This is a genomic window from Pandoraea sp. PE-S2R-1 (genome assembly GCF_002179865.1).
Taxonomy (GTDB): Bacteria; Pseudomonadota; Gammaproteobacteria; order Burkholderiales; family Burkholderiaceae; genus Pandoraea.
Genome location: NZ_NGUR01000008.1, coordinates 1 through 57,671, shown reverse-complemented (window position 1 = coordinate 57,671; position 57,671 = coordinate 1). Strand labels below are relative to the sequence as shown.

The 57,671-nt window shown below is 63.9% G+C and carries 50 protein-coding genes and 1 pseudogene (1 of these 51 running past the window's edge); 17 read left to right on the top strand and 34 right to left on the bottom strand.

The features are described from left to right. A protein-coding gene (locus CDV44_RS06870) for a porin (protein WP_087687343.1) crosses the window boundary here: on the top strand, positions 1 to 509 show its 3' portion. 715 nt of this gene lie to the left of the window's left edge; only the last 509 of its 1,224 coding nucleotides appear in the window; its start codon lies off the left edge, out of view; the stop codon is at positions 507 to 509. Between the two features lie 130 nt (positions 510 to 639). On the opposite strand, the gene CDV44_RS06865 is transcribed toward CDV44_RS06870, so the two are convergent. Beyond that, the gene (locus CDV44_RS06865) at positions 640 to 882 is read right to left on the bottom strand and encodes a hypothetical protein (protein WP_058375606.1); all 243 of its coding nucleotides are present in this window, start codon (positions 880 to 882) and stop codon (positions 640 to 642) included. Positions 883 to 1,123: 241 nt separating this feature from the next. Here CDV44_RS06865 and CDV44_RS06860 point away from each other — a divergent pair, with 241 nt between their 5' ends. Both CDV44_RS06860 and CDV44_RS06855 read left to right on the top strand, forming a co-directional pair. Continuing rightward, positions 1,124 to 1,576 carry a MarR family winged helix-turn-helix transcriptional regulator gene (locus CDV44_RS06860; RefSeq protein WP_058375607.1) on the top strand — a complete coding sequence of 151 codons (453 nt, stop codon included), beginning with the start codon at positions 1,124 to 1,126 and terminating at the stop codon, positions 1,574 to 1,576. A 44-nt stretch (positions 1,577 to 1,620) separates the two neighbouring features. Next, a complete protein-coding gene (locus CDV44_RS06855) occupies positions 1,621 to 3,375 on the top strand; it encodes a chloride channel protein (protein ID WP_087687342.1) in 1,755 nt (584 codons plus the stop codon). Between the two features lie 79 nt (positions 3,376 to 3,454). Here CDV44_RS06855 and CDV44_RS06850 read toward each other — a convergent pair whose 3' ends face one another. Further along, positions 3,455 to 4,837: an MFS transporter gene (locus tag CDV44_RS06850; RefSeq protein ID WP_087687341.1), complete on the bottom strand. Its 1,383-nt coding sequence runs from the start codon at positions 4,835 to 4,837 to the stop codon at positions 3,455 to 3,457. A 236-nt stretch (positions 4,838 to 5,073) separates the two neighbouring features. Further along, complete coding sequence (locus CDV44_RS06845; RefSeq protein WP_087687340.1) at positions 5,074 to 6,252, bottom strand: 4-hydroxybenzoate 3-monooxygenase; 1,179 nt, start codon at positions 6,250 to 6,252, stop codon at positions 5,074 to 5,076. 253 nt (positions 6,253 to 6,505) lie between these two features. Here CDV44_RS06845 and CDV44_RS06840 point away from each other — a divergent pair, with 253 nt between their 5' ends. Continuing rightward, positions 6,506 to 7,465, top strand: coding sequence for a helix-turn-helix domain-containing protein (locus tag CDV44_RS06840; protein WP_170935879.1), 960 nt, complete (start codon positions 6,506 to 6,508; stop codon positions 7,463 to 7,465). A 14-nt stretch (positions 7,466 to 7,479) separates the two neighbouring features. Here the strand turns inward: CDV44_RS06840 and pcaD are convergent, their stop codons facing one another. The 5 genes from pcaD to pcaH all read right to left on the bottom strand — a co-directional run bounded on the left by pcaD (position 7,480) and on the right by pcaH (position 11,515). Continuing rightward, positions 7,480 to 8,274 carry a 3-oxoadipate enol-lactonase gene (gene pcaD, locus CDV44_RS06835; protein WP_087687338.1) on the bottom strand — a complete coding sequence of 265 codons (795 nt, stop codon included), beginning with the start codon at positions 8,272 to 8,274 and terminating at the stop codon, positions 7,480 to 7,482. A gap of 13 nt (positions 8,275 to 8,287) precedes the next feature. Further along, positions 8,288 to 8,713, bottom strand: a complete 426-nt coding sequence (gene pcaC / locus CDV44_RS06830; protein WP_087687337.1) for a 4-carboxymuconolactone decarboxylase — start codon at positions 8,711 to 8,713, stop codon at positions 8,288 to 8,290. Next, the gene (locus CDV44_RS06825; protein ID WP_087687336.1) at positions 8,710 to 10,086 is read right to left on the bottom strand and encodes a 3-carboxy-cis,cis-muconate cycloisomerase; all 1,377 of its coding nucleotides are present in this window, start codon (positions 10,084 to 10,086) and stop codon (positions 8,710 to 8,712) included. The genes pcaC and CDV44_RS06825 overlap by 4 nt, the downstream gene beginning before the upstream one ends. Positions 10,087 to 10,201: 115 nt before the next feature. Further along, entirely contained in the window at positions 10,202 to 10,801 is a 600-nt protein-coding gene (gene pcaG, locus CDV44_RS06820) for a protocatechuate 3,4-dioxygenase subunit alpha (protein WP_087687335.1), read from the bottom strand. A 3-nt stretch (positions 10,802 to 10,804) separates the two neighbouring features. Further along, positions 10,805 to 11,515 carry a protocatechuate 3,4-dioxygenase subunit beta gene (gene pcaH / locus CDV44_RS06815; RefSeq protein ID WP_058375615.1) on the bottom strand — a complete coding sequence of 237 codons (711 nt, stop codon included), beginning with the start codon at positions 11,513 to 11,515 and terminating at the stop codon, positions 10,805 to 10,807. Positions 11,516 to 11,655: 140 nt separating this feature from the next. On the opposite strand from pcaH, the gene pcaQ reads away from it, so the two are divergent. Further along, the gene (gene pcaQ / locus CDV44_RS06810) at positions 11,656 to 12,603 is read left to right on the top strand and encodes a pca operon transcription factor PcaQ (protein ID WP_087687334.1); all 948 of its coding nucleotides are present in this window, start codon (positions 11,656 to 11,658) and stop codon (positions 12,601 to 12,603) included. 10 nt (positions 12,604 to 12,613) lie between these two features. On the opposite strand, the gene CDV44_RS06805 is transcribed toward pcaQ, so the two are convergent. The 14 genes from CDV44_RS06805 to CDV44_RS06740 all read right to left on the bottom strand — a co-directional run bounded on the left by CDV44_RS06805 (position 12,614) and on the right by CDV44_RS06740 (position 29,415). Beyond that, positions 12,614 to 13,522 carry an amidohydrolase family protein gene (locus CDV44_RS06805; protein WP_087687332.1) on the bottom strand — a complete coding sequence of 303 codons (909 nt, stop codon included), beginning with the start codon at positions 13,520 to 13,522 and terminating at the stop codon, positions 12,614 to 12,616. Beyond that, entirely contained in the window at positions 13,519 to 15,240 is a 1,722-nt protein-coding gene (locus tag CDV44_RS06800) for an acyl-CoA dehydrogenase family protein (RefSeq protein ID WP_087687330.1), read from the bottom strand. Before CDV44_RS06800 ends, CDV44_RS06805 begins: the two co-directional genes overlap by 4 nt. 1 nt (position 15,241) lies before the next feature. Then, positions 15,242 to 17,161: a feruloyl-CoA synthase gene (locus CDV44_RS06795; RefSeq protein WP_087687328.1), complete on the bottom strand. Its 1,920-nt coding sequence runs from the start codon at positions 17,159 to 17,161 to the stop codon at positions 15,242 to 15,244. An 86-nt stretch (positions 17,162 to 17,247) separates the two neighbouring features. After that, complete coding sequence (locus tag CDV44_RS06790; protein ID WP_087687326.1) at positions 17,248 to 18,699, bottom strand: aldehyde dehydrogenase; 1,452 nt, start codon at positions 18,697 to 18,699, stop codon at positions 17,248 to 17,250. A 68-nt stretch (positions 18,700 to 18,767) separates the two neighbouring features. Further along, positions 18,768 to 19,598, bottom strand: a complete 831-nt coding sequence (locus tag CDV44_RS06785) for a p-hydroxycinnamoyl CoA hydratase/lyase (RefSeq protein ID WP_058375621.1) — start codon at positions 19,596 to 19,598, stop codon at positions 18,768 to 18,770. A gap of 162 nt (positions 19,599 to 19,760) precedes the next feature. Then, the gene (locus CDV44_RS06780) at positions 19,761 to 20,897 is read right to left on the bottom strand and encodes a porin (protein ID WP_087687325.1); all 1,137 of its coding nucleotides are present in this window, start codon (positions 20,895 to 20,897) and stop codon (positions 19,761 to 19,763) included. 35 nt (positions 20,898 to 20,932) lie between these two features. Beyond that, the gene (gene mhpT, locus CDV44_RS06775) at positions 20,933 to 22,189 is read right to left on the bottom strand and encodes a 3-(3-hydroxy-phenyl)propionate transporter MhpT (protein WP_087687323.1); all 1,257 of its coding nucleotides are present in this window, start codon (positions 22,187 to 22,189) and stop codon (positions 20,933 to 20,935) included. A 332-nt stretch (positions 22,190 to 22,521) separates the two neighbouring features. Beyond that, complete coding sequence (locus CDV44_RS06770) at positions 22,522 to 23,100, bottom strand: MarR family winged helix-turn-helix transcriptional regulator (protein ID WP_249277431.1); 579 nt, start codon at positions 23,098 to 23,100, stop codon at positions 22,522 to 22,524. Between the two features lie 163 nt (positions 23,101 to 23,263). Next, positions 23,264 to 23,629, bottom strand: a complete 366-nt coding sequence (locus CDV44_RS06765; protein ID WP_058375623.1) for a response regulator — start codon at positions 23,627 to 23,629, stop codon at positions 23,264 to 23,266. Between the two features lie 57 nt (positions 23,630 to 23,686). Next, a complete protein-coding gene (locus tag CDV44_RS06760; RefSeq protein WP_087687321.1) occupies positions 23,687 to 24,328 on the bottom strand; it encodes a chemotaxis protein CheX in 642 nt (213 codons plus the stop codon). A 34-nt stretch (positions 24,329 to 24,362) separates the two neighbouring features. Next, positions 24,363 to 24,929, bottom strand: coding sequence for a hypothetical protein (locus tag CDV44_RS06755; protein ID WP_087687319.1), 567 nt, complete (start codon positions 24,927 to 24,929; stop codon positions 24,363 to 24,365). Between the two features lie 12 nt (positions 24,930 to 24,941). Then, a complete protein-coding gene (locus CDV44_RS06750) occupies positions 24,942 to 25,670 on the bottom strand; it encodes a methyl-accepting chemotaxis protein (RefSeq protein WP_170935878.1) in 729 nt (242 codons plus the stop codon). Positions 25,671 to 25,745: 75 nt separating this feature from the next. Further along, positions 25,746 to 28,202, bottom strand: a complete 2,457-nt coding sequence (locus tag CDV44_RS06745; RefSeq protein WP_249277430.1) for an MCP four helix bundle domain-containing protein — start codon at positions 28,200 to 28,202, stop codon at positions 25,746 to 25,748. A 283-nt stretch (positions 28,203 to 28,485) separates the two neighbouring features. Next, the gene (locus CDV44_RS06740) at positions 28,486 to 29,415 is read right to left on the bottom strand and encodes a LysR family transcriptional regulator (protein ID WP_087687317.1); all 930 of its coding nucleotides are present in this window, start codon (positions 29,413 to 29,415) and stop codon (positions 28,486 to 28,488) included. 122 nt (positions 29,416 to 29,537) lie between these two features. Here CDV44_RS06740 and CDV44_RS06735 point away from each other — a divergent pair, with 122 nt between their 5' ends. Further along, on the top strand, positions 29,538 to 30,800 hold the full coding sequence (locus CDV44_RS06735; RefSeq protein ID WP_087687315.1) for a flavin-dependent oxidoreductase: 1,263 nt from the start codon (positions 29,538 to 29,540) through the stop codon (positions 30,798 to 30,800). Between the two features lie 128 nt (positions 30,801 to 30,928). Then, positions 30,929 to 32,296, top strand: a complete 1,368-nt coding sequence (locus CDV44_RS06730) for an MFS transporter (RefSeq protein WP_087687313.1) — start codon at positions 30,929 to 30,931, stop codon at positions 32,294 to 32,296. Here the strand turns inward: CDV44_RS06730 and CDV44_RS06725 are convergent, their stop codons facing one another. From CDV44_RS06725 to CDV44_RS06700, 6 genes are all read right to left on the bottom strand, one after another. After that, positions 32,297 to 33,934 (bottom strand): gamma-glutamyltransferase family protein, encoded by a 1,638-nt coding sequence (locus tag CDV44_RS06725; RefSeq protein ID WP_087687312.1) that lies wholly within the window; start codon positions 33,932 to 33,934, stop codon positions 32,297 to 32,299. 102 nt (positions 33,935 to 34,036) lie between these two features. After that, positions 34,037 to 34,975, bottom strand: a complete 939-nt coding sequence (locus CDV44_RS06720) for an ABC transporter permease (protein ID WP_087687310.1) — start codon at positions 34,973 to 34,975, stop codon at positions 34,037 to 34,039. Between the two features lie 22 nt (positions 34,976 to 34,997). Next, positions 34,998 to 35,942 (bottom strand): ABC transporter permease, encoded by a 945-nt coding sequence (locus tag CDV44_RS06715; RefSeq protein WP_058375632.1) that lies wholly within the window; start codon positions 35,940 to 35,942, stop codon positions 34,998 to 35,000. Positions 35,943 to 35,958: 16 nt separating this feature from the next. Beyond that, the gene (locus tag CDV44_RS06710; protein WP_087687307.1) at positions 35,959 to 37,461 is read right to left on the bottom strand and encodes an ABC transporter substrate-binding protein; all 1,503 of its coding nucleotides are present in this window, start codon (positions 37,459 to 37,461) and stop codon (positions 35,959 to 35,961) included. 42 nt (positions 37,462 to 37,503) lie between these two features. Continuing rightward, positions 37,504 to 38,583: an ABC transporter ATP-binding protein gene (locus tag CDV44_RS06705; RefSeq protein ID WP_087687306.1), complete on the bottom strand. Its 1,080-nt coding sequence runs from the start codon at positions 38,581 to 38,583 to the stop codon at positions 37,504 to 37,506. Further along, positions 38,580 to 39,641: an ABC transporter ATP-binding protein gene (locus CDV44_RS06700; RefSeq protein ID WP_371328736.1), complete on the bottom strand. Its 1,062-nt coding sequence runs from the start codon at positions 39,639 to 39,641 to the stop codon at positions 38,580 to 38,582. Before CDV44_RS06700 ends, CDV44_RS06705 begins: the two co-directional genes overlap by 4 nt. Positions 39,642 to 39,732: 91 nt before the next feature. Between CDV44_RS06700 and CDV44_RS06695 the strand changes: the two genes are divergently transcribed. Then, complete coding sequence (locus CDV44_RS06695; protein WP_087687304.1) at positions 39,733 to 40,614, top strand: LysR substrate-binding domain-containing protein; 882 nt, start codon at positions 39,733 to 39,735, stop codon at positions 40,612 to 40,614. A 72-nt stretch (positions 40,615 to 40,686) separates the two neighbouring features. On the opposite strand, the gene CDV44_RS06690 is transcribed toward CDV44_RS06695, so the two are convergent. Then, positions 40,687 to 42,021 (bottom strand): MFS transporter, encoded by a 1,335-nt coding sequence (locus CDV44_RS06690; protein WP_087687303.1) that lies wholly within the window; start codon positions 42,019 to 42,021, stop codon positions 40,687 to 40,689. A gap of 159 nt (positions 42,022 to 42,180) precedes the next feature. Here CDV44_RS06690 and cyoA point away from each other — a divergent pair, with 159 nt between their 5' ends. From cyoA to CDV44_RS06665, 5 genes are read left to right on the top strand one after another with little or no spacing between them, the layout of a single operon-like run. Continuing rightward, a complete protein-coding gene (cyoA, locus tag CDV44_RS06685) occupies positions 42,181 to 43,293 on the top strand; it encodes a ubiquinol oxidase subunit II (protein ID WP_087687301.1) in 1,113 nt (370 codons plus the stop codon). Between the two features lie 53 nt (positions 43,294 to 43,346). Beyond that, on the top strand, positions 43,347 to 45,350 hold the full coding sequence (gene cyoB / locus CDV44_RS06680; RefSeq protein WP_058375638.1) for a cytochrome o ubiquinol oxidase subunit I: 2,004 nt from the start codon (positions 43,347 to 43,349) through the stop codon (positions 45,348 to 45,350). After that, positions 45,343 to 46,011 (top strand): cytochrome o ubiquinol oxidase subunit III, encoded by a 669-nt coding sequence (gene cyoC, locus CDV44_RS06675; RefSeq protein WP_058375639.1) that lies wholly within the window; start codon positions 45,343 to 45,345, stop codon positions 46,009 to 46,011. Before cyoB ends, cyoC begins: the two co-directional genes overlap by 8 nt. After that, on the top strand, positions 46,008 to 46,415 hold the full coding sequence (gene cyoD / locus CDV44_RS06670; protein WP_058375640.1) for a cytochrome o ubiquinol oxidase subunit IV: 408 nt from the start codon (positions 46,008 to 46,010) through the stop codon (positions 46,413 to 46,415). Before cyoC ends, cyoD begins: the two co-directional genes overlap by 4 nt. 12 nt (positions 46,416 to 46,427) lie before the next feature. Then, positions 46,428 to 47,243, top strand: coding sequence for an SURF1 family protein (locus tag CDV44_RS06665; protein WP_305790814.1), 816 nt, complete (start codon positions 46,428 to 46,430; stop codon positions 47,241 to 47,243). Here the strand turns inward: CDV44_RS06665 and CDV44_RS06660 are convergent. Further along, the gene (locus tag CDV44_RS06660; protein ID WP_087687299.1) at positions 47,212 to 48,672 is read right to left on the bottom strand and encodes a PLP-dependent aminotransferase family protein; all 1,461 of its coding nucleotides are present in this window, start codon (positions 48,670 to 48,672) and stop codon (positions 47,212 to 47,214) included. The two genes, CDV44_RS06665 and CDV44_RS06660, sit on opposite strands and share 32 nt — an antisense overlap. A 169-nt stretch (positions 48,673 to 48,841) precedes the next feature. On the opposite strand from CDV44_RS06660, the gene CDV44_RS06655 reads away from it, so the two are divergent. Both CDV44_RS06655 and ggt read left to right on the top strand, forming a co-directional pair. Next, positions 48,842 to 49,501 carry a M24 family metallopeptidase gene (locus tag CDV44_RS06655; RefSeq protein WP_087687297.1) on the top strand — a complete coding sequence of 220 codons (660 nt, stop codon included), beginning with the start codon at positions 48,842 to 48,844 and terminating at the stop codon, positions 49,499 to 49,501. Between the two features lie 571 nt (positions 49,502 to 50,072). Then, positions 50,073 to 51,695, top strand: a complete 1,623-nt coding sequence (ggt, locus tag CDV44_RS06650) for a gamma-glutamyltransferase (RefSeq protein WP_371328738.1) — start codon at positions 50,073 to 50,075, stop codon at positions 51,693 to 51,695. A 111-nt stretch (positions 51,696 to 51,806) separates the two neighbouring features. On the opposite strand, the gene CDV44_RS06645 is transcribed toward ggt, so the two are convergent. The 3 genes and pseudogenes from CDV44_RS06645 to CDV44_RS06635 all read right to left on the bottom strand — a co-directional run bounded on the left by CDV44_RS06645 (position 51,807) and on the right by CDV44_RS06635 (position 54,174). Continuing rightward, entirely contained in the window at positions 51,807 to 52,451 is a 645-nt protein-coding gene (locus tag CDV44_RS06645; protein WP_058379821.1) for a methionine ABC transporter permease, read from the bottom strand. A gap of 73 nt (positions 52,452 to 52,524) precedes the next feature. Further along, positions 52,525 to 53,325 (bottom strand): annotated as a pseudogene (locus CDV44_RS06640) (methionine ABC transporter ATP-binding protein); the annotation flags it as partial. An 18-nt stretch (positions 53,326 to 53,343) separates the two neighbouring features. Beyond that, positions 53,344 to 54,174, bottom strand: a complete 831-nt coding sequence (locus CDV44_RS06635) for a MetQ/NlpA family ABC transporter substrate-binding protein (protein ID WP_087687294.1) — start codon at positions 54,172 to 54,174, stop codon at positions 53,344 to 53,346. A 365-nt stretch (positions 54,175 to 54,539) separates the two neighbouring features. On the opposite strand from CDV44_RS06635, the gene CDV44_RS06630 reads away from it, so the two are divergent. Beyond that, a complete protein-coding gene (locus tag CDV44_RS06630; protein ID WP_249277429.1) occupies positions 54,540 to 55,760 on the top strand; it encodes a serine hydrolase in 1,221 nt (406 codons plus the stop codon). A 57-nt stretch (positions 55,761 to 55,817) separates the two neighbouring features. On the opposite strand, the gene CDV44_RS06625 is transcribed toward CDV44_RS06630, so the two are convergent. After that, positions 55,818 to 56,600, bottom strand: a complete 783-nt coding sequence (locus CDV44_RS06625) for an IclR family transcriptional regulator (protein ID WP_087687292.1) — start codon at positions 56,598 to 56,600, stop codon at positions 55,818 to 55,820. Between the two features lie 225 nt (positions 56,601 to 56,825). Here CDV44_RS06625 and CDV44_RS06620 point away from each other — a divergent pair. Then, a partial coding sequence (locus tag CDV44_RS06620; protein WP_141118686.1) for an MFS transporter occupies positions 56,826 to 57,671 on the top strand: 846 nt, incomplete at its 3' end.

Here is a 57,671-nt window from a genome sequence, read left to right as displayed (position 1 = left end):
GCGCCGGCTGCGATCCGGCTTACGGCAATTCGGGGGATGTGTGCATCCGCACGTGGATGGTGGGCACGAGCTACAAGTGGGACAAGGCGCGCGTCTACGCCTCGTGGTCACGCACGCTGCAACCGCTCGCGCGCTTTGGCGGCACGTCGGCACCGTTCGCCACCACGTTCACCAGTGCAGCGAGCACCGGCGCATTTGCCGCCGCAGGCTCGAACAACAGCGCGACCAATGTGTTCGACGTGGGCGTGAACTACTGGGTGCTGCCGAACCTCGAGTTGGTCGGCGCGGTGCTGCATTCGCGTTATTCGTTCGTTGGCGCGCCGGATACGGGCCGCCTGCTCCAGTTCAACGTCGGGGTGGACTACTTCCTGTCCAAGCGCACGGACATCTACTCGTACTTCGCCAACCTGCGTGCGTGGAACATGTACAACCCGGGCATCACCGGCGGCGCACCGGGACGCGACGCCACGCAAAGCGCCATGACCATCGGCGTGCGTCACACGTTCTGATCGCAGCAACGCAATCAACGAAAAAAGCCGCGCCCTGCAACGGGGTGCGGCCCGGATGCCTGCACGAGCGCGAGCTTGCGCGGGCATCGCTCATTGTCTGCCGTAGTTCGTTCGCCGCAATGCTGAAGACTCAGTGCGACGTCGTCTTCACACCGGGGCGGCAACCGCTGCCTTCGCAGGCAGCCGGCGGCGCGCGTGTCTGTGCGACTGGCGCAGGTGCCGCGTCAGCGCGTCCGAAGCCGATCTGCTGGAAAACACCGCCACCCAGCTCGAAGCCTGTGGCGTAGTGATAAGCGGCGATCGTCGAGCCCAACGCCACCGAAAGCAACAGCAACGTACCCGTACGCCAATGGCGTCGGACCGTGGAAGCCATGTCTCCTCCCTGTCAGAGGTCGGCCCGCTCGGACGACGCTCGTCACCAGCGCATGGCGACGTCTCGGCGGGGATCGAGTTCCAGTCACTACTGAGTCTCGTTTTTTCGCGATTCTGCACGCGCCGCCCCCCTTTTGTCATCCCCGGCTATCCCTAAGTCCTGAATTTATATCGTGATGTGATATATTTTTTGGCTTTCGGGCCTACGCCTGATAACGCATTCCTTTGGACCTTTCCGGAACATGTCCCGCGACACTTCTCCCGATGCGACCGACCCTGCCGCGCCGATCACGGCCGATGCCCTGAACAAGAGCGACTTCGAAGCCCTCTCCGAATTTCGCTATCGCCTGCGCCGGTTCCTGAACTTCAGCGAGACCGCGGCGCGCGAGGGTGGCATCACGCCGCAGCAGTATCTGTTGCTGCTGCACGTGAAAGGTATACCGGGACGTGAGTGGGCGTCGATTAGTGAATTAGCGGAGCGACTGCAAGCCGTCCATCACAGCGTGGTTGCGCTGGTGGCGCGCTGCGAAAAGGCCGGGCTCGTTACACGCCGGCAAAACGAGAGCGACCGGCGCGTGGTGGAAGTTCATCTCTCGCCCGCCGGTGACGCGTGTCTCGCCAAGCTCGCCGCCCAGCATCGCAACGAGCTGACCACCTTCGCCGACATCTTCCACATTCGTGGCGTTCACCTGTAGGCAACGGTCCCACCATGTCATCTGCTTCCGATACGACTTCACCGATGGCACCACCGGCCCATGCGCGCGACTTTGCGCGCACGCCGGGGCTGTCGCGACTCATTGTGCTGGCCGCGTTCATCGGCTTTTGCGGTGTTCCCGCCGCGTGGTTGCTGCTGCACCTGATTCAGGGCTTCACCAACCTGTTCTTCTATCAGACGCTGTCGTTCGCGCCGACCTCGCCCGCGCACAACACGCTGGGCCTCGCCGTCATCGCATTGCCCGTCATCGGCGGGTTGATCGTCGGCGCGATGGCGCGCTTCGGCAGCGACAAGATTCGCGGCCACGGGATTCCGGAAGCCATCGAGGCGATCCTCTTCGGCAAGAGCAAGATGTCGCCGCGCGTGGCTGTGCTCAAGCCGTTGTCCTCAGGCATCGTGATCGGCAGCGGCGGACCGTTCGGGGCCGAGGGGCCGATCATCATGACCGGCGGTGCCATCGGCTCGCTGATCGCGCAGGTCTTTCACCTGAGCGCCGCCGAGCGCAAGACACTGCTGGTCGCCGGGGCAGCCGCCGGCATGACCGCCGTCTTCGGCACACCGGTTGCCGCCGTGCTGCTCGCGGTGGAGCTGCTGTTGTTCGAATGGCGCCCGCGCAGCCTGCTGCCCGTCATCGTGGCGTGCGCCGTCGCCGGTTTTGCACGGCCGCTGATGCTTGAAGCCGGGCCGCTGTTCCCGATGACGACGCCGCCCGTCGTGCCGATCGCCTTGGTGTCATGCGTGATCGCGGGTGTGTGTGCCGGTGTGCTGTCCGCAGGCATGTCGCGCGCGCTCTACGCGATCGAAGATGCGTTTCACAAGCTGCCGGTGCATTGGATGTGGTGGCCAGCCATTGGCGGCCTCGCGGTCGGCATCGGTGGCTATTTGCAGCCGCGTGCGCTCGGTGTGGGTTATGACGTCATCGCCGACTTGCTCGCGGGTCACTTCACCCTGCACGCGGCGCTCGCGCTATTGCTGGTCAAGGCGATCATCTGGGCGATTGCGCTGGGGTCGTGCACGTCGGGCGGTGTGCTTGCCCCGCTGCTGATGATCGGTGCAGGGCTCGGCACCTTGCTCGCCCCGGTGCTGCCGGGCGGCGACGTGTCGCTCTGGGCGCTCATCTGCATGGCGGCCACGCTGGCCGGCGTGCTCGGTGCGCCGCTCACCGCCATCGTCTTTGCCCTCGGCCTGACACACGACGTCAACGCGTTGCTGCCGCTGCTTCTGACCTGCGGTGTGGCCTACGGCGTGACGATCTGGATCATGCCGCGCTCGATCATGACGGAGAAGATTGCGCGGCGCGGGCGGCACATTCATCGCGAGTATGGTGTCGATCCGCTTGAGCGGCTGCACGTCGGTGAGCTGATGACGCGCGAGCCGGTTGCCCTGTCGGCGGACATGACGATCGACGCCGCTGCCACACAAGCGTTCGGCGCGAGTCAACGTCATCGGGCCTACCCGGTGACCGATGCGACGCACGCCGTGCTGGGCATGGTTGACCGTCAGGCGCTCACGCGGGCACAGGCTGCCGGCCTGCAAACGCTGGGGCAGTTGTACGGCGTGAATCCGCCGCTGGTGGCGCTGCCGGGCGAGACAGGGCGCATCCTCTCGGCACGCTTTGCCGCGCATGGTCTTGAGCGTCTGCCGGTTGTCACCGATGCCGCCTCACGCCGTCTCATCGGCATCATCAGCCGCAGCGATCTGGTCAAGCCGGCCGAGCACTGGCGTGCCGAAGAGCAGGTACGCGAGCGCATGCTTCATCTCGGACGTAAGCACAACTGAAGCCTGCCAATTCAGAGTCCCATAAAAAACGCGGCGCACAAGGCGCCGCGTCAACACTGCTACTACGGTCAATCGGTTGTCAGTGCATCGCCGCCGACTTGCGCGCCTGAGCGGCGTCGTCGGACGACAGTTGATCGCCACGTGCACGCTCCCATGCATTCTTGGCGAGCAAGGCGATGGTCGCAATCACCGCCGGAATCGCCAGCAGCGAGAACGTTGCCGAGAAGCCGAGGTGGCGGCGCATCAATTCCGCACCGAGCAACGCACCGGCAATGCCGCCAAAGCGGCCGATTCCGAGCATCCATGCCACGCCGGTGGCACGGCCGTGCGTCGGGTAGAACATCGCGGCGAGCGACGGCATCGACGATTGCGCGCCGTTCATCGCCGTGCCTGCGAGGAAGATCAGCGTGACAAGCATGCCGATGTCACCCATCGCCTGCCCCACGGCGTAGACCAGCACGGCCGTCAGCGCATAGCCGACCGCCACCACTTTCTGCGCATTGAACTTGTCCATCAGCCAGCCCGACAGAATCGTGCCGACACCGCCGCCCAGCGGGAACAGTGCGGTAATCAATGCGGCGCGTTGCACGGTAAAGCCGGCATCCTTGAACAGAATCGGCATCCAGCTCGTGAGCAGGTAGAAGATCACCAGCCCCATGAAGTAGGTCAGCCACAGCATCACCGAGCCGAAACCGTATTGCTTCGACAGCACCACGCCGATGGGGGAACCCGCACGCTTCGGCGCGGCTTCGTTGACGGTAAACGTCGTCACGTCATCCATCGACTCCCCGGCAATGCGCGACAGAATGCGACGCACGCGCTCGACCGGCTTCTGATGCACGACGAGATACTTCACCGACTCGGGCAGCAGGAAAATCAGCAGCACCGAGAGCAACAGCGGCAGCACGCCGCCAAGCACCAGCACGCTGTGCCAGCCGAACGTCGGAATCAGCCACGACGCGACAAAGCCGCCGACCGATGCGCCCAGCGGAAACCCGCAGAACATCGTGTTGACGATCACGGCGCGGCGCGCTTCGGGCGCAAACTCCGAGATCAGCGTCACGGCATTGGGCATGGCTGCGCCCAGACCAAGTCCGGTGAGAAAGCGCAACACCGTCAGCGTCGTCAGATCCTGCGCGAAGGCGGTCGCCAAACTGGCAACACCAAAGAACACGACCGACAGCACGAGCATCGTCTTGCGGCCGACGCGATCGGCGAGCGGGCCGGCAAAGATGGCACCGCCGGCCAGACCGAACAGCGCCGCCGAGAGCACCGGACCGAGCGAGCCCTTATCGATGTGCCATTCCTGCACGAGCGCGGGCGCGATGTAGCCAATAGCGGCGGTGTCGAAACCGTCGATGGCGACGATGAAGAAACACAAGATCAGCACCAGCCACTGAAAGCCGGAAAACCGTTGTGCGTTGATATAGGCGGGCACATCCACCGTGCGCGTCTGGGTCATGAAGCTGTCTCCTCGGAGCTTTGCCGCTCCGTATGTCGTCGTTCTGAAACCGGGTTACGTCCCTCTGAGGGGGCGCGGGGGGGGTCCCGATTTCTGCCGCTACTGTACGTGTTTCGCCCGCCTCTCGAAATGATCTTTCGTCAGATCATCCATAACGGGCGGTTATGCCCCCGGCAGGTGCCGCCGGGGTGCGAGAACCTTATAGCACGGCCAGTCATCAAGCCCTCATAGGGCCGTCAGGCCAACGGCAGCCCGACGTAGTTTTCCGCCAGCGTCATCGACGCCGCACGCGAGCTCACCACGTACTCCAGCTCGGCGCGTTGCATCTTTTGCTCGAACGGCGACGCGTCGTCCAGACGGTGCAGCATGCGCGTCATCCAGTACGAGAAGTGCTCGGCACGCCAGATCCGCTTGAGCGCCGCCTCGGAATACCCCTTGAGCGCGCCTTCCGTATCGCGATGGAAGAAGTCGTCGAGCGCACGGGCCAGACGCCACACGTCGGCGACGGCCAGATTCATCCCCTTGGCGCCCGTGGGCGGCACGATGTGCGCGGCATCCCCTGCGAGAAAGAGTCGGCCGTGTTGCATCGGCGTTGCCACGAAACTGCGCATGGCGATGACGCCCTTCTGGAAGATGCGCCCTTCCTTGAGTCGCCAGCCATCGTCGCTCTCGGTGCGCGTGTGCAGTTCGTGCCAGATGCGCTCGTCGCTCCACGTCTCGGCACGCTCGGCCGGGTCGCACTGGAAGTACATGCGCTGCACCATCGGCGAGCGCGTGCTGATGAGGGCGAAGCCACGTTCGTGCGCGGCGTAGATCAGTTCGTCGGATGACGGCGGTGCCTCCACCAGCACGCCGAACCAGCCGAACGGATACACGCGCTGATATTCGTTGCGCACGTCCGACGGCACCGCTGCACGGCACACGCCGTGGAACCCGTCGCAACCCGCGATGAAATCGCAGTTGAGGCGGCGCGTCTGTCCGCCCACCGTGAACTGCACGCTCGGTTGCGTGCTGTCGACGTCGTGCACCGAGACGTCGGACACCTCGAACAGAATCTCGCCCTGCGCCGCCTCGCGGGCCGCGATCAGGTCCTTGATGACCTCGTGCTGCGCGTAGACCGTGATGGCACGCCCGGTCAGTTCGGTCAGTGCAATGCGATGGCGAGCGCCGCCAAACGCCAGCTCGATCCCGTGGTGTACCGCCCCTTCGCGGCGCATGCGCTCGCCCACGCCCGTCTCGTTGAGAATGTCCATCGTGCCCTGCTCCAGCACACCGGCGCGAATGGTCGACTCGACGGCTTCGCGCGAGCGCGATTCGAGCACGATCGATTCGATGCCCTGCAAGTGCAGCAGATGAGAAAGCAGCAGGCCGGCAGGACCGGCACCGACGATGACGACGGGGTAATGGGTACGCATGAGGTTGTCTCCTTAAATTTGCGTCGCCCTCTCGAGACACAAACGGCATGCGCGAATGTTGTATTTCTTGACTGCGCTTCACGCATTGCACCAACTTAGGACTGCGCGTAAACGAGCATGTCGAAACACGCGCGCACGCCTTGTCATGAGGGGCGAATGCGTCATATCTTATGGACCGCGCGCGTCGCATTGAATGGATGAATCGACGACTTTCTTGTACTTTTCCGACAACTTCGCCCAAGGGAAAACCAGTATGTCAGGCTCGTCATCCCGACTGCGCGCGGCGCGCGACACGATTCCGGAGTTTTCGCTTTACGGTGAATTGCACGAGACCGACAGCGCCGATTTCGTCCATATCGAGTGGATTGAAACGCGCAGCCGTCTGTACGACTGGCACATCGACACGCATCGCCATCTGGGACTGTTTCAGGTACTCGCGATCTTCGAGGGCACCGTCGAGGCGAATGTCGACGACGAGACGTGGGAAGTCGAAGGCCCGGCGGTGATCACCGTGCATCCGTCGGCCGTGCATAACTTCCGCTTCAGCCGCGGCGCGCACGGCTTTGTGTTGACGATGGCACAGAGCGTGCCGTTCGACGCCGCGTTCGGGGTCGATGCCGATGTCGAATCGCTGCTGCGAAAGCCGTGGCTCTTCGCGCTGGCTGACGCGCCGCAAACACGCGACCGTCTCTATACCCTGCTGGGCCTGATCATGGACGAGTTTTCGCGCCCGCAACTCGGACACGCGGAGATGGTCGGCTGGCTCACGCGCAGCGTTCTGCTGCTGCTCACGCGACTGCGCGCGCATCACGATTCGGCCACGCGCACAGGGCGGACCGAACTCGATTTGTTTGCACGATTTCGCGCACTGGTGGAAACGCACTACACCGAGGCGTGGAGCGTGCCTGCGTACGCTGAGCGGCTGCATGTGACGGAGAGCAAGCTCAACCGGCTGTGCCGGCGCATCGCGGGCAAATCGGCCTTCGATTTGGTGCAGGACCGGCTCATGCTCGAAGCCCGCCGCAAGCTCATCTATATTCCCGCACCGGTCTCGCACGTCGCCTACGAACTTGGCTTTCAGGACCCGGCGTACTTCTGCCGGGTGTTCAAGCGGCACGTGGGCGTCACGCCCTCGGCATTCCGGCGCTCGGCCCAGCATGAACATCTCGGCGACGACGTGCCGGCCGAGATGTCGGATGAAACGCAGGACTAGGTGCAGGACTAGACTTAAGCCGCCCCGCGCAGGAACGACGACAGCGCGGTCGTGACCGCCGATGCGCATTCGATGTTCGACAGATGCGCGCCCGGCACCACCACCTGCTGCGCGCCGGCAATGCGCTCGACGATGGCTGTCGACATCGCCGGCGGCGTCGCCATATCTTCCGACCCGGTAATCACCAGTGTCGGCGCCTTGATGGCGGCAATCTCATCGAGCTGATTCATATCGCGCACCGCACCGCAGGCCGCCGCGTAGCCTTCCGGCGAGAGCGAACGGAACATGGCCTTCATGCCGTCCACGGTGGCGGGCTCACGCTGCGGATACGACGGCGTGAACCAGCGCGACACGACGGCATCGGTCACGGCGCCCATGCCGTCAGCAAGCACGGTACGGATACGGCCGTTCCAGCCATCCTCGCCGCCGATGTGCGCCGACGAGCAGACAATCGCCAGACGCTCAAGACGCTCCGGCGCATGAATGCCCAGCCACATGCCGGTCATGCCGCCCATCGACACCCCTGCCAGACTGGCACGGGCAACGCCGAGGGCATCGAGCAGTGCCACCACGTCGCGCCCGAGTTGCGCGATGTTGTACGGCCCCGGCGTCACCGACGAGCCACCGTGTCCGCGCGTGTCGTAGCGAATCACACGGAAGTCTCGTGCGAGCTCGCTCACCTGCGGCGCCCACATCTCCAGCGTGGTGCCCAGCGAATTGGACAGCACCAGTGCGGGGGCGTGGTCGGCCCCATCGATCGCCACACGCAGCGTGGCGTCACCCACGTCGATCAGACGTTCTACGGTCATTCGAATCGTCTCCTCAACCTTGTGCGTCATCACGCGCACGCGTGGTCGAACCCGGCTCGGCCGCTTCCATTTCCGCGAACACCTTCTCGGCATCGTGAATGGCCTGATTCGCCGCGGGCAAGCCGCAATACAGCGCGGCGTGCATGAACAGCTCTTTCATCTCGTCGCGGGTCACACCGTTGTTGAACGCGGCGCGCACGTGCATGCGGAACTCATCGCCGCGATTGAGCGCGATGAGCAGCGAGAGCGTGATCATGCTGCGCATATGGCGCGTCAGCCCCGGACGCGTCCAGATATCGCCCCATGCGAAGCGCGTGATGAAGTTCTGAAACTCGTCGTTGAATTCGTTGCGACGCGTAAGCGTGCGGTCGACGTGCGCGTCGCCAAGGACGGCGCGACGCACCTGCATGCCGTTGTCGTAGCGTTCCTGATCGTTCATTGAGATGTCCCGCCTTGAAGAGAGTCAGGGGCCGCCGCGTCAGCGAGCGCCAATACGCGGCTCACGAACGTCTCGGCAGCGCCCAGATAGTGTTGAGGGTCCGTCAGACGCACGAGGGCGTCGTCGGAGAGAACGCGCGTGATCTCGTCGTCTTCGCGCAGCACGTCGAGCAGATCGCGCTGTTGGGCCACGGCGTCGCGGCAGCGGGCTTCGATGCGGCGATGCGCCTCTAACCGCCCCATCGATTCGCCGAGCGCCATCGTGACCGCTTCCGCCATGATCAGGCCATGCGTGAGATCGACATTGGCGCGCATGCGCGCACCGTCCACGGTCCATCCGTCGATCAGCGTGCGCGAGGTGGCCAGCGCGCCGCCGCACAACATGAGCAGTTCGGGCAACGTTTCCCACTCGGCGTGCCACGTGCCCAGCCCGCGCTCGTGGTCCTGCTGCATCGCGCCGAACAACGTCGCGACGAGTTGCGGCGTGCGTGCTGCGGCGGCAAGAATGGCCGCACATCCGACCGGGTTGCGTTTGTGCGGCATGGTCGACGAGCCGCCCCGGCCCGGACCGGATGCCTCGCCGATCTCGCCCACTTCCGTTTGCGTGAGCATGGCCGTATCGCGCGCGAACTTGCCGAGCAGGCCCGTGAGCGATGCCGCCCAACTGCCCACGCGCACGATGCGATCGCGCTGGCCGTGCCACGGCGTCGCGGCGTCGGACAAACCGAGATGTTTCGCCAGTGCTGCGCTCACCGCCGGGCCTTGCGTGCCCAGCGACGCGAGCGTGCCTGCCGCGCCACCAAACTGCACGCACAGCACTTGCGCCCGCAACGCGAGCAGATCCGTGCGCGCGCGCAACAGCGCGTCGAGCGTGCCGGCCAGCTTCAGGCCGAAGGTGATGGGCAACGCGTGTTGCAACCACGTGCGGCCAATCATCAGCGTCGCGCGATGTGCGCGCACCTGATCGGCGAACTGTGCGATCAGACCGTCGAGGTCCGCGCCGAGATCGTCGAGTGCGCCACGCACTTGCAGCACGAGACCGGTATCGATCGCATCCTGACTGGTCGCGCCCCAGTGCACGAAGCGGGCCGCTTCGGGGTCGAGCGCTTTCACGCGCGCGGTCAGTTGCTTGACCAGGGGAATGGCGAGATTGCCCGCGCACGCGGCGGCGTCGCGCAGCGCCGGCCAATCGAGATCGGCCGCGTGGGCCGAGGCAGTAATGGGGGCGACGGCGGACGCCGGGATGAGGCCGGTATCGGCTTCGGCGCGCGCGAGCGCCACTTCGAAGTCGAGCATGCCCTGAAGCGTGGCGTCGCGCGAGAAGCGCGCCGACACGGCAGCGCCGCGCAGCAATGAGTCAAGCAGTTCCGTCATCGGAGAGTCGATGGTGGTTGTTGCATTGCAAAAATGCAGAGACGGCCACGGGCCGCCAGCACTTTCATGCCGGTGGCCCGAGGCCGCGCCAATGTCAGAAAGACTTCAACCGACGTCAGAGGTCGAGGAAGACCGTCTCCGCATTGCCGCCGTGGCTCTGCATACGGATATCGAAACGGTACGTCACACGCCCGCCGATCACCTCGCGGCGCGCCACCAGCGTGTGGCGCCGCTCGGCCGGTACCTGTTGCAGCACGGGGTCTGCCGCGTTGGCAGTTGCCTCATCGTCGAAATAGATACGCGTAAACAGATGATTCAGCAAGCCCCGCATCGTCAGCACCACGTCGATGCGCGGTGCCTCGCCCTGCCCGGTCGAGCCCGGCTTGATCGTCTCGATCACGAAACGGTTCTCGGCGTCGGTGCCCGTGCCGCAACGCGCGGCACCCGCAAAGCCGGTGCGCTCGATGTCGTCGGCCGTCTCGACATACCGCCCGTCGGCGTCGGCCTGCACGATCTCGATGAGCGCGTCGTTGATCGGGTTACCGGCACCGTCGATCACCTGACCGATCACGCGGATGGCTTCGCCCTTCGCACGGTCGGTGGCGGCCACCGGCGTGAAGGCGCTCTTGAAGTCGTACAGGTACTGCTCGGGCGAGAGGCCATAAGCGAAGTACGGGCCGACGGTCTGCGACGGCGTTTGCTTGTAGTCGGACATGGCTCAGGACTCCATCGGCGTTTGGTCGGCACCGCGCAGCACGATGTCGAATTCGTAACCCAGCGCGTAGTCGGGCTCGGTGATGTCCATCGAGAAACGCGCGATCAGGCGGTTGCGGGCATGCGCCGGCGTGGCCTCGAAAATCGGGTCGTAGGCGAGCAGCGGGTCGCCCGGGAAGTACATCTGCGTCACGAGCCGGGTCGCGAAGTACTGGCCGAACACCGAGAAGTGCAAATGCTGCGGACGCCACGCGTTGTGGTGGTTCTTCCACGGGTACGCACCCGGCTTGATCGTCAGAAACTTGTAACGCCCTTCGGCATCGGTCATCGCGCGGCCGGCACCGAGGAAGTTCGGATCGAGCGGGGCGTCGTGCTGATCGACCTTGTGCACGTAACGGCCGCAGGCGTTCGCCTGCCACAGTTCAACGAGGGTATTGGGTACCGGACGGCCGCCTTCGTCGAGCACGCGGCCGGTGACGATGATGCGCTCGCCAAGCGGTTCGCCGTTGCGCACGGCATTGCGCGTCAGGTCGCTGTCCAGCGCCCCGATGATGCCGTTGCCGTAGACCGGCGAGCGCAGGTCTGCGAGATTCTGTTTGACCGGAACCAGCAGTTCCTTGGGGCCTCGCAGCGCGGTGGACTTGTACCCGCTGTCGATGAGTTTGGGATGGGAGTCCCAATCGCGCGGGCGCAGGACGGTTGTCGACTTCGACATGGTCTCACTCCATTTTGTGTTGACGGGCCTGGCTAGGATGAACAAATCCTTCCAGTGTGTTTAGTTCGTTTGCAACACTATATCCATAATCAACGGATATATTTATTGACATTTTCTTAGGCTTTTCATAACTTTTCGGCATGGAAAGACACTTACTCGACGGGCGTATCAAGCTGCGCCATTTGCAATGCCTGCTGGCGGTCGCACAGCACGGCAGCCTGCAACGGGCAGCCGAAGCGCTGTCCATCACCCAGCCGGCGGTGAGCAAGACCATTGCCGAGCTTGAAGCGCTGCTCGGCGTGCGCCTGTTCGACCGTGGCCGTAATGGCGCGCGCCCGACTGCGCAGGCCGAACTCTTCCTGCGCCATGCGGGCGCCAGCGTCAGCGCGCTGCGGCAGGGCATCGATGTCCTCTCACGCGCCGTCGGTCAGACCGGCGGTGTGATCGAGATCGCCGTACTGCCCACGCTGGCGGCGGCGATGATGCCCGCCGTGCTCGAAACCTTCCGGCGGGAATGGCCGGGCATCGTCGTTCAGGTCCACACCGGCGCCAATCAGCAGTTGCTCACGCAGTTGAAATCGGGACAGGTGGCGCTCGCGTTGGGGCGTCTGTCCGGGCCGGAAGGCATGACCGGCCTCACGTTCGAACATCTCTATGCCACCCCGCTGTGCATCGTAGTGCGCCCCGATCATCCGCAGGTGAAGCAGCGCACTGTGTCGATTGCCGATATCGCCCGCTACCACGTCGTGCTGCCGCCCCACGGCACGATCCTGCGCCATACCGCCGACAGTTTCCTGCGCGCCCATGGCGTCGGCGCGCTGGACGACTATTCGGAACTGCTCTCCATGTCGCTCGCCCGCGCCATGACACTGCGCGACGACGTGGTCTGGATCGCCTCGGAAATCACCGTGCAGGACGATTTGGCCGACGGTGTGCTGTGCGCCCTGCCCTTCGCCACCAAAGGCACCGAGGAATCCATCGGCATTCTCTGGCGCAACGACACCATGCCCACGCCGCCCGAGCAGACGCTCATCAGCGCCATGCGCGAAGCTGCGCGCGTGCGTTACGGCGTGCCCGGGCTTCGTTGAGCGCCGGGGTTCACACCACCACTGCGGGCGATGTGTCCGCACTGGCACCCAGCCCCAGCATGCGCACGGCGTTCTCCTTGAGCACCAGTGGTTTGACTTCATCGCGAAAGCCCGCCGTCTCGAAGTCGCGCAGCCAGCGGTCCGGGGCAATCAACGGAAAGTCCGAGCCGAACAGCATCTTTTCGCGCAGCAGAGAGTTCGCGTACTGCACCAGTTCCGGCGAGAAGTACTTCGGCGACCAGCCCGACAAGTCGATATACACGTTCGGCTTGTGCAGCGCGATCGAGAGCGCCTGCGATTGCCACGGCCACGAGGGGTGCGCAATCACGATGTTCATTTCGGGAAAATCGGTCGCCACGTCGTCGAGATGAATTGGCTCCGAGTACTTGAGCCGAAGCCCGCCGCCGCCGGGCATGCCCGAACCGATGCCCGAATGACCGCTGTGAAACACGGCAGTCAGTTGGTACTCCGCGATCAGCTCGTACATCGGATACGCCATCCGGTCGTTGGCGAAGAAACCCTGCATCGTCGGGTGGAACTTGAACCCGCGCACACCAAACTCTTCGACCAGACGGCGCGCTTCGCGCACGCCCATGCGTCCCTTGTGCGGGTCGATGCTCGCGAACGCGATCATGATGTCGGCGTTCTCTTGCGCATAGCCCGCGATTTCCTCGTTCGGAATACGCCGCCGGCCGATGTTGGCCTCGCAATCGACCGTGAACATCACGAAGCCGATATTGCGCTCGCGGTAATGCGCGATGGTCTCTGGAATCGTCGGCCGGCGGTTCTGCTTGAGCACGGTGCCGAAATATTTGTCCGCCGCGTCGTCGAATGCTTTGCCGAACAAATCCGGAGGCTGACAGCAGGACACTTCGGCGTGAACGTGCGTATCGATAGCGACGAGTGTGTCGAGATTCATGCTGCGGTCTCCGGTTCGGCAGTCTGCGCCGCGATGATGCCCATCGCCCGCTGTGTGTCGGGGAGTTCGAATTTGAGCCAATAGCGCGCTGCGCTGCGTTTGCCGTGGACATCGCCGCCATCGGCGAGCGCCGCCTGTGCCCAGAGGCCAGCCATCGACAAGCCGTGCACGACGCGCATCACCTCTCCTGCAACACATAGCGCCGCACGGGGCGATGCTTGTGCCAGCGAAATCGCATTCGGCATCAGTGCCCGCCATTCGTCGAAGCAAGCTAGCGCTGCGTGGAAGCCGCCGAGTGCGTTATCGGTCGAAACCTCGCAAACCTGAGCGCGCGCCCAGTCGAGCCACTGCCCCAGCGTCGCGCCGTTGTCGCGAACGATCTTGCGCATGAACAGATCGATGGCCTGAATCTCGTTCGTGCCTTCGTAGATCATCGGGATGCGCGCATCGCGCATGATTTGCGAGATGCCCGTTTCTTCCACATAGCCGTAGCCGCCGAACACCTGCAACGCCGCGCTAGCACCGTCGAACGCCTGTTCCGTGAGCATCGCCTTGACGACCGGCGTCAGCAGCGCAGCGAGCGCATTGGCTTGCTGCCGTACTTCAGGCGTCTCGGCGTGATGCGCTTCGTCAATCGCGAGTGCTGCGCGATACAACAACAGGCGAGCGCCTTCGACTGCGACGCGTTGCCCTTCAAGCAAACGCCACACGGCCGGATGCGCCGCGATAGGGGCTCCCGCAGCCGCCCCCGGCACACGCGACTGCACGCGCTCGCTGGCGTGTCGCGCAGACATTTCGAACGCGCTCTGTGCAAGGCCTAGCCCGGAAGCGCCCACATGCAGCCGCGCCGAATTCATCATCGCGAACATCGCTTCGAGTCCCCCGTGCGGTGACCCGACGAGATAGCCCGTCGCGCCCTCGAATGCCATCGAGCAAGTGGCGCTGCCGCGAATGCCCATCTTGTGTTCGATACCGGTGCACTGCACGGCATTGCGTTCGCCGTCGGGCAGCCACTTCGGTACGAGAAAGAGCGACAACCCGGCGCTACCCGCCGGTGCATCGGCCGTGCGCGCCAGCACCAGATGCACGATGTTCGGCGTGAAGTCCTGATCGCCGCCGGAGATGAATATCTTCTCGCCGGTCACGCGTACCGTCTGATCGTCAAACCACTCAGCACGGGTGCGAATCTGCCCCAGATCGCTGCCCGCGCCCGGCTCGGTCAGGCACATCGTCGCCAGCCATTCGCCGCTCACCAGCGGCGCAAGCCACGCGTCCTGCAACGCCTCGTTGCCGAAGCGGTGCACACACTCGTACGCACCGTGCAGAATGCCCGGGTACATCGTCCATGCGAGGTTCGCCCCGGCGGTCAGCTCCTGCAATGCCACCTGCGCGACGATGGGCAGACCCTGCCCGCCCACGTCGGGATCACAAGGCAGCGACGGCCAGCCGGCCTCCCGGTACTGGCGATAGGCCTCGGCGAACCCTGCCGGGGTGCGCACCTCGCCGTCTTGCCACTGGCAGCCGTCACGATCGCCCGCTGCGTTGAGCGGCGCCAGCACGTCGCGTGCAAAGCGCCCTGCTTCGTTGACCACCTGCATGAGCGTTGCCGTGTCGAACTCGCGAAACGGTGCCAATTGCGCGAGCGCATCGCCCACGCCGAGCCGCGTCATCACGAACGCAATATCGTCCGCCGCACTACGCACTTCCCGATAGACCATTTCAGCGTCTCGCGGGGGCCAAAATGGCGCGCACGTCGCCAGACTGGGCAGCGTGCAACGCGTCGACGGTTGCCGCACGATGATCCTGCACCGCGCGCTGATTGATCGAGCCCTTGTCGGTCACCTCGCCGCGATCGAGCGACGGCGGCGTGTCGAGCAACCAGAGCCTCGCCACATAGGTCGCGCTACCGCCTGCCTGCACGTTCAGTTGCTGCATCAGGCTGGTAAAGAACTCGCGCACTGGCGCGGATGCCACCACGTCGGCCATCGATGCACTCGCCGGCAGCCCGCTGAGCCGTCGGCAATCGTCGACGCGCGGGAAGACGAGCAGGCCGATGTCGTCGCGATTGATGCCGGTCACGACCGCGTCCTGCACGTACGGCGCGCCTTCGGAAATCACACGTGCGCGCAGCGGCCCGACACTCACGAACGTGCCCGAACTCAGTTTGAAGTCTTCGGTAATACGGCCGTCGAATTGCAACCCGATTTCCGGATGTGCGATATCCACGAAGGTTGCCGCGTCGCCGGTGCAGTAGTAGCCCTCTTCGTCAAAGACCGGATCCGTCGCCTCATGACGCCAGTAACCGCCCATGACATTCGGGCCGCGAAAGCGCACTTCGAGCTTGCCGCCGACAGGCGCGAGTTTCACCTCGCAGCCGGGGGCCGGAAGTCCGATATACCCGGCGCGCATGATCGGCCCGGTTGTGAACATGCAACTCGGCGACGTTTCCGTCATGCCCAGACCGGACATGATGCGAATGCGCTCGCCGCAGTGCGTTTCCGTCACACGCTCCAGCCGATCCCATGCCGCTTGTGACAGCCCGGCACCGCCAAAGAAATACAGATTTACCTTCGAGAAGAAACGCTCGCGCAACGCCGCATCTTTCTCCAGCGCGATGGCGAGATCTTCCCAGCCTTTGGGCACGTTGAAATAGACCGTCGGCGAAATCTCGCGAAGATTGCGCAGCGTCTCTTCGAACTTGCCAGCGACGGGTTTGCCGTCGTCGATATACAGCGTGCCGCCGTTGTACAGCGCAATGCCCACGTTGTGACTGCCGCCATACGTGTGATTCCACGGCAACCAGTCGATCAGCACTGGGGGCGCCTCGCCGAACGTCGGGAACGTTTGCAGCAGCATTTGCTGATTGCTGCACAGCATGCGCTGCGTGGTCGGCACGGCCTTCGGCTGACGCGTCGAGCCGGAGGTGAAGAGAATCTTGGCGATGGTCTGCCCATCGACCTTCGCATGCGCCGCATCGATATCGCGCGGCACGGTGTCGAGCAATGCGTCGAAGGCCAACGTGCCATTCGCGCCATTGCCCGTCACGCGAATCACATCGTCACCGAGGACGGCATCCATCGCACGTCCGTAGGCGCTGGCATCCGTGGCATAGACAAGCCCCGGTTGCAGCAGACCCAGCGTATGGCGCAACTTGCCGAAATCGCTCGACACGATGGAATACGCGGGCGAAATCGGCGCAAACGGCACGCCTGCGAACATCGCACCGAGCGCCAGTTGAAAATGTTCGAGATCGTTGCCGGAGAGAATCGCAATCGGGCGCGTCTGCGACAGCCCACGATCGAGCAGCGCCTGACCGATGGCCCGCGCCCGCGACAGCATCTCGGCGTACGTGATGCCGACCCACTCGCCGTCAGCGCCACGGCGGGCGATGAGCCATCGCTCGGGGTGCTGCGCCGCGCCGCTCACGAGACGGTCGGTCAGCCGCTCGGGAAACTCACCGAGCGCTTCGCGCGAACGCAGATACCAGAACTCGCCGTCGCGCAGCAGTTCCACGCCGGGGTTACCGATGGCGACGTGACGATAGCGATGCGCAGCAGTGTCGGCTGCGGCCGGGATGTTGCCTTGGTTCAAAACACTGTCTCCTGCTTCCGGCCTGCCGCGCGGCGCTCTCGGGCGCATGTCGCGACGGGCACTTCCTAAGTGGCTTTGCAGACAGAGGCGCGATCCCTGTGAATCAAGCGCCCTGCCGCAGATGCCGTCTGCGATCAGATCGGGTAATGCCGGGGCGTGGTCTGCACGGTGATCCAGCGCAGTTCGGTGAACTCGCCAATCGACGCCTTGCTGCCGAACCGGCCGTAGCCGCTCGACTTCACACCACCGAACGGCATCTGCGCTTCATCGTGAACCGTCGGGCCGTTGATGTGGCATATCCCCGACTCGATCCGTTTGGCTAACTGCAACGCGCGCGACACATCGCGGCTGAAGATCGCCGCCGACAAACCGAACTCGCTATCGTTAGCCACACGGATGGCTTCGTCGTCACCGTCGACACGTTGGATCGTGACTACGGGGCCGAACGATTCTTCGCGATAGAGCCGCATCGAAGGGGTCACGCCGTCGACAATCGTCGCCTGCATGATGGCGCCTTCGACACGGCAGCCCAGCGGCAAACGCGCGCCGTGTTCGCGGGCGTCTTCCACCAACGCTGCCACCCGCGACGCCGCTTGCGCGCTGACCATCGCACCCAGCACGCTGTCGGGCGATGTCGGCGAACCCGCGTGAAGCGTCGCGGCCTTGGCCGTCAGCTTCTCAACGAAGGCATCGGCAATGCGGGCGTCGACGATCACGCGCTCCGTCGACATGCAGATTTGCCCTTGGTTGAAGAACGCACCGAAGGCGATACCGTCCACGGCGGCATCGAGGTCGGCATCGTCGAGCACAAGCACCGGGGCCTTGCCGCCCAACTCCAGCAACGCAGGTTTGAGATGCTCGGCGGCCACGCGCGCGATGATGCGTCCCACATGCGTGGAACCCGTAAAGTTCACCCGGCGCACGGCCGGATGCGCGATCAGCCGCGCGACGATCTCGCCAGCATCGGCCGGTGCATTGGTCACGATATTGACCACGCCGTCACCGAGGCCGGCGTCGTGCAGACACGCCCCAATCAGCGCGTGAACGCCCGGGCATTGCTCCGACGCCTTCAGCACCACGGTGTTGCCGCAGGCGAGCGGCATGGCCAGCGCACGTGTGGCGAGAATCACCGGGGCGTTCCACGGCGCGATGCCCAGCACCACACCGACCGGCGAGCGCACCGCGAGCGCGAGACTGCCGGGCACATCGCTCGGAATCACGCTGCCGTCGATCTGCGTGGTCATCGCAGCGGCTTCGCGCAACATGTTCGCGGCGAGCATCACGTTGAAGCCATACCAGTTCGCCATCGCGCCCGTCTCGGCGGCACCCACGGCAATGAATTCGGCGGCGCGGGCATCCATGCGTTCGGCCGCGGCCAGCAGACGCGCACGGCGCGCTCCCGGCGACAGCGCCGCCCATGCGGGAAACGCGGCCTGCGCGGCATCCACCGCTGCGTCGGCGTCGGCCAACGTCGCGGCCGGGGCGCGCGAGGCGACTTCGCCGGTAACGGGGTCGATGCGCTCGAACGTGGCGCCGTTCTGTGCGTCTCGCCACTGCCCGCCGATCAGCATCCGGACTTCATGCATTGCTTTGTCTCCTCTCGCTTCCACTTATCATCGCGGGCAGATCGCACCGCGCAACCGTCCAACTGCCCTCAACGCTTGTAGGCTTGCAGGCCCGGCTTGATCGACTTGTCATCGAGGAACTGCTTCAGGCCCTGCTCGCGGCCATGTTCCGGGTCGCGCAGTTGTGCCTGATCGAGCTTGGCGTACAGATAGTCTTCGCACTGCTCCCACGTCAGCTCACGCGAGCGCTTGAAGCCATGCTTGGCCGCGCGCAGCACCACGGGGTTCTTCTCCAGCAGCTTGCCCGCCAGCGCGATGGTTGCCTCGCGCAGTTGGGCGAGCGGCACGCTCTCGTTCACCAGCCCCATCTCGGCGGCTTGCGCACCGTTGAAGGTGTCGCCGGTCATGATGTAGTGCAGCGCGCGACGATGACCGACCGTGTCAGCCATGGCCTTGCTCACCAGGTTGCCCGGCGGAATGCCCCAGTTGATTTCCGACAGACCGAACACGGCATCGTCGGCCGCAATGGCCAGATCGCACGCCACGAGCGGCGAGAAGCCACCGCCGAAGCACCAGCCGTTGACCATCGCGATGGTCGGCTTGGCGTACATGCGCAGACGGCGCCATTGCCAGTCGGAGGCGTCGCGGCGAATGCGCTCCTGCACGATTTCCGGGCCGCCGTCGATCTCGCGGAAGTACTCCTTCAAGTCCATGCCGGCCGTCCACGCTGCGCCCGCACCGGTGAGCACGACCACGCGGGCATCGCCGTCGAGTTCGAGCGCATCGAGCACCTGAATCATTTCGCTGTTGAGCGTCGGGCTCATCGCGTTGCGCTTCTCCGGACGATTGAAGGTGACCCAGCCAATGCCGCCTTCCACTTTCACGTCGATCGTTTTCCAGCGTCCTTCGTATGCATTCATTTTGCGTAAATTCCAAGTGTCCGGCGTTCTCTCGCCGCGCGCCGGGAGTGGCGCAACGGTGCTGCCTATGGACACATTTAATATCAGGTAGCCTTACATTGCAAGCTCGATGATTTCAGGGGAAACCCTGAGCTTGCAACGCGAGTGTTCAGTTCATATGGCTCAGAACGTATGACGCATGCCGAGCATCACACCGGTTTGACCGACACCTGCGGGCGGCGTCGTACCGCCACCGCCGCCGCTGACCGAATAGGCCGCCTTGGCGCTGTTGAACAGGTAGGCGCCTTGCGCGTAGACCGCCGTGCGCACCGAGAGCGAATACGTCGCGCGCAGCGTGGTCATCGTGCCGCGCGTGTCGTGGTCGCTGTTGACGATGCGATAGACCTCGCCATCGACCAGCCATGCAGGCGTGACGTTGTACGCCGCGCCGAGATAGAACAGGTTCGAGTGCGTGTTGACCGATGCGGTCGTCACGCTGCGGCCCAGCCACCCGCCACCGACCTTGAATGCACCGTATTTGTAGTACGCGCCCAAGGTGGTGCGCGTGTCTTTGTCGCTGCTGCTGGTGAGCGCGGTCGGCGCGAGGCCGTCGAAGAAGTTGGCCGCGGCGTTCGTGCCGCCGCGTTGCTCTTCATACGAAGCCGCGACACCGAAGTTGCTCGCGTCGTACTTCAGCATGACCGACCAGTCGCGGCATTGCGTCGATTGCCCCGGCACTTGCCCGGCACAAGTGCCTTGCCCCGGCGAGTTGCCGGTGCCACCGCTGTCGCGTCCGAACGAATAAGCCACACCGAACGACAGGCCCTGCCAGCCGACCTGATAGGCGATCGAGTTATCGGTACGGGCGTTCGGAATATAGGCGTCGAACGAGCCCATGCCGTAGATGTCCGGGCCCAGCACGTCGGAGCCGAGCAGCGCGTAGTACGTCATCGAATACTGACGCCCGATGGACAGCGTGCCGTAGGGGCTTTTCACGCCCACGAATGCCTGACGGCCGAACAGGCGGCCGCCCTGCCCCAGATCGCCGCCACGCAGGTTGAAGCCGCTCTCCAGTTGGAAGATCGCCGACAGACCGCCGCCAAGATCTTCCGAACCGCGCAGACCCCAGCGCGAGGGCAACTCGCCCGTCACCCCCGGCATGCGCCACACGGCGCCGTTGGCGCTCGCGTGCGAGACGTATTCGATACCGGTGTCGACGATGCCGTACATCGTGACATTCGATTGTGCGGCGGCCAAGCCGGGTGCCACGAGCGCGGCAGCGGCAGACAGAATGCCCAGCGAGCGTGCGGAAAGTGCCATGCGAGTCTCCATTGCTATCGATATTTTTTAGGTGATCAGTCGGCTGCGCGGGGACGACGGATAAGCGTGAGTGCCGCGAGCGCTGCGACGATGACGACCGGCACGCTGGCACCGATCACCACGGCAGCGCTGCTACCCACGGCGAGCAACATGCCTGCGGCGAGCGGTCCGACCACCGAGCCGATACGCCCGATCGCCACCGCCGCGCCCACACCGGTGCCGCGCATGGCAGTCGGGTAGTAAGCCGCCGCCAGTGCATACAGCACCGACTGGCCGCCGATGATGAACATGCCGGCGAAGAAGGCCGCTGTCGCCAGTACGGCGAAGCCTTGCGCCGCCGCCAACCCGATCAGCGAGGCAATCATGCCGAGATACATGCCACCGATGACGACCGACATGCGCACGCGGTCCATCAGCAGGCCAAGGCACAGCACCCCGACGGCGCTGCCGACGTTGAAGAGAATCTGCACCCAGCCGATTTCACCGCGGGCGAGACCACGCGAGCCCATGAGCGACGGCAGCCAGTTGAGCAGGAAGTACAGCACGATGAGCGTGCAGAAGTAGCTCAGCCACAACTGCACCGTCGACACGCCACGCCCCTCGGAGAACAGCACCGACATGAACGGTGCAGGCGTAGTGCGCTGACCTTGCGACGTGGCCGCGGCGAATGCCTTCGACTCGGGCAGGAACGCGGCAAGCAGCGGCAACAGCAACAACGGCCCGACACCACCGACGTAGAAGATGTGGCGCCAGTCGGCATCGCTCACGGCGAGCATGCCGATGGTGGCGGCAATGCCACCGCCCAACGGAATGCCGCAGTACATGATGCTCACCGCCGTGCCGCGCAGACGCGGCGCGACGGCTTCGGAGGAGAGTGCGATCAGGTTCGGCATGGCACCGCCGAGGCCGATACCCGTGAGCACACGCACGATCACCAGCATCCAGAAGTCGGACACGAACGCGGTGGCAATCGACAACACCCCGAACAGCGCTGCCGAGAGCATCAACACGCGCTTGCGGCCGATGCTGTCAGCCAGCCGGCCGCCGACCATGGCGCCGGGCAACAGCCCGAATGTACCTGCCGAGAAGGCAATGCCCATCTGCGCGACACTCAGCCCGAACTCCTTGGCCATGCCCCGTGCGGCCACCCCGACCGATTGGAGGTCAAGCCCTTCGAGCAGTGCGACCGCAAAGCACAAGCCCAGCGTGAGCACCACCGTGTTAGCGGTGCTGCCCGTGCGCTCACTCGCAGGCAATATCGCCTGCGCTCCACGCTCCCGAGTCGATTCCATAGTGTCTCCTGTGATCTTCATGGACTCCGGCTACCGCCTGCCAACCCGTGACACGTGGCGCCCGATGTAGTTACCTGCGAGATTGGTCGCCGCCACACATCATTTAATCAGGAAACCTGATATTAAGGACGCAAGTGCAAAGGGCGTGACGGTGCCGCAGCGGACTCCATTTAATATCAAGCTACCTGACAATACAAGCGCTCAGCGGGTCGGGACAAACCCGAAGCGCACGCCAACGGCGGCGTGCCAGGGCAGGCGCAAAAACGACTGAAAGTCGGGAGCCGGGAGACGGCTCAGGAGAACCGTCAGGACACAACGTGGATGACGAGGGCTTAGTCGCGCAGATTGCGCACGAACATTTCCAGATGGCGTTGCACGGCGGCGGCGTCTTCGCGACTGACGTCCGTGCGCATGCGGGCGTCGATCTCCTTGGCCACCGCTTCGCATTGCGCGAGCACCCGGCGGCCTTCGTCGGTCAGTTGCAGGAGCACGATGCGGCCATGGTTCGGGTCGGGTTCGCGCGTGATCCACTGGCGCGACGCCATGACGCCCACGACCTCATTGGCCGATTGCGGCGTGATGAACGAGCGTTGCGCGAGTTGCGCGTTGGAGAGTTTGCCGCGCGCGTCGAGCACCGACAGCGCGGTGAACTGTGCGAGGGTGAGACCCAGCGGTGCGAGCGCCTCGGACATGTGGCGACGCAGCAGACGATCGAGGCTGGCGATGACGTACGTCAGGCGCAGCTTCGAACGGCGCGGACGGCCATCGGCAGCATTGGCAGTATTGGCCGTCTCGGGCGTCACTTCGGCACCGGCGCCACCGGACGCCGGCGCGGCCGTCTCGGCCAGATCAGCCAAACCGGACGCAGCGGCCGCAGCGGCCGGCTTTTTTTTCGGGGAAACGACGCTCATGGTGAATAGCGAGAATGCGAGGACTCTCGCGCGATACGGGAAAGACAGCAGTGTAACGCCGACGCCACGCGGTGGCGACGGTCTTCCGCCCGAATCATCGTACCGATGAGCGCCGCGAAATCACGCTGCGAAGCCGCCTTCGTTTTCGGCGGAATCGCTTCGCTCAGCTCGCCAGCTTGCGGAACGTCTCCAGCACGGCGTCGCCCTTGAACGGCTTGACGATCCAGCCGCGCACGCCGGCGGCCTTGCCGCGCTCTTTCATTGCCGGGCTGCTCTCGGTGGTGAGCATCACCACGTTGACCGAGCTGTTGGCGAGTTCGCCGCGAATCTTCTCGACCATCGTCAGGCCGTCCATGTTCGGCATGTTCACGTCGCTGATGACGAGCTTCACGCCCGGGCTGGCCTTGATCTTCGCGAGGCCGTCCTTGCCGTCGACGGCCGTGTCGACATCCAGGCCGTTCTTGCGCAGGAAACCCGCGACTTCGTCGCGCACAGTGCTCGAATCGTCGACCACGAGAATCTTCGACATGGTGTTGTCCTTGAGAATAGGTAAGTGAATATGAGTGTGAATGGGTGAGCCCGTGGCTCAGAACATTTCCAGCGCGCCGGTCTCGACCGGTTCAGCCACGGTCTGGGCCGCTTCGCGAAACGCTTCGGGCGACCAGTTCAGGCTGAAGACAAAGTGTTGATGCAGCGTGACGATCTGACCGCTCACCGGGTCCGTCAGCTGATAGACGAAGCACAGTTGCGGGTTATCGGTGCCGAACGAGATGTACTTCTGCTTGTGGTTGATCAGCAGCGGCACCTGCACCTGCGTGTGGTCCACGGCCGCCGGGTCGCCCATGAAGCGGCTCTTGAACGCGCCCCAGATGAGATTGGTCATCTCGCCCAGCATGCCGTTGAGTTCGCGAAACCCGGCCTGCCCTTCGCAGCGGCCCGTGTGTTCGAGCAACTGCATGAACGGCACCTGCTCGGCCTGCATCATCATGTAGCCACGGCACCAGGCGCTCTCCAGCGGAATCAGGCTGAAGACTTCGCCGAAGATGATGCGATCGCGCACCACGCTCGGCGACTCGCAGGTTACGGTGACATCGCCGAACAGGCCGCGAATGGCGCCATCGGTGATATCGATCATCCCGCGCACCAGCGCTTCGGGATATTCGTGTTCGACGTTGTCGTCGAGGATCAGGAAGTGGTTGACCGACTCGCGGGGGGTGGTTCGGGTCATCGTATTGGGTTCCTTGCCAAGACGTGGGGCGAATTCAAAACAGTTCCAGCTCACCGCCGCTGTCCTGCGTCTCGCTCACTTCGGCGACGAAGTCGAGCGGCGCATGCGCGCAAACGCACAGCGTGGCAGCCAGGCGGACCGAGCCGTCGAGAGTGATCTCCCACGACGCCAGGTGATTCGGCTTGAGTTGAGTCAGATGCGGCACGCAGCGCGCGCTGAGCACATAGGGCGTCGACATGCCCAGATCGGGAAAGTAGTTCAGCAGTTCCTGATTGATCGCGCCGCAGCACAGATTGCTGATTTCGAGAAACGCCTCGCGGAACGGCTTGTCCTGCGCTTCCCCGAGGAAGTAAGCCGCCGTCGCGTCGTCCTCGTCGAAATGCAAAATCAGCAGCATGCGAAAGCCAATCGACGAAATGGTGAGCACCACCACGTTCGCATGCCGTTTGGCGAGATCGACATCGGCATCGTTCGCGGGCTCGGACTGGCGTGTGCGCAACGGCACGATCTCGCAAGGCGCGTCGATCGAACGGGCCAGCCGCGTACGTGCCGCCTTGTGCAGAATGCGCTCGAAACTGTCGCGTGCGTGAGTGCTGATCAAAACGCCACCTGCCTAGTGAAGACGGGAATGCAACTGATGCGCCAGCGACTCGACGCTCGAGAGCGACGCGGCAATCATCTTGCCGCCCGCCTGAATGTCCTGAAACGTCGCTGTGGTCGTCACGTCGTTGCGGTGCAGGCTGTCGCGATAGCTCTTCGACAGTTCTTCCGAGCGCGTCGCAAGCGAACGCACTTCGCTGGCGACGATGCCGAAACCTCGCCCGGCCGTGCCTGCGCGCGCCGCTTCGATCGACGCGTTGAGCGAGACGATCAACACGTGCCGCACGATCGATGCCAACTCGTGGTTCTTCGCGTGCATGTCCTGATTCTGGGTCATGAGCGAGATCATCTGCTCGTGCCAACGCTCGAACGTCGCTGCGAGCCCGCGCAGACGCGCCGCTTCACCGGCGATGCGCTGGGCCTCTTCCTGCCACTGCGTTTTGGCGTCGAGCACTGAGGCTTCGGACTTGCGTGCGACTTGCAGATCCGACTCGGCTTGCGTCAATTGCGCTTGCAGCGCCGCCAATGCGGCGGCGTGCGCTTCGGCGATCTCGTCGCTGCGCGCCTGCGCGGCGCGTTCGCGCTCAAGCGCCTGTTCGAGCGCTTCCTCGTGCGTTTTTTCCAGCGCGCGCCAGTGTGCGACGGCCTGCGCCATGCGCCAGCGATGCACGATGAAGCCGATCACGCCCGCACCCGCCACACCGGCGAGGGCGCCCGCCGCGATCCATTCCACTGCTGCCATGCTCTTGATGCCTCCGAAAGCGGCGCGGCGGCCGCAGACCGGTCAGGTCTGCGCCGCCGTGCATTCATACTGGGGTCAGACCTTGCCGGCGTTCGAGAGATTGGACAGGTCGTCGCGAACCTCATGCGTTTCGACCTTCCCGAGCGTATCGATTGACTCGATCGGCGCACTCGGCAGATCGACCGCGTCGGCCGCCACGCTGTTCAGGTCGAAGCCATCGACCACCAGATTGTCCGGCAGGCACACCACCGTCTGGAACTGACGGAATTCCGCGCCCTTACGGTCGTCGGTGAAACGCAATTCGATGCGGCCATGTTCGCGGCGCACGAAGTCCTGCACGGCATCCATGCCCACGCCACGCCCCGACACTTCGGTCACCTGCGCGGCCGTGGAGAAGCCCGGGCGGAAAATGAACTGCGCGATCTGCTCGTCCGTCACATAAGTTTCCGACGTGATCCAGCCACGCTGCACGGCGATGCCGCGAATGCGATGCAGCGCCAGACCGCGACCGTCGTCGGTCAGCGTGACTTGAAGCATGTTGTGATCGAGACCGACTTCGATGTCGATGGTGCCCGCGGCGGGCTTGCCCTTGGCACGGCGCTCATCACCACTTTCCAGCCCGTGGTCCATCGAGTTGCGCAGCAAGTGCATGAACACGTCGCGCAGAATTCGCACGGCCGGCGAGCGCAGGCGATAGCCGTTGTCGTCGATACGCACGGCCGGGGCCGGTTTGCCGAGCTCACCCGCCAGCGACGGCAGCGAATCGAGTACACCGCCCAACGCTTCGCCCACGCCTTCGGTACCCAACAGTCGCAGCGTCTGGTGCACGGCGTCGCGCATCGCAACCAGTTGATGCAGATCGTTCGGGTCGGCCGCTTCGAGCATGCGCAGGCTGGCGCGGATATGACCGCGATCCACCACCATCGACTGCTCGTCAGCCGTGCGGCCCGGGCCCTTGCGGCCCAGACTCATTTCGTTGATATGGGCGTACGTGTCGACCGCGTTGCGCACGCGTTCGAGTTCGCGCATCAGGTGGTCCTGATCCCACGGCAAGCCCGCTTCCGGATGACGCAACTCGTGGTACTGCTGCTCGGTCTCGTGCACGACGTTGGTCAGGTATTGCAGGTTGTACGTGCGCGCATTGCCCTTGATCGTGTGCATGTTGCGGAACAGCTCCGCAATGGCTGCGCTGTCGGCCTGCGAGTGCTTGCGGATGATGCGCTCGTTCTCGCGAATGAAGTCGGTCGAACTTTCGATGAAGTGGTGGAACTTCTCCTGACTCACCGCGAGAATCTCGCCGATCATTTCGAGGCGCTGCTTCTGCTGGTTCGCTTCGGCGGCCAGTTCGCGCAGTTCGGTGACGTCGCGCACGCACAGCATCAGGCGCAGGATCGTGTCGGTCTCGTCGGTAATGGCCGACCACGTCAGGTCAAGCTGCTTCACGCGGCCATCCGGCATGCGCTTGCCGATTTCGCCCACGAGCAAGTGTTCGTTGAAGGCGAAGTTGATGGCGTCCTGACCGATGCACGCATCGACGGCAGCTTCGACTTGCGACAGCGCGTCGGAACCGAGATCGCTGTCGCCGAACACCAGTTCCATCACGCCACGGCCCGCGATGTCCTGCGTTTCGAAGATCGCTTCGAGATAGGCCGAGTATTCGGCGTGCACCTTCGAGCCGTCGACCACCGTCAGAATGCCCTGCTGCATGTTCTGCAACATCGCCTGAATATCGGCCGTCTTCTGCTTGAGTTGCGCCGAGCGCTCCTGAATCTTCTCGATCATGCCGTTGAACGCGACGATCGAATGACCGATCTCGTCCATCCGGCCAACCGGCACGCGGCGGGTGAAGTCCTGGCTGCTGGCGATCTCGCTCATCATGCCCTGCATGCGCGAGAGCGGGCGGGTGATCTGACGGTAGAGCAGCGCGCCGATGGCGGTCAGCAACAGGATCGCGAGGCCCGTGACGATGGCGATGGCCGTCGTCGTGGTCGAGAGCGTGTTGTTGAGCGTGGCGATCGCAGAATCCTTCTCGCGGTTCTTCTCCACACGCAGCGTGTTGACCACGCCTTCGAGTTCGTCGCGATACTGCGCGACGTTCGCAAACAGGAACGCCTGCGCCATCTCGGCCTTGCCGGCCTGTTTGAGCTTGGCGGTATCGGTGATCGCGTTGAAGTAGTTGTCGACGCTCTCGCGGGCCTGTGTCACCAGCCCCTTCTGTGCGGCGCTGGCGGCGCCGTCGGCTTGACGGGCAAGCGATTGATCGATGTCGGCGCGCAGCTTCTTGAGACTCTCGAGCGCCTGTTCGACGACGGTCTCGTCAGGCGCATAGACCAGCGTCATCGTGGCGATCTGGACTGCCTTGACTTGCGAAACAAGGTCGGCAGAAGCGAGCGCGCTCGGTACCACACCTTCGGTTACCTGCCGCACTTTCTGAGCGCTGGCACGCGTCTGGTACACCGCGTAACCACCAATGATCGAGAGCGCGACAAACGTCAGGATCACCAATAGCGTTATTCGATGACGGATGGTCATTGCGTCATTTCCCCGGGTCGCACCGGCGCCCGGTGCCCCGCGTGATTGACGCAGTAGATCGGCCGCCGAATTAGTTTGTAAATTCCTCGTGCGACGTGATTATCAGGGGCGAACTGTGACGATTCGATGAATCAACGGAAGCTTCACGTATCACCGGATCGGCAATGGCGTGTAGGAATCCAAGATGGGTAAGCACTAACTTTCCGAGGGGTGAGTGCTTGCTATATAGACGCATCGTCCTCACCACGTCCCCCTCGCGAAGATGGCTTCACGGTGACGTCGGCTAACGTGGGCCTTCATCGGCCATCGCATCGATACGGCGTAATGACCCTGCAGCCAACTCGGTGAATTGACGCCATAGCTCCGGCTTGGCGCGACCGCGTTTGACGATGCGGTGAAAGCCGAGCGCCACTTCGGGGGAAGTGAGCACATCCCAACGCACCGCACGCGCGCAGCAGGCCGGCAAGGTGAACGTCGGCACGATGGCGGCGCCGAGTCCGGCTTCGGCCATACCGATCAATGTCTCGAAGCGGCGAAACACTGCACGCGGCTCGTCGGCGCGGCCGATGCGTGCGAGATGCGTCTCCACGAGTTGCTGAATCGGATTGTCGGGCGGCAGGCTGATGAGCTTCTCGTCGCGCAGTTCATCCCATGAGATGCCGCCCTTGGCCGTCTTGCGCGACGCTCGCCTGCCTGCCGCCGTCACGCGCATCAGGCGAAACGATTGCAGCAGCGTGCGCTCGATGCCGTGCGACGCTTTCGTGAAGAACCCGAAGCCCAGATCGGCTTCGCCCTGCTCGACCAGCGCCTGCACTTGCGCGAGTTCGGCCTCCATCAGCCGCAGATCCACGTCGGGATGTTCGCTCGCAAAGGCGCCGAACCATTCCGGCATCAGGTGCGACGACACGAGGGGCGTGGCAGCAATGCGCAACGTCTTGCGTGCCACCTGACCAAACGCGGCGATCTGTCCGGCCACCGCATCGAGTTGCCCGACGGCCGCACTTGCCACGGGCAACAACGCGTGACCGGCCTGCGTGAGGGTCACGCTGCGGGTCGTCCGGTCGAACAAACGGCTGCCCAACTGCGTTTCGATCTCGCGCATCATCACCGACAGCCCGGCCTGCGTGATGTGCAAGCGCTCCGCCGCGCGGGTGAAGTTGCCCAGCGTGGCGACCAGCACGAACGCTTTCAATTGACGCAGCGAGATGTTCATCCGTCACTCATAACTATCGAATATGAATTCATATGATAGTCAAAATTCCCTAATGACTGGCAGCGCGCTCTAATGGTGTCCATTCCAACCTCACAGCGCATTGCCGCGCAGGAGACACCTCCATGTCCTCATCCGTCGATGTAGCCATCGTCGGCGCCGGTATCGGCGGCCTGACGCTCGCCCTTACCCTTCACGAAGCGGGCATCGCCTGCCGCATCTACGAAGCCGTGGCCGAGATTCGTCCGCTGGGCGTCGGCGTGAACATCCTGCCGCACGCGGCGCGTGTGCTCGACGAGCTTGGCCTGACTGCCGCGCTGCGCGACGTCGCAGTCACCACGCGCGAATCAGCATTCTTCAATCGGTTCGGTCAATTCGTCTATCGCGAGCCCGCCGGCGAATATGCCGGCTATGCGTGGCCGCAGTTCTCGATCCATCGCGGCGATCTGCAAGGCATCCTGCTCGCTGCGGTGCGCGAGCGCCTTGGCGCCGACGCGGTGGTCGAAGGGCATCGCTGCACCGGCTTCGAACAGAACGATGACAACGTCACCATCCGGTTCGCATCGCCCGACGGCGACGCCCTGCCGCCGGTCAGCGCGCGTCTGCTCGTTGCCGCTGACGGCATTCACTCGGTCGTGCGCAAGCAGTGCTATCCCACCGAAGGGGCACCGCGCTATTCGGGCGTGAACATGTGGCGCGGCAGTGTGGTGCTTCCCCCCTTCCTCTCGGGTGCGACGATGGTGCGTGCCGGTTGGCTGTCGGTCGGCAAGATGGTGATCTATCCGATTCGCAACAACGTCGACGGTCAGGGCAATCAATTGGTGAACTGGGTCGCCGAAATCGAATCGCCGCAGCCGGCGCGACGCGACTGGAATGGCGTGGGGCGGCGGGAGGATTTCTTCCCGGTGTTTGCCGACTGGCACTTCGACTGGCTCGATGTGGCCGGGATGATCGAGGCCACCGAGACCATTCTCGAATATCCGATGGTCGATCAAGACCCGCTGCCGCGTTGGACCTTCGGGCGCGTCACGCTGCTCGGCGACGCGGCACACCCGATGGTGCCGCGTGGCTCGAATGGCGCCGGGCAGGCAATTCTCGACGCGCCGTGTCTGGCGGCGCAGCTTCGCGAGCACGGCCTGACCACGGCGGCACTCGACGCTTATGAACGCATTCGCGGCAAGGCCACCGCCGATGTCGTGCTGATGAACCGCACGGCGCCGCCGGACGCCATTCTGCAAACGGTGCACGACCTGAGCGGCGACAAGCCGTTCGCGCGGATCGAAGACGTCATCAGCAACGCCGATCTCGCCGCCATTTCGAATCGCTACAAGAATGTCGCCGGGCTCAATCGGGAGACGCTCAATGCCAAACAGGCGGCGGCCCGCTGACGGCTGACCGGCGCCCCCGGAAACCCATCGACAACGACCTGCGTGCGCGCCCACCGGCTCGCACGCTTTTGCATTTCCCACACTTTCGACAGAGCCTCGCCGACGGGGCCATTCGTGGAGACAGACGTATGCCTACGCCCCGCATCGACCTGCGAGCGCTCATCGACGAGCGGCCGTTCGGCCGCTATCAGTTGCTCGTCACCGCGCTGTGTGCGCTGATTGTCTTTCTCGATGGCTTCGACACGCAGGCCATCGGTTATGTCGCCCCCGCCATCGTGCACGCGTTGGGTATCGAACGAGCAGCACTCAGTCCAGTCTTCTCGGCGAGTCTCGTCGGCCTCACGCTCGGCGCACTGATCGGCGGTCCCTTATCTGACCGGCTGGGACGCAGACCTGTGCTGATCGCAGGCATGCTCATCTTCGGCGTCATGTCGCTCGCGACGGCGCTCGCGCAATCGGTCACGGCATTGCTCATCTTGCGGCTCGTGACGGGCATCGGACTGGGCTGCGTGATGCCCAACGCCATCGCCCTTACTGGTGAGTTCGCGCCGGAACGTGTGCGCTCGACGGCGATCATGGTGATGTTTTGCGGCTTCTCGCTGGGTGCCGCGCTGGGCGGGCTCGCGGCCGCCGGGTTGATTCGCGACTTCGGCTGGCAATCGGTGTTTGTCGTGGGCGGCTTGTTGCCGCTGGCCGCCACCGTGCTTGCGTGGCGATGTCTGCCCGAATCGCCTCGCTTTCTGATCGCCCGCGCGAAAGACCCGGCCCGCCTGCGGGCAGTGCTGCGCAAGCTCGCCCCCGATCTTCCGGCCGATGCGCAGATCGACGGCGGCGTGGACGTTCATGCGTCGGGTCATGCAGGCGTGCGTGCGCTATTTGCCGACAAGCGAGTGCGTATCACCCTGCTGCTGTGGCTGATCTTCTTCATGAGCCTGATGGATCTGTACTTCCTGTCGAGTTGGCTGCCGACCGTAATTCACGATGCGGGCATCCCCCTCGATACGGCCGCACTCATCACGTCGATGCTGCAAATCGGCGGCACGCTGGGCACGCTTACGCTGGGACGCGTCTTCGACCGCGTGCCGCCCTTCAAGGCGCTCAGTGCGGTGTATCTGTGTGCGGCGGTGTGCATCGTGCTGGTGGGGCTCGCAGGCACCTCGGTGGCCGTGCTGGCGGCAACGATCTTCGGTGCGGGCTTTTGCGTGGTCGGCGGGCAAATCGGTGCGAATGCGCTGGCCGCGCGCACCTACCCGACGACGATTCGGGGTACGGGGGTCGGCTGGGCACTCGGTATCGGCCGCATCGGCTCCATCGTCGGGCCGATGGCCGGTGGCGTGTTGCTGGCGCTGCAATGGGACCCGCAGCACCTCTTCATGATGGCTGCCGTCCCGGCGCTGATTGCCAGCGTTGCGGCACTGGCGATCAGCGTGGGCGTTCGGCGCCCGGGTGGTGAGGAAGCTCGCCCACCCGGTGCCGCTACAACAGAGACTGCCTGATCAGAAACCGGCGGCGAGGCCGTCGCGACGGCTGTCGCTGGCGGCCACGTAGCCGCGCTCCGGATCGTTGCGATCCAGACGCCAGATGTACTGACCCGAGCCGAAGTCCATATACGGATCGTCGATGGACTTCAGCTTGTGGCCCAGTGCGAGCAGCCCGGCCACCGTCTCACGGTCGAGCGTGGATTCCACGTCGATGGTGAAGTCGCGGTTGACCTTCCAGCGCGGTGCGTCGCACGCCGCCTGCGGCTGCTGGCCGTAGTCGAGCATGCGCACGATCGACTGCAAGTGGCCCTGCGGCTGCATGTCACCGCCCATCACGCCGAAGCTCATCACGGCCTCGTGCTGACCGTTGACCTTTTGCGTGAGGAACGCCGGAATAATCGTGTGGAACGGGCGCTTGCCGCCTTCGACCACGTTGGCCGACTTCGGGTCCATCGAGAAGCCGCAGCCACGGTTTTGCAGCGCGATGCCCAGATCGGGCACGACCACGCCGGACCCGAAGCCCATGTAGTTCGACTGGATGAAGCTGACCATCATGCCGCTCTCGTCAGCGGTCGACATGTAGATCGTGCCGCCGGCCTTGGGCATGCCGAAGTCGAACTGCGTGGCGCGGTCCGGATCGATGAGCTTCGCACGGGCCGTCAGGTACGCGTCGTCGAGCATCTGCTCCGGCGTGACTTCCATCGAGCGCGGGTCGGCCACGTACTTGTACAGATCGGCAAACGCGAGCTTCATCGCCTCGATCTGCAAGTGCTGCGAGTGCACGCGGTCGACAGCAAGACGCGACACGTCGAACTTCTCGAGAATGCCCAGTGCCATCAGCGCGGCAATGCCCTGCCCGTTCGGCGGAATCTCATGCACGGTGTAGCCGCGATAATCCTTCTCGATCGGCTTGACCCAATCGGCGCGGTAGTTGCGCAGATCGTCGGTCGTCATTGCCCCGCCATGCTCGCTCGACCAGCCGACGATGCGCTCGGCGATCTCGCCTTCGTAGTAAGCGCGCGGGCCTTGTTCGGCCAGCATGCGCAGCGTGCGCGCGTGGCCCGGGAAACGCATCATTTCACTCGTGGCCGGTGCACGACCATGCGTCATGAACGTCTGCGCGTAGCCCGGCTGGTCTTTCAGTTCCGGCACGGCGGCGGCCCATTTGCGCGCAACGATGTTGGCAACCGCGTGACCCCGCTCGGCGATCTCGATGGCCGGTGCCATCAGATCGGCGAACGGCAGCTTGCCGAACTTCGCGTGCAGCGCTTCCCAGCCGGCGATCACGCCGGGCACGGTGACGGTGTCTACGCCGCGCGTCGGTTGCTTCGCGATGCCGTGCTGCTCACCGTATTTCTTGCGGAAGTAGTCGACGTTCCACGCCTCGGGTGCCACACCCGAAGCGTTCAGGCCGTGCAGCTCCTTGCCGTCCCAGATGAGCGCGAAGCAGTCGCCGCCCAGACCGTTCGAGACCGGCTCGACGATGGTCATGCAGGCCGCAGCGGCAATGGCGGCGTCGACGGCGTTACCGCCTTGCCACAGGATGCGCAGGCCGGCTTGCGCGGCGAGCGGGTGCGACGTCGACACGATGTTGCGGGCGAACACCGGCAGGCGCGGTGTCGGATAAGGGTTCTGCCAGTTGAATTGCGTCATGACGCTTTCACTTACCTTTGTCTCGAATGGGTGGAGTTGGCTGCCGGGGAGGCCCGCGCTGCAACGTTAAGACGCTCACGTTACGCGCGGGGGACACCCTCGTTACTGTTCGCGCGGATCGAGCGCATCGCGCAAACCGTCTCCCAGCAGGTTGAATCCGAGTACCGTCAAAAAGATGGCGATACCAGGGAAAATCGACATCCAAGGCGCTTGTTCAACGAAGTCCTTGGCCGTATTGAGCATCGAGCCCCACGAGGGCATCGGAGGCAATTGTCCGAGCCCAAGAAACGACAGACTCGCCTCGGCAATGATGGCCGTCGCCACCGTCAGGCTCGCCTGCACGATGATCGGGGGCAGCACGTTGGGCAGGATGTAGCGCACGATGATGCGCGTATCCGACAGGCCGATGGCGCGCGCGCCTTCGACATATTCTTCCGCCTTGACCGTGAGCGCTTGCCCTCGCGCCAACCGCACGAAACGCGGCATGGCGGACACGCCGATAGCGATCATGGCGTTGGTCAGGCTCGCCCCGAGAAACGCCGCCATGGCGATGGCGAGAATCAGGAACGGGATCGAGAGCAGCGCATCGGCCAGCCGCGACACGATGGCATCGACCCAGCGGCCGAAGTAACCGGCCAGCAGCCCCAGCGGCACGCCGATGATCACGGCAATGCCTACCGACACGACACCCGCCGCGAGCGACGCGCGGGCGCCGTAAATCATGCGCGCGAGAATGTCGCGCCCGAGTTCGTCAGTCCCGAACCAATGCAGCGCGCTGGGGGCCTGACGCACCGTCATGAAGCTTGTAGCGATCGGATCGTAGGGGGAAATCAACGGTGCGAGCAGTGCGACAAGCACGGCGAACGCGACGATGATTGCCCCGGCAACCGCCGCACGGTTGCGCGCGAATTTACGCAGCCCGCGATGACGGCGGCGCGGCAGACGCTCGGCGCTCGCTGCTGCCGATGCAGACGCAGCAACAGAGGCGGGCGGCGTGGGCGGCGTGGACGGTGTGGAAGGAGTCGTGGGCAAGGCGGCCATGTTCAGTCGGAAAGAATAAGCCTCAGGCCCGGCGCAGGCGCGGGTTGAGCAACACATACAGCACGTCGGCCACCAGATTCAGCGCGATGAAACTCACCGCCGTCACCAGCACGACGCCCTGCACCACCGCGTAATCGCGGTTGAACACCGCGTCGACCACCAGCTTGCCGAAGCCCGGGATCGTGAAGACCTGTTCGGTCAGCACCGCGCCAGCGAGCAGTTCGCCGAAGAGCAGCGCCAGCACCGTGACGATCGGGATCAGCGCATTGCGAAACGCGTGCTTGAGCACCACGGTGCCACGCAGCAAGCCCTTGGCACGCGCGGTGCGAATGTAGTCAGTGCGCAGCACGCTGAGCATGGCACTGCGCGTATGACGCATCAGTTGCGCACCCAGCGCCGCCCCCAATACGAAGGCCGGCATGATCATTGTCTTGAAGCTCATCCACAGGTCTTCGCCCGGCGGCACGTAGCCCGACGACGGCAGCAACTGCCAGCGCACCGACACCAGAAAGATCAGCAGGATGCCCAGCCAGAAGTTGGGGATCGACATGCCCGACAGCGCCAGCACGTTGGCGCCGTAATCCACTGCCTTGCCGCGATTCGCCGCCGACAGAATGCCCAGCGGAATACCGATACCGATGGCGATGAGCAGACCGAGCGAAGCCAATTGCAGCGTCACCGGCAGCTTCTGCGCGATAAGCGTCGTCACCGGCTCGCCGGTGCGCAGCGAATTGCCGAGGTTGCCATGCAGCACGTCCCCCATCCACAGCGCGTATTGCGTGGGCAGCGGCTTGTCGAGGTGATACTTCTCGCGCAGCGCGGCGATGACCTGCGGGTTCTGGTCCTCGCCAGCCATCGCGAGCACGGGATCGCCGGGCAGCATTTTTTGCAGCCCGAAGATCAGCATCGACACGATGAACAGTGTCGGAATGGCGACGAGCGCGCGATGGAGGACGAGACGCAGCATGGCTTACCTCGCTCCCTCAGCCCTTGAGGCTCACGCCGCGCAGACGGATCAGACCGTCGGGATACGGCACGAAGCCCTGCACCTTCTTCGTGAGCACATACGGCCACGGCTGCACGTACAGATACAGAATCGGGTTGTCGTCGGCGAGGATCTTGTTGGCAGCGTCGTACAGCGGCTTTCGCTCGGCCATGCTGGACTTCACGCGGGCGTCGTTGAGCAGCTTGTCGACGTCGGCATTGCAATACTGGCCGTAGTTCAGGTTGCCCTTGCAGGTCACGAACTGATGCAGGTTGCCGTCCGGGTCCACGCGGCCCGACCAGCCGTTGTAGAGCACGTCGAAGTCGCCACGGTGGGCGGCGTCGAGTGCAGCGGCGTAGTCCATCGGACGCAGCTTCAGGGTAATGCCCGCCTCGGCGAGCATCGCCTGCAACATCTGCGCCATCTGGTTCGACACGGTGTTGTTGCCGAAGCTCAGCGTCACGTCCACCTTCTCGAAGCCTGCCGACTTGAGCAGTGCTTTCGCTTTCGCCACGTCGCGCTTGGTCGATTTGATCGCCGTGTCGTAGTACTGGCCGCTCTTGGGCAGCGCTTGATTGGCAGGGGTGAAGATGCCGCCGCCGATCACCTGATTGATGGCGTCGCGGTCGATGGCCAGATCGAAGGCTTCACGCACGCGTTTGTCGCGCAGGGCCTTGGGCGCGTTGGCCGCCACGTTGAACGTCAGGCCGTAGTAGCCCAGACCGTCGATGGTCAGGAAATTCAGATTGGCGTCGCGCTTGACCGACTTCACGTCGGACGGCGACAGACGCTCGAGCATGTCGAGCGAGCCGGAGCGCACGTTCGCGAGACGCACGGTGGTGTCGGGAATCGGCAGGAACGTGACCTTCTGGATCGGGTATTTGTCTGCATCCCAGAAGCCCGCGAATTTCTCCAGCACGACGCGGTCGTTCTGCACGCGCTGCACGAACTTGTACGGGCCCGAGCACACCGGGCGTGCTTGCACGGCGGCGTCATCCGCCAGTGTCTTGGGGGCCAGCATCATGCCGGCGCGATCGGACAACGTGGCGAGCAGCGCCGAGTCCGGGGCCTTGAGCACGATGTTGACGGTCGAATCGTCCACCACGTCGACGTGATCGATGGACGACAGTTCGCTCTTGCGATTGCTCGCCGGCATGCTGCGCGCGCGATCGAGGTTGGCCTTCACGGCCTTGGCGTTGAACGGCTCGTCGTCGTGGAACTTCGCGCCCTGACGCAGCTTGAACGTCCACGTCTTGCCGTCGGCGCTCACGCTCCACGACGTGGCCAGCATCGGCACGAACTTCAGGTCCGGCGAGATATCGACCAGCGAGCTGCACAGCGAGCGCAACACCATGCGGTCGACGACCTGCGAACTGCGCGCCGGGTCGAGCGAACCGATATCTTCCTGCAAACCAATGCGGATGGCCGACTGGGCCATCGCCGACGCGGCGCCCGTGGTCAGTGCGGCAGCCAGAGCGAAATCGAGCAGAACGTTGCGCATGCGTGAGGTCTCTCGTGAGTGTTTATCGGAATCGTGTGGGTGTTAGCTGGCGACAGCCGCGTCGGCCTGTGCCTGCCGTGCGCGATACAGCGCCAGACGCGCGGTCAGCTTTTCGCTTGGCGGTGTGACGAGTGTGGGGCTCGCGCCCGCATTCTGGATGTCCCGCCAGAAGTGACACGCGACCTGACGGCCGTCGGGTAATACCTCGTCGATCGGGCGTTGCTCGCGGCACACCTCCCGCGCATGCGGACAGCGCGGGTGAAAACGGCAACCGGGCGGCGGTGCGGTCGGGCTCGGCAATTCGCCGCCCAGCGGCGCGCGGCTGCGGCGCACGTGCGGACTGCTCGCCGGAATCGCCTGCAACAGCGCCTGCGTGTACGGATGCAACGGGTTGTCGAACAGCGCATCGGCGCTGGCCAGTTCCACAATCTCGCCCAGATACATCACCGCAACCCGGTCGCTCATGTGACGAATGACGGCCAGATCGTGCGCGACCATGATGAGCGTAAGCCCCAGATCGTGCTTCAGACGTTCGAGCAGATTGATGACCTGCGCCTGTACGGACACGTCGAGCGCAGAGACGGGTTCGTCGCCGATGATCACGCGCGGCTCACCGGCAAGCGCCCGGGCGATGCCGATGCGCTGGCGCTGGCCGCCGGAGAATTCGTGCGGAAAGCGCTGCGCATAGTCCGGTTGCAGACCGACGGTGCGCAGCAGGTCGGCCAACCGGTCGTCGCGGGCGCGGCCATGCGCGAGGCCGTGCAGCGCAATCGGCTCGGCAATCAGGCTGCCCACGGTCATGCTCGGGTTGAGCGAGGCGAACGGGTCTTGAAAGATGATCTGCAATTCGCGCCGCAGACGCCGCATCGCCCCGGCGCCCAGCGTCATGATGTCTTCGCCCTGATAGCGCACTTCCCCGCGCGTGGCATCGAGCAAGCGCAGCAACAGTCGACCAAGCGTGGATTTTCCGCAGCCCGACTCGCCGACGATGGCGAACGTTTCGCCCGCCTGCACCGAGAACGAGACGCCATTCACGGCGTATACCGTAGGTGCGCGCGAAAAACCGACGCGGTGTCCGCCGAAGTGTTTGGTCAGATCGCGAGCTTCGAGCAGCGCTGTCATGCGGCCACCTCTTCCATCGGGGTTGCGGGCGGCGTGAGCGCGTCGACCGGTGCCAGCCAGCACGCGACGCGATGCGTGCCGGACAGGGTGCGCTCGACCGGCGCCTGTTGTGTGCAGCGCGCCTCGGCAAACGGACAGCGCGGCGCAAAGCGGCAACCGGCCGGCATGCGCTCGGGCGACGGCACCGAGCCGCGAATGGTCGCGAGCGTGCCTTCGCGCTTGCCGATGGACGGAATCGCGCCCATCAGGCCAATCGTGTAAGGATGCTGCGGATCGTCGAATATCTCGTCGACGCTGCCGTATTCCACGATGCGCCCCGCGTACATCACGGCGACGTGATCGGCCACTTCTGCCACCACGCCAAGATCGTGCGTGATCAACACCACGGCGGTCCCGGTCTCGCGTTGCAGCGTCTGAATCAGCGTGAGCACCTGCGCCTGAATGGTGACGTCGAGCGCGGTGGTCGGTTCGTCAGCGATGAGCAGGGCAGGACGGTTGGCGAGCGCCATCGCGATCATCACGCGTTGGCGCATGCCCCCGGAGAGTTCGTGCGGATAGTTGTCGAGCCGTGTCTCGGGCGCCGGAATGCGCACCAGTTTCAGCATCGCGAGCGCTTCGGCACGCGCCGCTTTGCGGTCGAGACCGCGATGGCGGCGAATGCCCTCTTCGATCTGATGGCCGATGGTGAACGCCGGGTTCAGCGACGTCATCGGCTCCTGAAAGATCATCGCGAGCCGGTTGCCGCGCATGTCGGCGAACTCGCGCTCCGGCAACGCCAGCAGATCGTGCCCTTCGAACATTGCGCGGCCCGCGACCAGATTGGCCGGCGGGCTCGGCAGCAGGCCCATGAGGGCGAGCGACGTCACGCTCTTGCCGCAGCCCGACTCGCCGACGATGCACAGCGTCTTGCCGGGGTGAACCGCGAACGACACGCCGTCGATCAGATTCGGCGCATCGGCAGCGCGGGAGAACTTCAGTGACAGGCCGGTCACATCGAGCACCGGCGCGGGTTCTGCGGGCAGGGTCATGGGTGCGTTGTTATGGGCGGGCTCGGTCATGAGCGGATTGCATGACACGATTATGTCCCCCACGGATCAATAGAAAATATTAATATTTCTTTTCGATACGTAAATTATTTTTACTTCCCAAATGCTCACACTGCGCATGATGAAAACGTTCCGGCTGGTGGCACAAACCGGCTCGTTTGCCGCCGCTGCCGAACGTGCGGCACTCACGCAGGCGGCCGTGAGTCTGCAAATGCGCGGGCTCGAAGATGCCGTTGGCCAGCGCCTGTTCGACCGTCGCGGGCGGCAGATCACACTCACGCGGCAAGGGCGCGAGCTGTTTCCGCGCATCGAGCAGATTCTGGCGCTCACCGCCGACCTGACGGCCTCGCCCCTCGACGCGATGCAAGGGCCAGTGACCATCGGTGCCGTCGTGTCGGTCATCGGGGCGCTCTCGCTGGTCGTGGCCGAACTGAAGACGGCGCATCCCGGGCTCGATGTTCGGCTCACGTCGGCACGTTCGGATGAGCTGACCGATCTCGTCGAACAGGGCGAAGTCGACATTGCCGCCGTGGTCGCCCGCGCCGACGATGCCCGCCCCGACGGTCTGGTGTGGACGCCGCTCTATACCGAACCGATGGTGATGGTCGTCAATCGGGAGGTCTGGGATGCCACGCCGGACGCCAATCCGCAGTCCGTTCTCGATGAACACGCGTTCCTGCGCTTCGACCGGCGCGTGCGCACGGGGCTGGTGGTGGAGCAGGCGTTGCGCGTAGCGAAACTGACCGTCACGGAATATCTCGAATTGAACTCGATCGAGACCATCGTCGCGCTCGTGCGCAAGAACGTCGGCGTGTCGGTATTGCCGCTGCTGCATCGTGGCGACTGGCAGGCCGACCCGCTGCTGCGCATCGTGCCGATTGCGGCACCGCCGTTGTTGCGCACGGTCGGCATGATTCATCGCGAGCACGACTCGCGCACTCGCGACATCACGGCGGCGATTGTCGGCATGCTGCATGACGTGTGAGGCGTGAGATGTGTGGCGTGGAAATGAAACGGCGCGGTCAACGCCGCGCCGTGGTGAGGAACGCTGAAACAATCAGTCGCGGGTTTCCAGCGCTTTGTTGATGCGCAGCGCCAGCAACGTGCACACCGTACCGGAGAGCAGATAGACGCTCACGGCAACCAGCCCGAATTCGGCTGACAACCCCAGCGCGACGAGCGGTGCGAATGCCGCGCCGAACAGCCACGCAAAGTCGGTGGTAAGCGCCGCCCCCGTGTAACGGAAGCGCTGTTCGAAATTCGACGTCACCGTCCCCGCCGCCTGCCCGTACGACAGGCCGAGCAACCCGAAGCCCACCAGAATGAAGATGTCCTGCCGGGTCGAGCCGCCGCCCATCAGGTAGGGCGCGAAGAGCGCGAAGATGCCGATAAAGATCGCAAAGAGACCGAGCGTGGTACGCCGCCCGAGACGGTCGGCGATGCGCCCCGAAATCACCGTGCAAATAATGGCGATGACGGCACCGCACAGTTGCACGATCAACACACTGTCGAGATCTTGCGTGTTTTGCAGAGAAATCCACGACAACGGGAACACCGTCACCAAGTGAAACAGCGCGTAGCTGGCGAGCGCAGCAAACGCGCCGAGGAAGATGTTGTAGCCCTGCGAGCGCACCATCTCACGCGTGCCGATCGGCTCCAACTGCCCTTCTTCGAGCATCTCGGTGTACTCGTTCGTGACCACCAGACGCAGGCGCGCAAACAGCGCCACCACGTTCACAGCGAAGGCCACATAGAACGGATAACGCCAGCCCCACGTGAGAAAGTCGTCGCTTTCCAGACTCCAGTGCAGAAACAGGAACAAGCCGCCCGCGATGAGAAAACCGATCGGCGCGCCCAACTGCCCCATCATCGAATACCAGCCGCGACGGTGCGGCGGCGCGTTCATCGCGAGTAGCGACGGCAGACCATCCCACGAGCCGCCGAAGCCGATACCCTGCACCAGACGGAAGAACGCGAGCAGCCAGATCGCACGGTCGCCCAGCACCGCATAGCCCGGCAGAAACGCCATGCCGGCCGTCGCTGTGCCGAGTACGAACAGCGCCGCCGTGAGCTTGACGCTACGGCCCCAGCGCCGCTGCACGTTCATGAACAGCGTCGTGCCGAACGGGCGCGAAATAAACGCGAACGAGAAGATCGTGAACGAGTACAGCAGGCCGTGCAGGCCGTCGGCAAACGGGAAGAAAACGTGCGGAAAGACGAGAACGGCAGAAATGCCGAACACGAAGAAATCGAAGTACTCGGAGGCGCGTCCGACGACAACGCCTACCGCGATTTCCTCAGGGGCAATGCGAGACTTGTTGCCGTGATCGTGCGCAGTCGAAGCACTCGGCGAACCGGGTGGGGTCGGCGATTGATGAGCACTGCTTGACATTATCGGACCCCCTTGCGGATCGGGATGACGATGACACTCGTGCCCGAAAAGCATCGCAGGTTACTCGAATCGACGCTATCGGGTTTACCCTAGTATCTTGCATCGGGGTGTGAAGTCCATGATGGGTCCGGTCCACGGCTACGGTTCATCGATCGCAGCATGACTTCCCCCAAGTTCCTTCGCGGGGTACTTTTGCTCCCCGCCGCCGCTTTGCTGTCCGGCTGCAATACCGTTTTGATGTCGCCTGCGGGCGATCTCGCGGTGAGGCAGCGGGACATCATTATCGTTTCCACCATCCTGATGCTGCTGATCATCATTCCGGTGATCGCGCTCACGCTGCTCTTTGCCTGGCGATACCGGGCATCGAACAAAGACGCCGTCTACACGCCCGAATGGGATCACTCGACACTGCTCGAGCTGCTGATCTGGGCGGCGCCCCTGCTCATCATCATCGCGCTCGGCGCCCTCACCTGGGTGAGCACGCACAAGCTCGATCCGTATCGGCCACTGGAACGGATCGACGCCAAACGCGAGATTCCGCCCGACACGCGCCCGTTGACGGTGCAAGTGGTGGCGATGGACTGGAAATGGCTGTTCTTCTATCCCGATCAAGGCATCGCCACCGTCAATGAGCTGGCCGCGCCGGTCGACCGCCCGATCCGCTTCGAAATCACGTCGACGACGATGATGAATTCGTTCTTCGTGCCCGCCCTGGCCGGTCAGGTCTACGCCATGCCGGGCATGGAAACGAAGCTGCACGCTGTCATCAACAAGCCCGGCGTCTACGACGGCTTCTCGGCGAACTACAGCGGCGCGGGCTTCTCCGGCATGCGCTTCAAGTTCCACGGCATGACGGCAGAAGAATTCGACGCGTGGGTGCAACAGGTCAAGGCGAAGGGCCAGAATCTCTCGCGCGACAAGTACGAAGCCCTCACGCAGCCCAGCGAATGGGTGCCGGTGCAGTACTACGGCGACGTCGCACCCAATCTCTACGATGCGATTCTGAACCGCTGTGTCCAGGCCGGGCAGCCTTGCCTGAAGGACATGATGGATCAGCCCAATCACAAGCATGCGGCCAACGAAGCGCGTGACGGCAAAGTCGGCAATGTCGGCACGACGTCGTGGAAGATGCGCGGCGGCAAGACCGATGCGCTGCTCGCCGACGCCATGTGCACCGCCGACAACACTTCCCAGTTTGCAACCCGTCTGAGCGGCGGTCCGCTCGCCGACGCCACGCTACGGCGTGCCCCCGGCGAAGGGCTCACACAGTGAGGCGCCGCGCGCCCAACCCTCGACAATGACGCGCCCCGCGCGCGAATGATCCTATGCTCGAGCACCTGGACATCGTCAAACTGATCTTCGGCCGTCTTACGCTGGAGGCCATCCCCTACCACGAGCCCATTCTTCTCGCGACGTTTGCGGGGGTCGCCTTCGGCGGCATCGTGGTACTGGGTGCGATCACGTACTTCAAACTCTGGGGCTACCTCTGGCGAGAGTGGTTCACGAGCATCGATCACAAGAAGATCGGCATCATGTACGTGATGCTCGGCATCGTCATGCTGCTGCGCGGCTTTGCCGACGCGGCGATGATGCGGCTGCAACAGTCGGTGTCGTTCGGCGACAACATGGGGTATCTGCCGCCGCACCACTACGATCAGATCTTCACCGCGCACGGCGTGATCATGATCTTCTTCGTGGCGATGCCGCTCGTCACCGGTCTGATGAACTTTGTCGTGCCGCTGCAAATCGGCGCGCGCGACGTGGCGTTCCCGTTCCTCAACAACTTCAGCTTCTGGATGACCACGAGCGGTGCCGTGCTCGTGATGATGTCGCTGTTCGTCGGTGAATTCGCCCGCACGGGCTGGCTGGCGTATCCGCCGCTGTCGGGCATTCTGCAAAGCCCCGACGTCGGTGTCGATTACTACATATGGGCGTTGCAGATTGCCGGGATAGGCACGTTGCTATCCGGGATCAACCTGCTGGTGACCATCGTGAAGATGCGCGCGCCGGGCATGTCGATGATGCGCATGCCGGTCTTCACGTGGACCTCGCTGTGCACCAACGTGCTGATCGTGGCTGCGTTCCCGGTGCTGACCGCCGTGCTCGCCCTGCTCGCGCTGGACCGCTACGCCGGCACCAACTTCTTCACGAACGATCTCGGCGGCAACGCCATGATGTACGTGAACCTGATCTGGATCTGGGGCCACCCCGAGGTCTACATTCTCGTGCTGCCGGTGTTCGGCGTGTTCTCCGAGGTGGTGTCCACCTACTCCGGCAAGCGCCTGTTCGGTTACGCGTCGATGGTGTACGCCACGGTCGTGATTACCGTGCTGTCGTATCTCGTGTGGCTGCACCACTTCTTCACGATGGGCTCGGGCGCGAGTGTGAATTCGTTCTTCGGTATCACGACGATGATCATCTCGATACCGACCGGGGCGAAGATGTTCAACTGGCTGTTCACGATGTACCGCGGGCGCATCCGCTTCGAAGTGCCGATGCTCTGGACCCTCGGCTTCATGGTGACGTTCGTGATCGGCGGCATGACCGGTGTGCTGCTGGCCGTGCCGCCCGCCGACTTCTCGCTGCACAACGGCCTGTTCCTGATCGCCCACTTCCACAACGTGATCATCGGTGGCGTGATCTTCGGCATCATGGCCGCCATCACCTACTGGTTCCCGAAAGCGTTCGGCTACAAGCTCGATCCGTTCTGGGGCAAGTGTTCGTTCTGGTTCTGGTTCATCGGCTTCTACGTCGCGTTCATGCCGCTGTATCTGCTCGGCCTCATGGGCGTGACGCGCCGCATGAGCCACTTCGACGATATGTCGTTGCAGATCTGGTTCCAGGTGGCCGCCGTCGGCGCCCTGCTCATCGCGCTGGGGATCGGCTGCTTCCTCATCCAGTTGGTGGTCAGCTACCGCCGCCGGGATGAACTGCGCGACGATACCGGCGACCCATGGAATGGCCGCACGCTGGAATGGTCGACGTCGTCGCCGCCGCCGGTCTACAACTTCGCGTTCACGCCGATCGTTCACGACAACGACGCTTGGTGGCAAATGAAGCAGCACGGCTTCAAGCGGCCGGAGTCCGGCTTCCTGCCGATTCACATGCCGAAGAACACCGGCGCGGGCATCATCCTCGCCGGGCTGGCGACGGTGTGCGGCTTCGGGCTGATCTGGCACATGTGGCTGATTGTGATCGTGTCGTTCATCGCGCTGCTGGCGACGGCGATCGGTCACACGTTCAACTATCACCGCGAGTATTACGTCCCGGCCGATCAGGTCGAACACACGGAGGCAGCGCGCACGCAGCTGCTCGCCCAGCATGTCTGATACGACCGCACCCTTCCCCGTCGGCGGCGCACCCGCCGCAGCGCACACGCCCGCGCCACCGCGCGAAGGCGAACTGCGCTTCATGATGTCGAGCGATTACCATCCGCCCAACGGCACACTGCTCGGCTTCTGGCTCTATCTGATGAGCGACTGCCTCGTGTTCGCCTGCCTGTTCGCGGCGTACGGGGTGCTCGGCCGCAATTACGCGGGCGGCCCCACCGGCGCGGAGTTGTTCGAGCTGCCGCTGGTCGCCGTCAACACCACGTTCCTGCTGCTCTCCTCGATCACGTACGGCTTTGCGATGCTGGAGATGCAGAAGCGCCGCCAAAGCGCGGTGCTGGGCTGGCTGGCGGTCACCGGGGTGCTGGGCGCGGCCTTCCTCTCGCTCGAACTCTACGAATTCGCCAACCTGATTCATGAGGGTGCCGGACCGTGGCGCAGTGCGTTCCTGTCGTCGTTCTTCACGCTGGTGAGCACGCACGGGCTGCACGTCACGTTCGGGATCATCTGGCTCATCACGCTGATGGTGCAGGTCGGCAAGCATGGCCTGACGGCGCCGAACCGGCGCCGCCTGATGTGCCTGTCGATGTTCTGGCACTTTCTGGACGTCGTGTGGATCGGCGTCTTCACGTTTGTCTATCTCATGGGAGTGCTGCCGTGAGTTCGCACGATTCGACGCTGCACGGTGCCGAAGGGCACGATCATGGTGACGACCATGGCCACGAGGACGAAGGGCCGCACAGCACGTTCCGTGGCTATGCGACCGGCTTCATCCTGTCGGTGGTGCTCACCGCGATTCCGTTCTGGTTCGTGATGGGCGGGGTGTTCGAGAAGTCGAGCACCACCGCGATCATGATTCTGTTTTTGGGCGCCATTCAGATCGTGGTGCACATGATCTACTTCCTGCATATGAACGGGAAGTCGGAGGGCGGCTGGAATCTGCTCTCGCTCATCTTCACGATCGTGCTGGTCGTGATCGCGCTCTCGGGTTCGCTCTGGGTGATGTATCACCTGAACCAAAACATGATGCCGGGTATGATGCAGGATACGAAAAACCTCCCTTGAACGGCATTACCCTTGAGCAGCAGTCAACTTCGTGATTCGGGGGACGCCCGCCGGCGTCCCTCCCCCCTCCGGCTGGTCTTTCTCGGCGTCATCACGCTGGTCCTGATCTCCGTGTTCGTATCCCTCGGTACGTGGCAGTTGCATCGCCGCGCGTGGAAGCTCGAATTGATCGAGCGTGTGAATACCCGCGTGCATGCGCCACCCGTCGCCGCGCCCACTCGCGCGCAATGGCCTGCTATCACTGCGGCCGACGACGAATACCGCCACATCTCGCTCACCGGCACCTATGCGTTCGACAAAGACACGCTGGTGCAGGCCGTCACCGATCTCGGGGGCGGCTACTGGGTGCTCACACCGCTGCGCACGGCAGATGGCAGCGAAGTGATCGTCAATCGCGGTTTCGTGCCGCCGGGCTGGAAGGAAGCCGTGCCGCCCGCGCCATCCGGCGACGTGACGGTCACCGGGCTGCTGCGCATGACGGAAGCCGGTGGCGGCTTTTTGCGCAAGAACTCGCCCTCGGAAAACCTCTGGTATTCACGCGATGTCGCGGCCATTGCCGCCGCACGCGGGCTGTCGGACGTGGCACCGTATTTCGTGGATGCCGACGGCCCCGCCGGCGCCGCGCGCGCCGTACCCAATGGCGACGGCGAGGCCACGACGGGCAACATCACCAATACACAAGCGCGCGACTACCCGGTCGGCGGGCTCACCGTGGTGCAGTTCCCCAACAACCACATGAGCTACATGCTCACGTGGTACGCGCTGGCCATCATGTCGGCCGTCGCCGGATGGTTTGTCATCCGGCTGGAATTGCGTACGCGTCGATAACCCTCGCGACATGCTTCGCCACTTCGATGACGCGCGCGTCGTCGAAGGCGGCGTAGCCCAGCACAAGTCCGGGCGCCATGCGCTGTGTCCGGGCAAATTCCCCCAGCCCTTCGACAAACACGCCCTGTGCACGCAGCGCGTCGACCACCTGCGTTTCGGCTATCGGCTGCGGCAGCCACAGCACGAAGTGAAACCCCGCATGCTCGCCCGTGACACGGCACGGCGTGCGCAGATTGGCGCGCAACGTGTCGAGCATCAGATTGCGGCGCCGCAGATAAACGCTGCGTGAAGCGCGCAGATGGCGAGCGAAATCACCGGCGTCGATATAGCGCGCGAGCGCCATCTGTTCGATCAGACTGTTGGCACGGCCCGACGCCGAGCGCAACGCGGCAATACGTGGCAGCAGCGCAGGAGGCGCGAGCAGAAAACCAATGCGCAGCGACGGGAACAGCGACTTGTTGAAGCTGCTGCAATGGATCACGCGTCCCTGCGTGTCGATCGCCTTGAGCGCAGGCAGCGGCGCGCTGCCGTAGCTGAACTCGCTGTCGTAGTCGTCCTCGATGATCCACACGTCGCGCGCCTCGGCCCATGCCAGCATCTGCATGCGCCGGTTGATCGACATGGTCGTACCCAGCGGTGCCTGATGCGCAGGTGTCACGTAGGCGATGCCCGGGCGGCCGACGCGATCCGCCGCTTCCGCGCAAAACCCCTCATCGTCGATGGGAACACCGACGCAACGCTCGGATGGTGCACCGATCAGCGACGCGAGGTTCTTGTAGCCGGGATCTTCGAGGTAATAGGTCGTGTCGGTATCAGCCAGCACGTCGGTCACCAGATCGATGGCGTGGCGAATACCCGTGGTCATCACGATGTGATCGGCGTCGCAGGTGATGCCGCGCGTGACGCGCAAGTACCGGGCGATGCTCTCCCGCAAGGGTCCGTAGCCGCGCGGATCGGTGTCGGCAAGTTCTGCCGAGGTCACCGTGCGCAGCGCGTAATTCATGTGCCGGCGCCACGCGGGCAACGAGAACAGTGCCACGTCGACCGAGCGGCCCGTCTTGAGCGACAGTGACGCCGCCGTCTCGAACAGGGGTAATGGGGATATTGGGGATGGCGAGGCGCCTACGTCGTCGCGCGCTACCGTTGCCACCGGCTCGCTCAAATCGGCGACCACTTCTGTCCCCGCCCCCACGCGGCTCGCCACGTAGCCTTCCAACGTGAGTTGCTCGAACGCCAGCTCGACAATGCCGCGCGACACTCCCCAACGCTCTGCCAGCGTGCGCGTGGACGGCAGCCGGTCGCCGCGTCGTAACTCCCCTGCCACGATGCGCTCGCGCACGCAGCGGTACACCCACGCCTGCCGTGTTTCCTTCTCGCGCCGTTCGGTGAGCGGCAGTTCAAGCGATTCGCTGATGTGACGTCGGCGCATGGGAATGAGAGGCTGCGTGAATTCAAAATGGCCCAATCAAACGACCGGGAAATGGCGCTTCGAATTATACAAGTTAGCCATTATCCTAAACGCCGTGACGCTCGCCTCCCCCCGGCCTTTCACGGCGGCGAGCGCTCCCCACAAGTGTTGAATATCGCGGAGAAATGAGATGGAGTTGGCAGAAAGAGAAGCCGTCGGGGCAAAATTCAGCGCCGCCGCCATGCAGCGCGCCCAAGCCCTCACGTGGGACGCCACGGAAAAAATCTCGGCCCTGATCAAGCCGGGCATGCGCGAGTCGGAGGCTATCGCCGCCAGCAAGGCGTTGCTTGGCGAACTCGGCATGGACCGCATCTGGCACCCGGTGCTGATCCGCTTCGGCAAAAACACGCGGCTGACCTTCAGCGAGCGTAGCGACGACGATCCGGTGCTGGGCGACGACGACATCTACTTCATCGACATCGGCGTGGTGTTCGGCGCGCACGAAGGCGATTGCGGCTTCACGCGCACCACCGGCAGCGACCCGGAAATGCAGCGCTGTGCGGATGACGCCAAGCGCTTGTTCGGGATCGTGAAAGACCACTGGCGCACGCATGGCGTGAGCGGTCAGGCGCTGTACGAGTTCGCCAAAGCGCAAGCCGAGATACTGGGCTGGGTGCTCAACTTCGACATGAAAGGCCATCGCGTGAGCGACTTCCCACACGCGATCTACAAGGCCGGCAAGCTCGCCGATCTGGCCGACACGCCCAGCGGCGGCCTGTGGATTCTCGAAATCCAGATCGCCCATCCGACGCGCCCCTTCGGCGCGTTCTACGAAGACCTGCTGGTCTGAATCCGGTCTGAATCCGGTTTGATTCCGATCGTCGCCACGCCTGCGTTTTTTCGCCGTCAAACCGGCGTGGCGACGATGCAACAGCCCTTTGGCGATTTCACACGCCGGCCCCATCGTTTCGGCGGCCAAACGCCCGCATCCATCTGACCCCATATCGAACTCAACGCTTACCGGCGAAGGGTTTGACGCACTCCGCACATTTGTCCAGTGCCACGCCAATACGCGCAGTGGCCCGTCGTCCGGACTTTTGACGCATCTTTCCCCAATTACGCAATTTGCGTTACCGTCTCGTTTGCCGACGGAACTTTTCCGCACGACGGCAATAAGGCAGCGGAGACATCGCCCCCTCGACGGTGCCAGCCTCAGGCACCCGTCAGTTCGAGCGAGCTGCCCGTCCGTGCGAAACGTCGCGCGCGCAATCCAGCAGTTTCCTTATGTCGCTCAATCGCTCAAGAACAGAAAGACGATGAAAAATCAAACCTTCTCCAAAGCGTTACTGGCCACAGCCCTGAGCTGTGCGCTGTTCAACGTTCACGCGGCGTCGCAGGCGCCGGTGGGTGCCGAGAACGGCATGGTCGTGACCGCGCAGCACATCGCATCGAAGGTCGGCGTCGAAGTGCTCAAGTCCGGCGGCAACGCGATCGATGCCGCAGTGGCCGTGGGCTATGCGCTGGCCGTGGTGTACCCGGCAGCCGGCAACATCGGCGGCGGCGGCTTCATGACGATTCAACTCGCCGACGGCCGCAAGACCTTCCTCGATTTCCGCGAGAAGGCCCCGCTGGCGGCCACCGCGAACATGTACCTCGATAAGGACGGCAACGTCATCAAGGGCGCCTCCACCACCGGCTATCTGGCCGTGGGTGTGCCGGGCACCGTGTCGGGCATGGAATACGCCCGTGAGAAGTACGGCACGAAGACGCGTCAGCAGTTGATCTCGCCGGCCATTACGCTGGCCGACAAGGGCTTCGTGCTCGATCAGGGCGACGTGGACATGCTGTGGACGTCGACCAAGGACTTCGAGAAAGACCGCGCCAACTCGGGCGCCATCTTCATGAACAAGGGTCAGCCGTTCCAGCCGGGCGAGCGTCTGGTGCAAAAGGATCTCGCGCGCACGCTGCGCCTGATCAGCGCCAAGGGCACCGATGGCTTCTACAAGGGTGAAGTCGCGAGCAAGCTGGTGGCCTCGATGAAGGCAGGCGGCGGCATCATCACGCAGGCCGACCTCGATCAGTACAAGACGCGCGAACTGGCCCCGGTGGAATGCGATTACCGCGGCTATCACGTGGTCTCGGCCCCGCCCCCGAGCTCGGGCGGCGTGGTGATCTGCGAGATCATGAACATTCTCGAAGGCTATCCGATGAAAGAACTGGGCTATCACTCGGCCCAGGGCGTGCACTACACCATCGAAGCCATGCGTCATGCCTACGTCGACCGCAACAGCTATCTGGGCGACCCGGACTTCGTGAAGAACCCGCTCGCGCATCTGCTCGACAAGGACTACGCCGCGAAGATTCGTGCCGCGATCAATCCGCAGAAGGCCGGTATCTCGCAAGAGATCAAGCCGGGTGTGCCGCCGCATGAGGGCAGCAACACGACGCACTACTCGATCGTCGACAAGGATGGCAATGCCGTGTCCGTCACCTACACGCTCAATGACTGGTTCGGCGCGAAGGTCATGGCCAACGGCACGGGCGTGCTGCTCAACGACGAGATGGACGACTTCACCTCCAAGGTGGGTGTGCCCAACATGTACGGCCTGATTCAGGGCGAAGCAAACGCCATCGGCCCGGGCCGTCGCCCGCTGTCGTCGATGAGCCCGACCATCGTCACCAAGGACGGCAAGACGGTGATGGTCGTCGGTACGCCGGGCGGCAGCCGCATCATCACGGCCACGCTGCTCACGATGCTCAACATGATCGACTACGGCATGAACCTGCAAGAAGCCGTGGATGCGCCGCGCTTCCACCAGCAGTGGATGCCGGAATCGACCAACATCGAAGCGTTTGCTCTGAGCCCGGATACGCAGAAGATTCTCGAGAGCTGGGGCCAGAAGTTTGCCGGCCCGCAACCTCCGAATCACATCGCTGCGATTCTGGTCGGTGCCCCGTCGCTGGGCGGCAAGCCGATCGGCAAGAACCGCTTCTACGGTGCCAACGATCCGCGCCGCAATACGGGTCTCGCACTCGGGTATTGATGGTTTGATCACCTGAACGCTGCATGACAATGGGGCCGCCTGATTCACTCAGGCGGCCCCATTTTTTTGATGCCGTACTTGATGACGCACACGCGTCGCATGGTGAGTGGCCTATCGCCGATGATCGACACGTCGCGCGAGACGCTCGCCCGCAAATTGCACGAAGGTCACCAGCGCCACGAGAATGATGATCACGTTGAACATCACGCTCGTCTCATAGCGTTCGTAGCCGTAGCGCACTGCCAGATCGCCCAGACCACCCGCCCCGACGGCACCGGCCATGGCCGACGCGCCCACCATCGCGATCACCGTCACCGTCGCACCGCCGAGAATGGCAGGCAACGCTTCGGGCAGCAGCACGTGGCGCACGATGTGCCAACGGCGGCACCCCATCGCACGGGCCGCTTCGATCAGCCCCGGATCGATTTCGCGCAGCCCCACTTGCGTGACGCGCGCAAAGAACGGAATCAGGTGCACGGCCAGCGGCACCACCGCCGCCCATGTGCCCATGGTCGTGCCGACGAGCCAGCGTGTGACCGGCAGCAGCGCGACGAGAAGAATGATGAACGGCACGGCGCGAAACAGATTCACGACCACCGACAGGGCGCGATTGAATCGGGGACGCGGGGCCAGCCCACCCGGTGCGGTGAGCACCAGCACCACGGCAATCAGCATGCCGGCGGCGAAAACGATGGCGCACGCGCTGGTGACCATCAACAAGGTCTCGCCCAACGCGCGCAGATATTTGTCGATCATGATGTGATATTTCGGTTGGCGTTCAGACGGCGCGCTGACGTGTCGCCGCTGCGGCATTGCGGCCCTGCCACGCGTGTTGCAGCGGTCGCAGCAGTGCGCGGGTGGCCTCGGCCAACGGGTTCTCGAACACTTCGTCGACCGGACCCAGTTCGGCAATGCGCCCTTGATCGAGCACCAGCACGCGGTCGCAAGCCTGATGAATCACGCCCATGTCGTGCGTAATCAGCACCACCGTCAGGCCGAACTCGCGCTGTACGTCGCGCAGCAGGGTGAGGATGGCGTCGGTCGTTTCCGGGTCGAGTGCGGACGTCGCTTCGTCGCACAGCAGAATTTCCGGCCGGTGCACGAGCGCCCGAGCAATCCCCACGCGTTGTTTCTGCCCGCCCGAGAGCATCGCGGGGTAGGCGTCCGACTTCCCGGTCAGCCCGACCAGCGACAACAGTTCGTTTACGCGCGGCGCAACCGCGGCTTTCGGCACGCCAGCCACACGCAGCGGCAACGCCACGTTCTCGAATACTGTCTTCGCCGAAAGCAGGTTGAAGTGCTGAAAGATCATGCCCACACGCTGGCGCAAGCTGACGAGGGCATCTTCGTCCAGCGTCGCCACGTCGACACCGTCGACTTTGACGTGCCCTTCGCTCGGGATTTCCAGTGCGTTGATCGTGCGCAGCAGCGTAGATTTCCCCGCCCCGCTGCGGCCGATGATGCCGAAGCTCTCGCCGCGCTGCACGGCAAACGACACGTCGTGCAGTGCGGCACTCGATGCGCCCGGGTACACCTTACCCAGTGCGTCGAAGGTGATGTGGGCTATCTCGCGCGCGGCGGCCGTAGGCAAACGCGTGACGGGGGCGGCGGCAGTCTGTCGTAACGTCATCGCGTATTTTTCCTTGGTTCAGAAGGCCGGGACGACCGAGCCCTGATACTTGGTCTCGATGAACTTGCGCACTTCTTCCGACTGATAAGCCTTGATCAACGGGGCGACCCAAGGCGCGTTCTTGTCCTTCTCGCGCACGGCGATGATGTTCACGTACGGGTTGTTCTCACGCTTTTCCACCGCGATGCCGTCGCGCGTGGCGATCAGGCCAGCTTGATACGCGAAGCTGTTGACGATGGCCGAAGCGTCGACGTCGGGCAACGAGCGCGCGAGCACCACGGAGGCACTTTCGATGAAGTCGAGCTTGCGCGGGTTGGCGGTGACGTCGGCCAGCGTGGCCGTGCCGGTGTACGGGTCGAAGCCGTCGCGCAGCTTGATCAGGCCGTGGTCACGCAGGATGACGAGCGCGCGCGTCTGGTTGCTCGGGTCGTTCGGCAGGCCGATCTTGGCGCCGACCGGCAGCGATTCGAGCGACTTGTACTTCTTCGAATAGAAGGCGATGGGCGAGATCAGCGTGTCGCCCACGGCCACGATCTTGTAGCCGCGCTGCTTGACCTGATCGCGCAGGAACGGGATGTGCTGGAACGAGTTCGCGTCAAGGTCGCCGCTGTTGAGCGCCTCGTTGGGGCTGGCCGTGCCGGTGACGACAACCGTCTCGACGTTCAGGCCGCGCGACTTCGCCACCTTCGTGACCACTTCCCAAATCTCTTCGTCAACGCCACCGCGTACGCCGACTTTGAGCGGTTTGTCGGCGGCCATCGCGCTCGTCACGCCGAGGGTGCCCATCGTGCCGATGGATAGCGCCAGTGAGAGACTGCCGAGCAAGCGAATGAGTTGGCGGCGTTGCATTGTGATTTCCCCTGACGTGATTGCGTTGTGATCGCGTTGTGATTGCGTTGTACTGGTGTGCCCGATTCAGGCGAAGAGACAGTCTAGGAAGTGGGTGCGGGGAGCGTCCAATAACCAATTTCGGAAAGCTAATTCATCCGGGCACGCGGAGCTTTCGTGCGCGGATTGGCAATCACTTGTAACTTTTTGTAATACGCCACGAGAAAGAGCAGGAACTCCAGCGCCTCGTATCGTCCAACAGGGATTCCCCAAGTGTTGCACCCGCCTCTCGTGGGCGGCTCTCGTGCGCCGTTCTGCGCTGCACGAGGTGACCGCTTTTGTGTGCGACTGCCATCCGCCCCCTCTTTTTCTGGAACCGCCCGAAGATGTCTGCTCTGTGGGACCCAACGTTGCCCCTGCTGTTCAGCCCCACTCTGCCGCGCCTGTATCGCGTGTCGCCGCGTGTGGTGGCGCTCGCTCGCCTGATGCTGTTCGGTATCGTCCTGCTCATTGCGGGGCTGCCTGTCAGCGACGCGCTCGGCGCGACCGCGCATCAGACCAGCGCAGGAAAACGTCGGCAGGATGTGACGAAGAAGAAAAAGGCGGCGGCGAAGGTGGCAGCGAAGAAGCCCGTCAGGAAGTCGGCGGCGAGCGCGCGTACCAAAGCGTCACGCAAGGCAACACCGCCGCCGCGTGCTGCGAAGGCCGCCAAGCGTGGAGCGCCCGCTGCAAAACGACGCACGGCAGCGGCATTACCGGTGACAGCGGCGGCCACGGCATCTGCACAGGCGTCGTCTGGCAAGCAGATCAGCACCGATGCGCAACCTCGTCTGCTGGCGCGCTGTGGCTTTACACCGGCCTCGCGAAAACGGCTGTTCTCACGGGCGGTCTATATCGTCGATGAGAAAACACATACGCCGCTTTTCGCTCAGAATGCCGATCGTGTGATGCCCATCGCTTCGGTTTCCAAACTGATGACGGCCGTCGTCTGGCTCGACAATCAACCGTCGATGCGCCAGCCGCTCACCGTCACGCGAGATGACCTCGATACGCTGAAATTCACGCATTCACGGCTGGCCGTGGGCTCGACGCTGACGCGTCGCGACATGCTGCATATCTCGCTGATGGCGTCGGAAAACCGCGCGGCGGCGGCGATGAGCCGCGATTATCCGGGCGGTCGCCCCGCGTTTATTGCGGCGATGAATGCTAAGGCGAAGACGCTCAACATGCCCAATACGCGTTTCGAGAATTCGACAGGGCTCTCACCGCGCAACGTGTCTACCGCGCGTGAATTGGCAAGACTGGTGCGTGCCTCGAACGGCTATCCGCTCATTCGCCAGTATTCGATCGATCATCAGCAACTCGTGCGCACGGGCAAGGGGCAGTTGCAGTACGTGAATACCAATCGGCTGGTGCGCTACGGCAAGGTGCATGCGAGCGTGCAGAAAACCGGCTTCATCAATGAATCCGGTCACAACATGGTGATGCGCGTGATGGTGCACAAGCGCCGCCCCGTCATCGTCACGATGCTGGGCAGCGACACGCCGGAAGGCTCACGTCTGGACGGCGTGCGCATCGCGCATTGGTTGTCGTGCTCGTTGCAGTGAATGAACAGCGTGTGGTTGCGGTCAATCTGTCGACAGGTCGACAGGTCGATAAGTCGATCAACTGATCCGCTCGAACAGCGGTGAGGCGTGGCTCGCGGCGGCAAGCTCGGATGCCGCCGCCATCAACGCAGGACCGAGCCGCGCCATACGCGCCTCGTCGAGCCGAATCAGCGGGCCGGCAATACTGATGACGCCCAACGCCGGATAGCCCCGGCGCATAATCGGGGCCGCCATCGCGGTCATCCCGGGTGCGAACACTTCGTTGATGGTGGCGTAGCCGCGCTGCCGGGCGGCGTCGAGAAACGTGAGCAGTCCCTGCACGGTCGTCGGCGCATTGGGGCCATAGTCCTTCGGCTGCCCGAATCCCTGACGGCTCACCAACGCCATCGCGCGCTCGTCGCTCATCGTCATCATCCACGCGTGACCCGTGGCCGAGCACGACAGCACGGTGTCCATCCCCATATCCGGGTCGTACTTCAGCCCCTTCATCGCGCCCTGCGCTTTCGCGACCCACGTGAGGCGATCGCCATCGACGATGGCCAGACGCACCAACTCACCCGACGTTTCCGCCAATCGATCGAGAATCGCCTGCGCCATGTCGATGATCCCCGACGTGCTCAGGAAACTCAGACCCAGCCCCACCAGCTTGGTCGTCAGCACATAGTCGCCATGCTCGCGCAACTGGCGCACATAACCGAACCCCTTCAGGTCGGTGAGCAACCGGTGGCAGGCACTACGCGGGATGTCGAGTTCATCGGCGATGAACGCCAGCGGCGTGCCGCCGACTTGCTGCGCCAGCAGTTCCAGAATCGCGAGGGTGCGCTCCATCACGCCGTTCATACCGTCTCCGTTGTTTGATCACTGTTCGATTTTTCCGCATTGTGACATGTGATTCCAGTCCGGAACAGTGTTCCGACAGGCTCATTACCATCTCGCTTGCCAGCCCGGGACACGCCCGGGCGGCCCCCGTCTTCGACTCACAGTGCTGGCAGATGCCGATTTTCCCGGCGCTCCGCAACTGCGACGATGGGGCATGACGACAGATCAAATAGTCAGGAGACAGGCATGACACACGTAGCGACCTCTGCGTCGGACGCGTCGATGCAGACACGGGCGGTCACCGCCGCCACCATCGGCACCGCGCTCGAATGGTTCGACTTCACTTTGTACGGTGCGTTGGCGGCGACCTTGCTGCCGAAGCTGTTCTTTCCCGCGATGGAGCCGACATCGGCCCTGCTCGCTTCGCTGGCGACGTTCGGCGTTGGGTTGGCGGCACGCCCGTTGGGCGCAGTGATTTGCGGCTCGCTCGGCGACAAGTTTGGGCGGCGCAATCTGATGCTCGCCACGGTATCGGTCATGGGCGTGGCGTCGGTGCTCATGGGCTTGCTGCCCACGTACGCGCAGATCGGTGTGTGGGCGCCGATTCTGCTGGTGGTGCTGCGCATCGTGCAGGGCTTCGCGCTGGGTGGCGAGTCGACGGGCGGCCAACTCATGGCCATCGAACACGCGAGTCCCGACCGGCGCGGCCGATATTCCGGGTTGCTGGGTATCTGCTCCCCTGTCAGTCAGATTCTCGCCAACGCGGCGCTATTCGGGCTATCGGCGTCGCTGTCGACCGAGGCGTTCGAGTCTTGGGGATGGCGTGTGCCGTTCGTGATGAGTGTGCTGCTCGTGATCGTGGGCGTGTATATCCGGCTGAAGGTGCATGAGACACCGGCGTTTGCCGCGATGAAACAAGCAACGCAGGTCGTGAAGGTGAGCAATCCGCTGCGCGACGCGGTGCGCCTGCATTACAAGCCGCTGATTCGCTGGACGCTGTTCTTTTGCGGCCCTGCGGCGATCTTCTATCTGATCGTGGTGTTCTCGCTGAGCTACATCACCAAGACGCTTGGCGTGCCGAAGCAGACGGCA

Bases quoted from the DNA above. Each gene is read 5' to 3' on its own strand.
- CDV44_RS06740 (WP_087687317.1), bottom strand. From the start codon at position 29,415: ATGAACATCTCGCTGCGTCAATTGAAAGCGTTCGTGCTGGTCGCCACG.
- pcaG (WP_087687335.1), bottom strand. From the start codon at position 10,801: ATGTCCGACTACAAGCAAACGCCGTCGCAGACCGTCGGCCCGTACTTC.
- CDV44_RS06715 (WP_058375632.1), bottom strand. From the start codon at position 35,942: ATGCTGCGTCTCGTCCTCCATCGCGCGCTCGTCGCCATTCCGACACTG.
- CDV44_RS06765 (WP_058375623.1), bottom strand. From the start codon at position 23,629: ATGTCGAAGATTCTCGTGGTCGACGATTCGAGCACTGTGCGCGACGAA.
- CDV44_RS06785 (WP_058375621.1), bottom strand. From the start codon at position 19,598: ATGAATGCATACGAAGGACGCTGGAAAACGATCGACGTGAAAGTGGAA.
- CDV44_RS06865 (WP_058375606.1), bottom strand. From the start codon at position 882: ATGGCTTCCACGGTCCGACGCCATTGGCGTACGGGTACGTTGCTGTTG.
- CDV44_RS06690 (WP_087687303.1), bottom strand. From the start codon at position 42,021: ATGTCAAGCAGTGCTCATCAATCGCCGACCCCACCCGGTTCGCCGAGT.
- CDV44_RS06630 (WP_249277429.1), top strand. From the start codon at position 54,540: ATGTCTGCTCTGTGGGACCCAACGTTGCCCCTGCTGTTCAGCCCCACT.
- CDV44_RS06840 (WP_170935879.1), top strand. From the start codon at position 6,506: ATGTCAGGCTCGTCATCCCGACTGCGCGCGGCGCGCGACACGATTCCG.
- pcaC (WP_087687337.1), bottom strand. From the start codon at position 8,713: ATGAACGATCAGGAACGCTACGACAACGGCATGCAGGTGCGTCGCGCC.
- CDV44_RS06760 (WP_087687321.1), bottom strand. From the start codon at position 24,328: ATGACCCGAACCACCCCCCGCGAGTCGGTCAACCACTTCCTGATCCTC.
- cyoA (WP_087687301.1), top strand. From the start codon at position 42,181: ATGACTTCCCCCAAGTTCCTTCGCGGGGTACTTTTGCTCCCCGCCGCC.
- CDV44_RS06795 (WP_087687328.1), bottom strand. From the start codon at position 17,161: ATGCGCCCGAGAGCGCCGCGCGGCAGGCCGGAAGCAGGAGACAGTGTT.
- CDV44_RS06700 (WP_371328736.1), bottom strand. From the start codon at position 39,641: ATGACCGAGCCCGCCCATAACAACGCACCCATGACCCTGCCCGCAGAA.
- CDV44_RS06745 (WP_249277430.1), bottom strand. From the start codon at position 28,202: ATGACCATCCGTCATCGAATAACGCTATTGGTGATCCTGACGTTTGTC.
- CDV44_RS06720 (WP_087687310.1), bottom strand. From the start codon at position 34,975: ATGGCCGCCTTGCCCACGACTCCTTCCACACCGTCCACGCCGCCCACG.
- CDV44_RS06750 (WP_170935878.1), bottom strand. From the start codon at position 25,670: ATGGCAGCAGTGGAATGGATCGCGGCGGGCGCCCTCGCCGGTGTGGCG.
- CDV44_RS06705 (WP_087687306.1), bottom strand. From the start codon at position 38,583: ATGACAGCGCTGCTCGAAGCTCGCGATCTGACCAAACACTTCGGCGGA.
- CDV44_RS06805 (WP_087687332.1), bottom strand. From the start codon at position 13,522: ATGAATCTCGACACACTCGTCGCTATCGATACGCACGTTCACGCCGAA.
- CDV44_RS06800 (WP_087687330.1), bottom strand. From the start codon at position 15,240: ATGGTCTATCGGGAAGTGCGTAGTGCGGCGGACGATATTGCGTTCGTG.
- CDV44_RS06860 (WP_058375607.1), top strand. From the start codon at position 1,124: ATGTCCCGCGACACTTCTCCCGATGCGACCGACCCTGCCGCGCCGATC.
- CDV44_RS06825 (WP_087687336.1), bottom strand. From the start codon at position 10,086: ATGACGGAACTGCTTGACTCATTGCTGCGCGGCGCTGCCGTGTCGGCG.
- CDV44_RS06850 (WP_087687341.1), bottom strand. From the start codon at position 4,837: ATGACCCAGACGCGCACGGTGGATGTGCCCGCCTATATCAACGCACAA.
- pcaQ (WP_087687334.1), top strand. From the start codon at position 11,656: ATGGAAAGACACTTACTCGACGGGCGTATCAAGCTGCGCCATTTGCAA.
- CDV44_RS06770 (WP_249277431.1), bottom strand. From the start codon at position 23,100: ATGAGCGTCGTTTCCCCGAAAAAAAAGCCGGCCGCTGCGGCCGCTGCG.
- CDV44_RS06730 (WP_087687313.1), top strand. From the start codon at position 30,929: ATGCCTACGCCCCGCATCGACCTGCGAGCGCTCATCGACGAGCGGCCG.
- CDV44_RS06625 (WP_087687292.1), bottom strand. From the start codon at position 56,600: ATGAACGGCGTGATGGAGCGCACCCTCGCGATTCTGGAACTGCTGGCG.
- pcaH (WP_058375615.1), bottom strand. From the start codon at position 11,515: ATGTCGAAGTCGACAACCGTCCTGCGCCCGCGCGATTGGGACTCCCAT.
- cyoB (WP_058375638.1), top strand. From the start codon at position 43,347: ATGCTCGAGCACCTGGACATCGTCAAACTGATCTTCGGCCGTCTTACG.
- CDV44_RS06845 (WP_087687340.1), bottom strand. From the start codon at position 6,252: ATGCGTACCCATTACCCCGTCGTCATCGTCGGTGCCGGTCCTGCCGGC.
- ggt (WP_371328738.1), top strand. From the start codon at position 50,073: ATGGTCGTGACCGCGCAGCACATCGCATCGAAGGTCGGCGTCGAAGTG.
- CDV44_RS06735 (WP_087687315.1), top strand. From the start codon at position 29,538: ATGTCCTCATCCGTCGATGTAGCCATCGTCGGCGCCGGTATCGGCGGC.
- CDV44_RS06710 (WP_087687307.1), bottom strand. From the start codon at position 37,461: ATGCGCAACGTTCTGCTCGATTTCGCTCTGGCTGCCGCACTGACCACG.
- CDV44_RS06635 (WP_087687294.1), bottom strand. From the start codon at position 54,174: ATGCAACGCCGCCAACTCATTCGCTTGCTCGGCAGTCTCTCACTGGCG.
- mhpT (WP_087687323.1), bottom strand. From the start codon at position 22,189: ATGGAATCGACTCGGGAGCGTGGAGCGCAGGCGATATTGCCTGCGAGT.
- CDV44_RS06660 (WP_087687299.1), bottom strand. From the start codon at position 48,672: ATGCGCCGACGTCACATCAGCGAATCGCTTGAACTGCCGCTCACCGAA.
- CDV44_RS06655 (WP_087687297.1), top strand. From the start codon at position 48,842: ATGGAGTTGGCAGAAAGAGAAGCCGTCGGGGCAAAATTCAGCGCCGCC.
- cyoC (WP_058375639.1), top strand. From the start codon at position 45,343: ATGTCTGATACGACCGCACCCTTCCCCGTCGGCGGCGCACCCGCCGCA.
- CDV44_RS06780 (WP_087687325.1), bottom strand. From the start codon at position 20,897: ATGGCACTTTCCGCACGCTCGCTGGGCATTCTGTCTGCCGCTGCCGCG.
- CDV44_RS06645 (WP_058379821.1), bottom strand. From the start codon at position 52,451: ATGATCGACAAATATCTGCGCGCGTTGGGCGAGACCTTGTTGATGGTC.
- CDV44_RS06695 (WP_087687304.1), top strand. From the start codon at position 39,733: ATGCTCACACTGCGCATGATGAAAACGTTCCGGCTGGTGGCACAAACC.
- pcaD (WP_087687338.1), bottom strand. From the start codon at position 8,274: ATGACCGTAGAACGTCTGATCGACGTGGGTGACGCCACGCTGCGTGTG.
- CDV44_RS06790 (WP_087687326.1), bottom strand. From the start codon at position 18,699: ATGCATGAAGTCCGGATGCTGATCGGCGGGCAGTGGCGAGACGCACAG.
- CDV44_RS06725 (WP_087687312.1), bottom strand. From the start codon at position 33,934: ATGACGCAATTCAACTGGCAGAACCCTTATCCGACACCGCGCCTGCCG.
- CDV44_RS06855 (WP_087687342.1), top strand. From the start codon at position 1,621: ATGGCACCACCGGCCCATGCGCGCGACTTTGCGCGCACGCCGGGGCTG.